Genomic DNA, 57,671 nt, shown 5'->3' on the forward strand with positions numbered 1-57,671 from the left:
CCCTGCCATCCCTTGAGCGATGCAAGCGCAGGCACCATCGCCTTCATCACCCGAAAACACAGTGTCACCCCCGCCATGAAGGCGTTTCTCGCCAAGGCTGGGGCATGAAAAAGGCAGCCCATAGGGGCTGCCTGCACTGATCAAGGGGGGAGCTTGCGCCTCTCCTCGCGTCAGCCTGCTCCTTGCTGTTTGTCCAGCGCCGCGATGAAGGCGCTCGCCAGAGCGTGGTCGGAGAAGGGATTCTGGCCTGTGATGAGCTCGCGATCGATCACAACGCCAGGCTGCCAGGGTGCCACGAACTGCATGCTGCCGCCGGCCTGGGCCATGGCCTTCGCCGGGTAGTAGCGCAGCTTGTCACCCCCAAGGGAGCCTTCAAACACCGCCTCTTCCTTGTCGGAGAAGATGGTCATCCTGTAACCGTCGTAGATCCACTCTCTGGCGCCGTCTGCCTTGCCTGCAATGACCGACTGCTCGAACCCGGCCGGATCCGCCTGCGCCGCCAGCAGCGCGATGGGGCCGTGGCAGATGGCGGCCGTGGGTTTGTGGTTGTCATGGAAGTGGCGAAGCAGGGTCCCCACCTCGGGATCCTTGGCAAGATCGATGAGGGGCGCGTGACCGCCGGGAATGAAGAGGCCGGCATAGCGCTCGGGACCGGATGCCAGCACCTCCCTCAGGGAGAGCACCTTGCCGGCGCCAAGCAGCCCCTCCACGACGGCGCCGATGCGTACCATCTCCTGCGGGTTGCCACCAAAGTACTGGGGATCGACGGAGTGCGTGTCGACAACGGGCCGGTTCCCTCTCGGGGTCACCGGGGTCAGGGTATAACCGGCCTCCAGCAGGGCGGCGGCAGGCACCCCCAGTTCATTTTGGTAGAAGCCGGTGGTCAGGCTCTTGCCCCCTTGCAGCGGCAGTTCGGTCTCGCTCGAGAGCAGCACCAGGATCTCGCCTTTCGGGGCGGCGCTGGCCGCAGCGGAGGTCGCCAGCAGCAGTGAGGCCAGCACGGCCTTGAGGGTGTTCTTCATCGTGATCTTCCTTTTGATGGCAGTGATCGATCGGGCGGCCACCGGGCCGCCCTCGATGAGCAATTTACTGATTACCCATGGACGAATAAACTCACACCATTGAACTTGATTATTTACATGGATGAACATATGTCACGTGCCTTCGACCCCGTCCAGCTCGGCACCATAGAGCTCTTTTGCAAGGCAGCCGAACTTGGCAGCTTTACCGCCACGGCTCAGGTACTGGGGGTAACGCCCGCCTCGGTGAGCCGCTCCATCCAGCGTCTCGAGGCCAGGCTCGGCGTCAAACTCTTCCATCGCACCACCCGCAGCGTGCGCCTCACCCATGACGGGGAGCTCTATCGGGAGCAGTGCCAGCAGGCGCTCGAGCAGATCGCCGAGGCCGAGCGGGCCATCACCGGTCGCCAGCGCCACCCCAAAGGAGTGCTGCGCATCAGCGTGGGCACCGTCTATGCCCACCACCGTCTGGTGCCCCTGCTGCCGGGCTTCATGGCGGCCTATCCCGAGGTCGAACTGGAGCTCAATGTCTCCAACAGGAACATCGACTTCGTGGATGATGGTTACGATCTGGCCATCCGGCTGGGAGAGCCGCGCGATGGGCGGATCATCGCCCGCAAGCTGGAGGATGCCAGCCTCGGGGTCTTCTGCGCCCCCGATTATGCCGCCCGCCGCCCCGCGCCAACCTCCCTGGAGATGCTGTCGCAACACGAGCTGATCCAGTTCATCACCCCGAGCACGGGTCGCCCCTTCCCCTGGCAGTTCGTGAACGAGCAGGGGGACCCTGTCGACCTTCATGTTCAGAGCAGACAGCGGGTGCTGGACGATGTGCTGGCGGGTCTGGGCTGGGCGGTGGCTGGGGGCGGTCTGTTCCAGATCTACCATTTCGTGGCAGCCGAGGCGCTGTTGCAAGGCAAGCTGATCGAGGTGATGACCCCCTTTGCGGGGCGATCCCGCCCCTTCTACGCCCTCTATCCACAGCACCGTCACCTCTCGGCCCGGGTCCGGGCCTTCGTGGATTATCTGCTGGCAGCGGTGCACCCCGAAGGGTCGCCTGTGCCAGGGGAATATCCCCCTCTTCGTTGACGAGGGCCCCTCATCTGCGTGCCTGCGCCCCCGATACCGGGGGCAAAAAGCAGGTGGCACTCTGGACACAATGGTTGCCTAATTAAATAAATATGCATAAAAATCAATGCAGGCAGGGCTCGATATATGAACTCTTCTGCTGTTTGTATGAAGCATCGTGCTGCTGAAAATTTTCTGTGAGCCACCTCCCGCCGTTTAATTCAAGAGCCTATAACCTTGACCCGTACAATAAAAACCTGACGTGTTCCGGTTTATTTCACCATGCATCACAAAGGAGTGTCATATGTATAAAAAAGTGAAACTGGCGAGCATTATCAGCACCCTTATTCTCTCGGCCACTGCATATTCTGCAGAGATGACCGTGGGCTTTTCTCAAATTGGTTCTGAATCCGGGTGGCGAGCTGCAGAAACATCGGTCGCCAAGAGCGAGGCCCAAAAACGCGGCATCATCCTGAAAATTGCCGATGCCCAGCAGAAACAGGAGAACCAGATCAAGGCCATTCGCTCCTTTATTGCCCAGGGGGTGGATGCCATCTTTATTGCCCCCGTGGTACAGACTGGCTGGGAGCCGGTATTGCAGGAGGCGAAAGAGGCCGAGATCCCGGTCTTCCTGCTGGATCGCAATATCACGGTAAAAGATGACGGTCTCTTCATGACCGGGGTCGCCGCCGACAGCGTCCACGAAGGGGAAGTGGCAGCCCAGTGGCTCATCAAGCAGCAGGATGGCAAACCGTGCAACGTGGTTGAATTGCAGGGCACGGTGGGTGCCAGCGTGGCGCTGGATCGCAAGAAGGGCTTCCTCGACACCGTCTCGGCCGTGCCCACCATCAAGATCATCCGCACCCAGTCCGGCGACTTCACCCGCAGCAAAGGCAAGGAGGTGATGGAGAGCTTCATCAAGGCGGAAAATAGCGGCAAGAATATTTGCGCCGTCTACGCCCATAACGATGACATGGCCATCGGCGCCATCCAGGCCATTAAAGAGGCCGGGCTGAAACCGGGCAAGGATATCAAGATCATCTCCATCGATGGCGTGCCGGATATTTTCAAGGCGATGATCGCAGGCGAAGCCAATGCCTCGGTGGAGCTCACGCCGAATATGGCGGGACCTGCCTTCGATGCCCTGCTGGCCTATAAGAAAGATGGCACCCTGCCCCCCAAACATATCAAGACGGAGTCCAAACTGTTTGAGCCCGGGAGTGCCGAGGCGCAGCTCGAGCTGAAAAAAGACATGGGTTATTAATCCCGCTCCCCCGCCAGACTGTCACATAGCGCGCCATATAAGTGATTGAACTTGTATGGCGCGCTATATCGGAGAGCCAATGTTCATGTCAGAGAACACTCACGATGTCGTATTGAATGCCCGCGGAATATGCAAGGCGTTTCCCGGAGTACGAGCCCTGCATCAGGTGGACTTCTCCCTGCGCCGGGGAGAGATCATGGCGCTGCTCGGCGAGAACGGGGCCGGCAAGTCCACTTTGATCAAGACCCTCACCGGTGTCTATCAGCGAGACGCCGGCCGTATCGAACTCGATGGCGTCCCCATCTCCCCGACGGACACCGCCCATGCCCAGCGTCTGGGGATAGGCACCGTCTATCAGGAGGTCAACCTGCTGCCGAACATGTCGGTGGCGGACAACCTCTTCATCGGCCATGAGCCCCGCCGTTTCGGCTTCATCGACCGGGGCGCCATGACCCGGCAGGCCAGCGCCATCATGGCCAGCCACGGCTTCGAGATGGATGTCACCCTGCCCCTCGACCACTACTCGGTCGCCATGCAGCAGATCGTGGCCATCGCCCGGGCGGTGTCCCTCTCCGCCAGGATCCTGATCCTGGACGAGCCCACCGCGAGCCTGGATGCCAGCGAAGTCCAGATGCTCTTCTCCCTCATGACGCGCCTGCGGGATCAGGGGGTGAGCCTCATCTTCATCACCCATTTTCTCGATCAGGTCTACGCCATCAGCGATCGCATCACAGTGCTGCGCAACGGCGAGCTGGTCGGCACCCGCGACACCCAGGCACTGCCACAACTGGAGCTGGTCAAGATGATGCTGGGGCGCGAGCTGGACGACAATGCCCTCAAGCGGGCGGGCAAGACACTGCGCAGCAACCAGCCCATGGTGTCGTTCAGGGACTATGGCAAGCGGGGAGTCATCGCCCCCTTCAGTCTCGACGTCATGCCCGGGGAGATAGTGGGTCTCGCCGGCCTGCTCGGGTCCGGTCGTACCGAGACCGCCGAGCTGATGTTCGGCATAGTGCCGAGCGACAGCGGCGAGTGCCGGGTGCGGGACAAGCCGGTGACCATCCGCTCTGCACGCCAGGCGGCCGCCAACGGCTTTGGTTTCTGCCCGGAGGATCGCAAGAGCGCCGGCATCATCGCCTCGGCCTCGGTGCGGGAGAACATGGTGCTGGCCCTGCAAGCCCAGCGGGGCTGGTTGCATCCCCTGTCTCGCAAGGAACAGGACGAGATCACCGCCCGCCTCATCGAGCAGTTGGCCATCAAGACCCCGGGACCGGAGCAGCCCATCCAGTTTCTCTCCGGGGGCAACCAGCAAAAGGTGCTGCTCGCCCGCTGGCTGCTCACCAAACCCCAGTTCCTGATCCTGGACGAGCCCACCCGGGGCATCGACGTGGGGGCCCACGCCGAGATCATCCGCCTCATCGAATCCCTCTGCGCCAACGGGCTGGCCCTGCTGGTCATCTCCTCCGAGCTCGAGGAGCTGGTGGGCTATGCCGATCGGGTGATCGTCCTTCGTGACAGAAAACAGGTGGCAGAGCTTGCGACGGACGCCCTGAGCGTCCCTGCCATCATGAACGCCATTGCATGTGAGGCCTGATATGACGTCATCCATCCTCCCCCTCGCCAAGGGGTCGCGCGCCCGCAGGGAGTGGCCCACGGGCTCGGCCCAGTGCGCCGCCCTGGTGTGCGTGCTGCTCATCAATGCCCTGGTCGCCGACAACTTCTTCGCCATCCACATCCAGGATGGGCGGCTGTTTGGCAGCCTCATCGACATCCTCAACCGCTGTGCCCCGGTGGCCCTGCTCTCTCTCGGCATGACGCTGGTGATCGCCACCGGCGGCATCGACCTGTCGGTGGGAGCCGTCATGGCCATCAGCGGGGCCACCATGGCCAGCCTGGCCACCGGCGGTCACAGCCTGCCGGTCATCTTCGCCGCCGTCATCGGGGTGGGCCTTCTGTGCGGCCTGTGGAACGGCCTGCTGGTGGCGGTGTTCAAGATCCAGCCCATCGTCGCCACCCTGATCCTCATGGTGGCGGGCCGGGGCATCGCCCAGCTCATCACCGAGGGGCAGATCATCACCTTCAACAACGACGCACTCGCCTGGATCGGCAGCGGCTCCCTCTTCTATCTGCCCACCCCGGTCATCATCACCCTGGGCATGGCGCTGCTGCTCTGGCTACTGACCAAGCGCACCGCCCTCGGCCTCTTCATCGAAGCGGTGGGGATCAACATCAAGGCCGCCAAGAACGCCGGGCTCAACACCCCCATGGTGGTGATCGCCACCTACCTGCTGAGCGGCATGATGGCCGCCGTCGCCGGCATGATAATCGCCGCCGACATCCGGGGTGCCGATGCCAACAACGCCGGGCTCTGGCTCGAGATGGACGCCATTCTGGCGGTGGTGATAGGAGGCACCTCCCTGATGGGGGGGCGCTTCAACCTCGCCCTCTCCCTGATCGGCATACTGATCATCCAGGGGGTGAACACCGGGATCCTGCTCTCCGGCTACCAGCCCCAGTGGAACCAGATCGTCAAGGCCCTGGTGGTGCTGGCGGTGCTGGTCATGCAGTCACCGGCCCTCAACCACCTCTTCCAGCGAGGGACTCGCCATGTTTAAACGCAACCTCCCCCTGATGGTGACCATCATGGTCTTCGTGCTGGGCTATCTGCTCTGCCTGGCCTCCTTCCCAGCCTTCATGTCCACCCGCATCATCTGCAACATCCTGACGGACAACGCGTTTCTGGGAATTGTGGCGGTGGGCATGACCTTCGTCATCCTCTCGGGGGGCATCGATCTGTCGGTGGGGGCCGTCATCGCCTTCACCGGCGTGCTGCTGGCAACCCTCATCGGGAAGCTGGGCGTCAGCCCCGTGCTGGCCATCCCTCTGGTGCTGGTGCTCGGGGCAGGCTTTGGCGCCCTCATGGGCTGGCTCATCGACACCCTGAAGATCCCCGCCTTCATCATCACCCTGGCGGGCATGTTCTTCCTGCGAGGGGCCAGTTTTCTCATCTCCGAGCAGTCCCTGCCCATCGATCACCCCACCTTCACCTACCTGTCGAGCCTGTCGTGGAAGATACCGGGGGGCGGTCGCCTGAGCCTGCTGGCTCTCATTATGCTGGCGGTGGTGGTCTTCGGCATCCTGCTCGCCAACCGCACCCGCTTTGGCAACAACGTTTACGCCATCGGCGGCAACGCTACCTCGGCAGCCCTGATGGGGATCTCGGTGCGCCACACCACCATTCGCATCTACCTGCTCTCCACCACCCTGGCGACCCTGGCAGGCATCGTGTTCGCGCTCTATACCTCGGCGGGCTATCCGCTCGCCGCCGTCGGGGTGGAGCTCGATGCCATCGCCGCCGTTGTCATCGGCGGCACCCTGCTGAGCGGCGGGGTGGGCACCGTCTTCGGCTCCCTGTTCGGGGTGCTGATCCAGGGGTTGATCCAGACCTACATCAACTTCGACGGTACCCTCAGCTCCTGGTGGACCAAGATCATCATCGGCCTGCTGCTGTTCAGCTTCATCGCCCTGCAGCGCCTGCTGATCCTGGTTTCGGAGCACCGCAAGGCCAACAAGCCAGGTCCCTTCAAGCGCCAGGTTGCCGCCCAGCCCGAGTGAGGTATCAGCAAGACTCTGGTGGCAGAAGATAACGCGGCAAGGCGCTCCCGTGCGCCCTCCCCGCCTGGCCGTCGCGGGTCCGGCGCAGAGGATGGGGAGGCAGCGGGGGCGCTCACAGGGCCCGGCCCCAACCTCCCGCACGCCCCTTTGAGGGGTGACACCGTCTTTGGAGGGCACTCAGGTCAATCGCGCCACCAGGCGCTGCCCTCATGGGGGCTCAGCACCTCCAGAGGCTCCCCCATGACAGGCGTGGTCAGGGGGATCTGTTGCTCGGCAGCCAGTCGGGCAATCTGCTCAAGCGGGTCGTTCCAGCGGTGCATGGCCAGATCGAAGGTGCCGTTGTGCACCGGATAGAGCCATTTCCCCCCGAGATCGTGAAACGCCTGCGCCGTCTGCGCCGGGAGCATGTGCACCAGCTCCCAGCGCTTGTCGTAGGCCCCGGTCTCGAGGAAGGTCACGTCGAACGGACCGTAGCGCCTGCCAATCTCCTTGAAACCGTCGAAGTAGCCGCTGTCACCGCTGAAGAAGAGGTTGACCCCCTCGCCGCGAATGACCCAGGAGGCCCAGAGGGTCTGGTTGCCGTCCCCGAGGCCACGGCCGGAGAAATGCTGGGCCGGGGTCGCTACCAGGGTGACACCGCCCACCCGGGTCTGCTGCCACCAGTCCAGTTCGCGGATCTTCTCCTTCGCAATCCCCCAGGCCATGAGGCGCGCCCCCACCCCGAGGGGCGTGATGAAGTGGCCGACCTTCTCCTGCAGCGCCAGTATGGCCCCGTGATCGAGATGGTCGTAGTGATCATGGGAGAGGATCACCCCCTCGATGGGAGGCAACGCTTCCAGGGTGATGGGCGGCTGATGCCAGCGCTTGGGGCCGAACCACCGCACCGGCGAGGCCCGCTCGCTGAACACGGGATCCGTCAGCCAGAACGTGCCCTGCAACTTGAGCAGCAGAGTGGAGTGGCCGAGGCGCCACACGCTGTTGTCCGGCGCCGCAATGAGCCCCTCCCGGGTCATGACCTGTACCGGAATGGCGCGATCCGGCACCGTGCCCTCAGGCTTGGCGAACAGGAAGTCCCACCAGAGCCTGGCCCCTTCCCAGAGGCTTCGCGCCTGGGGTGTCACGGCATTGTTGAACCGGCCCCCCTGATATTGCGAGGAATCCGGGTGTTCGGGCAGGCCCGGTTTGAGTAGAGATGCGATCATGCCAATCATCAGGGCTCCTTTGAGCAACCACAGAAAACGGCGCCCCTCAGGGGCGCGAAAAGAGGCTGACGGGTTCTGCAATCTGACACGCCTGCCAACCTGGTATCTGGTGAGTCGGGAGCAACCCCTGCACGGGGCCGCACCTTCCGTAAAACAGAGTGGAAGAGCTGCACCGCATGAAACCGGTGCCCGGCGTCTCCAGCAACGGCAAGATAGCCTCTCCGAGCTCCCGCCACCAGAGGGGGTCGCGTTGCCGCGTGGCCCCGGCATGGTGTCGCGTCACGCACATGGCCTCACCTGCTCTGCCAGCGCCAACAAAAGGAGGCGTCAGATGGCGTACTGCAAGAGCTTGCAGTGCTGAAAGTCAGAAGATGGCTGGGCCATAGAGGCCACGGGAGGTGACTGAGGGAAAGCATGATCTCAAGGGAACAGTGCTGAAGATCAAGAGGAAGTTTGAGCCAGGCGCGGTCTGAAGCCTGATGAACGCCCATAGGGCACAGGCTCACCTTGCGGTAGAGCAAATAGCATGTGAAGAGAGCTGAAAATGCACTTTGAAGACTCCTGATTCATCCACATGAAGTGGATTACCAAGAGGTCTGAAGGGGGTATTAGCAGTAACTTGTTGAATAGCAGAAACAGGTGGTGGCCCTACCAGCCACATCCCGGCACTCGAGTCCCCCGCCTTGGCTGCTACCTTCCGGTCCTGACCAGGTCGACGGGTTATCAATGCGAGAGGACCAATAGGACCACCGGCGAGGAGAATAGGCAAACTGGCCCCTCAATGCAACGGCTTTCTGCCGCATCGCGAGCTGTTCGCCTTATTTTTCAACAATCTGGCCAAGGGTTCAGCTAAAGAGCATGAATTTGGCACCCACCAGCAACATGAGCAGGGCAAAGGCCTGCTTGAGCCGCCGGGGTGACATTCGGTGTGCCAGTCTGGCGCCCAGACGGGCAAACTGGGTGCTGGTGAGCACGATGCCAAGCAGGGCCGGCAGATAGATGAATCCGACGCTCCACTCGGGCAGATCGGCGTCTCCCCAACCGGCATAGAGGTAGCTGAGGCTGCCTGCCAGGGCGATGGGCATGCTGCAGGCGGCGGAGGCGGCCACGGCGTTGCGCATGGGCACCGAATTCCAGGTGAGGTAAGGCACGGTCAGCGAGCCGCCACCGATGCCGAACAAGGCCGACATCCAGCCGATGACGGTGCCCGCGATCCCGGTACCAAGGGGGCCCGGCATGTGTCGCTCCGCTTTTGGCCTCAGATTGAGCCCCATCTGCAGGGCCATGGTCCAGGCGAAGCAGCCGATGATGATGTTGAGGGTGCTGGCGCTCAGCAGGTTGGCGGTCATGCCGCCGAGCCAGGCACCGACCAGCATGCCGGCGCCCAGGCGCCGAATCATCCCCCAGTCCACCGCTCCTGCCTCCTGGTGCGCACGCAGGGAGCTGAAACCGGTGAAGATCATGGTGGGCAGCGAGGTGCCGAGGGCCAGATGGGTGATGATCTCCGGCGCCACGCCCTGTGCGTGAAAACTCAGGACCAGCACGGGGACGATGATGAGGCCGCCGCCGATACCGAACAGCCCGGCCAGCATGCCCGCGAAGGCGCCCAACACCAGATAGCCCACAAACAGCATAAACATTCCTTCAATAACGAAACAGCGGTCAACTTGACCGCCATTATCCATAAAAAAGAGATGGCATCTTGCCATCTCTTTATTGTGCCGATTAATGCAGGGGAATGGTACCGTCCATCACCTTGTAGAACGCCAGCACGGCGCAACCGAGCAGGGCTGCCGTCATCCCCTGCTCCAGCCGGTTGAGGCTGCGCAGGCCGTGGTGCTGGCGCGCCTTCCAGTAGATGAAGATCCCCGGGCTGTAGAGCAGCGCCACCAGCAAGAGGTACTCCACTCCGGCGGCATAGACCAGCCAGCAGCCATAGACGGTGGCCACCAGGGCCAGCAGCAGGTCGCGCTTGCGCTGATGGGGCTGGCCCGCGTAGGTCTCCCCTTTCAACGCCAGCTTGAGGCCGTAAGCACCGGAGAAGACATAGGGCACCAGGGCAGCCGAGGTGGCGATGTTCACCAGCGCCAGATAGGTGCTGTTCTGGAAGTAGATGATGATGAGGAAGATCTGCACCAGGCAGGTGGAGCACCAGAGCGACACCTTGGGGGAGCCGTTCTTGTTCTCCTTGGCGAACCAGGCCGGGAAGACCCCGGTCTTGCCGGCTATGTAGGGCACTTCCGCCGCCAGCACGGTCCAGCTCAGCAGGGCCCCCATCACCGAGATCACCAGGCCGATGTTGATGAGCCAGGCGCCCCAGGGGCCGACCACGGCTTCCAGGATCATGGCGGTGGAGGGGTTCTTGAGGGCCGCCAGTTGCGGCTGGTTCATGACCCCCAGGGAGAACAGGGTCACCATGACGTAGAGCGCCAGGGCGCCGAGCAGCGCCAGGACGGTGGCGCGGCCCACGTCCTTGCGATGGCGGGCACGGGCGGAGACCACCACGGCCCCCTCGATGCCGATGAAGACCCAGAGGGTCACCTTCATGGTGGACTTGACCTGATCCATCACGGAGCCGAGCTCGGGACTCCCCTGCCCCCAGAGATCCAGGGTGAAGGTCTCCATGTTGAAAGCGAGCAGGATGGCTACACAGAAGACGATGAGGGGCACCATCTTGGCGATGGTGGTGACGATGTTCACCAGCGCCGCCACCTGGATGCCGCGCAGCACCAGGGCATGCACCGACCAGATGAGCAGGGAGGCGAGCGTGATGGCGACCGGGGTGTTGCCGTCACCGAAGATGACATTGTCCGACGTGTCGAAGAAATAGCTCAGCGCACTGAACACCACGATGGCGTAGGAGACGTTGGCCAGCAGCTGGCACAGCCAGTAACCCCAGGCGGCGTTGAAGCCGACGAAATCCCCGAACCCCGCCTTGGCGTAGCTGAAGATGCCGCCATCGAGATCCGGTCGACGCATGGAGAGATTCTGGTAGACCAGGGCGAGGCAGATCATGCCGATCCCCGTGATGGCCCATCCCAGGGCGACGGCCCCGGCACTGGCGTGCGCTGCGATGTTTTGCGGCAGACTGAAAACCCCGGCACCGACCATGGAGCCGATCACCAGCGAAATGAGGGCACCCAGCCCCAGTTTCTTGTCCATCTCAAACCTGTTTTATTAGGCGGCGGCTGAGCATCCGTATTCATACAGCGCGCGACATGGGAGGGGCTAAAAATCCGTACCCCGTGAAAAAGGCGGCAACTATATTGCATGACTATTCCGGCCGCAATCCCTCTTGCCGTCAATCATGAGCCGCCTTGACCGCGCGCAATTTTACAGCACTGACCCGGGGTGCCTGTGAGCTGGTTCAAATTAAGAAAGACCCGTTGATATTTCACGACTTTTCATGATGTCGCCCCGCTTTTCAAAAAGCGGACCTGCATGGCTATGCACCCTTGCTCTGGGGCCTTTCCCCTGTAAAAACGCCCCTGCAGGAGGGGCGTCAGAGAGGGTATATGCAGGGGGGGACTAGAGCCTCAAGCCGCCGTCCAGCTCGATCATCCGCCCCGACAGATAGTCGTTGGCAAGGATGAACTGCACCGTCTGGGCCAGCTGCGCCGCCTGCCCCAGGGTGCCCACCGGGATGGCCTGCTGCATGCGGGCCATGGCTTCGGGTTTCATCGCCGCCGTCATGTCGGTGGCAAAGACGCCGGGGGCGATGCCCATCACCCGGATGCCGTGACGGGCCAGTTCCTTCCCCCAGGTGACCACCAGAGAGGCCACCCCCGCCTTGCTGGCGGCATAGTTGCTCTGGCCCATGTTGCCGGCCCGGGCGATGGAGGAGATGTTGATGATGACGCCCCCCTCCCCGCCGGTGGCCATCAGCGCCGCCCCCTCGCGCCCGCACAGGAAAGTGCCGGTGAGGTTGACGTCGATGACGCTCTGCCACTGGGCCAGGCTCATCTTCTCCGTCAGTGCCCCCTCCTTCACCTTGATCAGCATGCCGTCGCGCAGGATGCCGGCACAGTTGACGAGGCCGTGCAGGGCCCCCAACTGATCCTTGATGGCGGCGAAGGTCGCCTCGACCTCCGGCTCGCTTGCCACGTTGCAGACGAACAGAGCGCAGCGGCCGTCACGGCTGCGCACCTCCGCCTCGGTCACCTCCAGATCGGTGCGGTTGACGTCGATGAGTGCAAGCACGGCACCTTGCTCCGCCAGACTCAGGGCGATGGCGCGCCCGAGCCCCCTGCCCGCCCCCGTGATCGCAATGACTTTCCGTGTGATATCCATAAATGCTCCTGGTGAGATGGCCGGTGACTGTCGAGTCAAAGACTCTCGGGTAAAAAGGTAGATAGCGGCCCTTAACCCGGCGCAGTTTTGTCCCGATAGAGCTCGAGGATACTGGAGAAATCCTTGTTCTCCTGGCCCAGGCTCGCGTGCAGGTTGAAGAGGTTGCGGGCCAGGGCCCCCATGGGCACGGCGCTGTGGGCATGTTCCGCCAACGCCATGGCGAGCCCCAAATCTTTGACCATCAGCCGGGTCATGAAGCCCCCCTGATAGCCACGCGACGCCGGCACGTTCTCCATCACCCCGGGCCAAGGGTTGTAGCGCTCCAGGCTCCAGTTGTTGCCCGAACTCTTGCCCATGATGGTGGAGAGCACGGCGGGATCCAGCCCCTCCTTGACCCCGAGCGCCAGCGCCTCGGCGGTGCCCGCCATGTGGATGGCGAGCAGCATGTTGTTGCACATCTTGGCGATCTGGCCAGCGCCGAGGGCCCCGGCGTGAAACAGGTTCTGCCCCATGCAGGCGAGCACGGGTCTGGCCGCTTCAAAATCCGCTTGTTCGCCGCCGACGATGAAGGTGAGGGTGCCCGCCGCCGCACCGGCCACCCCTCCCGAGACGGGTGCATCGAGAAAACGGATGCCGCGCGCCTTCGCCGCCGCCCCCACCTGACGGGCCGAAGCCACGTCTATGGTGGAGCAGTCGATGACCAGGGCGCCGGGCGACAGGGCCGCCAGCAGATCCTGGCCGCCCCGCTCACCGGCACTCTCCCCCAGCCAGAGGCTGCGCACGTGCTCACCCGCCGGCAGCATGCTGATGACCAGCTCGCAGCCGCTCACCGCTTCCCGGGCATTCCCGGCGGCAATGCAGCCGGCCTCGATGGCGCGGGTCAGGCTCTCGGGCACCAGATCAAACACCTGCACCCTGTGCCCCGCCCTGGCCAGGTTGGCGGCCATGGGGCCCCCCATGTTGCCAAGCCCGATAAACCCAATCCTTGTCATGGTGTGCTCCTTGTGTGTGATCCCGCGTCAGCGGGGGCGCAAGGGGTTGTCCCCCTCGGGCCAGCGATAGAAGGCATCCAGCCAGGCCTCGCCCGCCTGCGGGGCCTGCCAGCGAGGGGACTTGTCCTTGTCGATGAGCAGGGCCCGCACCCCTTCCACAAAATCCCCTTTGAGTACGCAGTTGACCGAGAGGGCTAGCTCGTCGGCAAACACCTCGGCCAGCGACTGGCGCCGTGCCTGCCAGAACTGGCGCCAGAGAATGGCGCGGCTGATGGGGCACCCGCGAAGGCAGGTCTCCCGCCCCTGAGCCAGCCCCGGTTCGTCCAGCTCGGCGTCCTCGAGGCGTGCCAGCACCCTTTGCAGGGAGCGGCCGGCCAACAGCGCATCGATGCGTTCCTGGTGGGGCAGCAGTACGGGAGGCGGCAATACCTGACCAGGGGCCTCCTGCAAATCGGTGAGCAGCGCCTCGATCTGCTCGCCGGGGTCGCCTGCGGACCAGTCGAGGGCGGCGAGGCGCGCTGGCAGCTCCATCCGCTCACGGCTCCCCATGGCATGATCCGCGAGCCCCAGGCCGATGGCATCCGCCCCGTTGAAGCGGGCCCCGGTGAGGCCGAGCCAGAGCCCGAGCCGCCCCGGCATGCGGCTCAAAAACCAGCTGGCCCCCACATCCGGATAGAGGCCTATGGTCACCTCCGGCATGGCGAACAGGCTCTTTTCGGTCACCACCCGGAATCCGGCCCCGGCAAAGAGGCCGATGCCGCCCCCCATGCAGATGCCGTCCGCCACGCAGATGAGGGGCTTGCTATAGCGATGGATGTGATGATCGAGCCGGTACTCCTGCAGGAAGAAGTCGCGAGCATAGCCAAACAGTGCCGACTCGCTCGCCTCCTGTTTGCGGTAGTAGAAGGAGCGGATGTCGCCACCGGCGCAAAACGCCTTCTCGCCGGCCCCTTGCAGCAGCACGCAGACGATGGCCGGATCCTGCTCCCAGCGGGTCAACGCAGCCTGCAACAACTGGATCATCTCAAGGCTCAGGGCGTTGAGGGAGGCGGGGCTGTCCAGGGTCAGCATGCCGATGCGGCGGCCATCCGCCGTGGGGCGGGTCTCGATGCGCACGGGCTCACTCATGGGCAGCCCCCGCAGACCGGGTATCTGCCCCTGCGACATGGCGGGTCGCCATCATTACCTCATTCATCCTTCACTCCCTCACTCTTTCGGTTTGGATTGGTCGTAACGCCAGCGCGGGGCCCGCTTCTCCAGGAAGGCCGCCACCCCTTCGCGCTGGTTGGCATCGTCAAACAGGGCGAGAAAGAGGCTGCGCTCGAGTGGCAGCGCCGCGTCCCTGTGGGTGCTTCGCCCCTGATTGATGAGCTGTTTGCAGGCACGCAGGGCGCTCGGGCTCTGGCGCTCCACCAGCTGGGCCATCTGCTGCGCCGCCTCCCAGGCGTGCCCCTCGGTCACCACCTCCTCCACCAGCCCCATCTCGTAGGCCAGGGTGGCGCTCACCTTCTCGCCGCAGAGGATCATCCGCTTGGCCCAGCCCGGCCCCACCAGCTCGGTGAGGCGCTGGGTGCCGCCGGCGCAGGGCAGCAAGCCCACCGAGGCCTCCGGCAACCCCAGCTTGGCCTGCTGCTCGGCGATGCGGATGTCGCAGGCCAGCGCGACTTCGAGCCCCCCTCCCATGGCATAACCGTTGATGGCGGCGATGCTGACCCCGTGAAAGCGGGCCAGCGCCTCGAAGGCGTGGCCAAAGGCCTCGGCCACCTCGCGGGCATGCGCCAGGCTGCCGTCGGCGAACATCTTGAGATCGGCGCCGGCGCAGAAGAATTTCTCTCCGGCACCGCGGATCACCAGGGCCACCACGTCGGGGCGACCATCCAGCTCCACCATCATCTGCAAGAAGGCTTTCAGGCTGGCGAGCGTCCAGGTGTTGGCGGGTGGGTGATCGAGGGTGATGTAGGCCACGTGGCCGTGATATTCGAGCCTGATCCTTGTCATTGCGTTGTCCTTGTCAAAAAAACTGCCCCATGATGACAGGGTTGAATGGAGCCAACCTGCACCTGGCTCACAAAGCCTGAGGACGCGCCGACTGCGTCCTCAGAGCAGGCCCCTCCCGCTACTCCAGCGACAGGCCGGGGTCGGCCAGCAGGCGGCGGGCGATGATGAGCCGCATCACTTCATTCGTCCCTTCCAGAATGCGGTGCACCCGGGTATCGCGCAGATAGCGCTCGAGCGGATACTCGCGGATATAACCATAGCCGCCAAAGAGTTGCAGAGCGTCGTCGCAGATGCGGTGCCCCACGTCGGTGGCAAAACGCTTGGCCATGGCGCACCAGGCGCTCTTGTCCGGACTGCCCTCATCGAGTTTGGCGGCCGCCTGGCGCACCAGCAGGCGGGCGGCGGCGAGCTCGGTGGCCATGTCGGCCAGGCGAAACTGCACGCTCTGGAATTCGCTGATCGGGTGTCCAAATTGCTGGCGCTGCTGCACATGGGCCAGGGCATCGTTGAGAGCCTGCTGAGCTGTGCCCAGCGAACAGCTGGCGATGTTGATGCGCCCCCCATCGAGCGCCTGCATGGCGAACTTGAACCCTTCCCCCTCCTCCCCCAGCCGGAAGCGAGCGGGAATGCGCACGGCGCTGAAGTTCACCTCCCGGGTCGGCTGGCTGTTCCAGCCCATCTTCTCCTCCGCCTTGCCGTAGCTCACGCCGGGGGTCTGGGCCGGTACCATGAAGGCAGAGATCCCCTTGGCCCCCTCGCCACCGGTGCGGGCCATCACCACCAGCACGTCTGTGCTGCCGGCGCCCGAGATGAACACCTTGCTGCCGTCGAGGAGGTATTCTTCGCCATCGCGCACGGCGCGGGTCTTGAGGGCCGCAGCGTCGGAGCCCGCCCCTGGCTCGGTGAGGCAGTAGGATCCCAGCAGCTCGCCGCTGGCCAGCCGAGGTACCCACTCCTCGGCCACCTCGGCAGGCAGCCAGCTGCCCAGCATCCAGCTCACCATGTTGTGGATGGTGAGATAGGCGGTGGTGGAGGTGCAGCCCATGGCGAGGCGCTCGAAGATGAGGCTGGCATCGAGCCGGTTCAGGCCCAGACCGTCATACTGCTCCGGGGTATAGAGGCCACACAGGCCCAGCGCCGCCGCCTGCTTGATGGTGGGGATGGGGAACTCGTGCTCCCTGTCCCAGCGCGCGGCGTGGGGTTTGAGCGCCAGATCGGCGAAGGCGCCGGCCGACTCGACACAGGCCCGTTGGGATTCGGTCAGGGTAAAATCCATCTTGTTCGCTTCCTTTGTACTTGTTCCGTCGATCCGTTGCTGTCAATGGGGGCACTCGGGCAAAGTGGGCAACCCCTGCCGTCAGCGCAGCTGAATGGTCATATTGGGGCCGCTGGGAATGTCTTCGTCGAACCAGCGCTCCGTCACCGTCTTGGTCTCGGTGTAAAAACGCACCGCCTGCTTGCCGTAGGCGTGCAGATCCCCGTAGAAGGAGCCGCGCCAGCCGGTAAAGGAGAAGAACGGCAGCGGCACCGGGATGGGCACGTTGATCCCTACCTGGCCCACCGCCACCTCGTGGCGGAACTTGCGGGCGGCGGCGCCACAGCCGGTGAAGAGGGAGGTGCCGTTGCCATAGGGGTTGGCGTTGATGAGGGCGAGCGCCTCGTCGAGGCTCCCCACCTCGAGGCAGGCCAGCACGGGCCCGAAGATCTCCTCCCGGTAGATGCGCATCTCGGGGGTCACGCCGCGAAACAGGGTTGGTCCCACCCAGTTGCCCACCGGGTAGCCGGGTACGTCGCAAAAACGGCCGTCCAGCAGGCACTCGGCTCCCTCGGCAATCCCCGCCTCGATAAGCCCCTCCACCCTGACTTTCGCCTCCGGGCTGATGAGGGGGCCATAAGCCGCCTCGGGATCGTGCCAGACGCCGGGTTTCACCTTGGCGAACTCGGCGGCAAGCTCGGGGATCCACTCCCTGGCGCTCCCCACGAACACCGCCACGCTGATGGCCATGCAGCGCTGACCGGCGGCGCCGACCCCGGCTCCCACGAGGTTGCTGAGCACCTGCGCCTTGTTGGCATCCGGCATGATCACCATGTGGTTCTTGGCGCCGACAAAACACTGGGCGCGCTTGAGCTGTGACGTGGCGCTGCGATAGACGTGACCACCGACCCGGGCCGAGCCCACGAAACTGACTGCCTTGACATCGGGATGGGCCAGCAGCGCATCCACCTGCTCGGCGCCGCCATGCACCACCGACAGAATGCCCTTGGGGGCCCCCGCCTCGGTAAACAGCTCGGCCAGGCGCATGGGAGTGAGCGGATCCTGCTCGGAGGGCTTGAGCACGAAGCCGTTGCCGCAGGCCACCGCCAGCGGGAACATCCAGAGCGGGATCATGGCCGGAAAGTTGAACGGCGTGATGCCGACGCAGACCCCGAGAGGCTGCACCCAGGAGTGGCCATCGACCCTGCGCGCCACGTTGCCCATGGTCTCCCCCAGGGTCTGGCTCGCAATGGCGCAGGCCTGCTCCACCACCTCGATGCCGCGCCAGACGTCCCCCTTGGCGTCCGCCAGGTTCTTGCCGGTTTCCTGGGCCAGCAGGGTCGCCAGCTCGTCGTGATGCACTTTCAACAGATGCTGGTAGTTGAACATCACCCGGGCCCGCTCGGAGGTCGGCACCTCTCGCCACAGCAGATAGGCGTCGTGAGCGGTGCGCACCGCCAGCTCAATTTCCGCAGAGGTAGCTTTCGGCACCCGCGCCAGCAGATGCTGGTCCGCCGGGTCGGTCACCTCGATCCACTCGTCGCTTGCGGACGGACACGCCTCGCCACCGATGTAGAGCGGCAGATCCCCGTACTGGGTGTGATGCTGGCTCATGCCCCCCTCCTGGCCCGTTGGCAGGCGATGGCAGGCCACCCTGGGCCGGCCACATCCATCTTGCTGTTGCACATCCTGTTCACTCCTTGCGCTCCTCTGCCCGGGTAGCCCTTGCGACGGGCTGCCATCGAATTTACCTTAGACTAACAACCAATTTACGTTTACGCTAACGTAAACTTGAATCACGAATGGACTGACCAGTCATCACCCTGATGGCAGGGGAAATCGGCAGTCCACTGCACCAAGGAGAGCACGGATGCATGCCCTGATGGATGAAACCCTCCAGGCCCTGACCGAACAGGTCGAGGCTTTCTGCCAAAAAGTGATCGCACCGCGTGCCAGCGAGATCGATCAGAGCAACGCTTTCCCCCGGGATCTCTGGCCCCGCATGGGTGAACTGGGGCTGCACGGCATCACGGTGGCGGAGGAGTATGACGGGGTGAACCTCGGCTATCTGGCCCATGTGCTGGTGATGGAGCAGGTGAGCCGCGCCAGCGCCTCGATCGGCCTCTCCTACGGCGCCCACTCCAATCTCTGCATCAATCAGATCCACCGCCACGGCACCCCTGATCAGAAGGCGAGATATCTGCCTGATCTGGTCAGCGGCAAACACGTGGGGGCGCTGGCCATGAGCGAGCCGGGTGCCGGCTCCGACGTGGTCAGCATGCGCCTCACCGCGGTGCGCGAGGGGGATCACTTCGTGCTGAACGGCAACAAGATGTGGATCACAAACGGGCCCGATGCCGACACCTTCGTCATCTATGCCAAGACCGATGCCGCCGCCGGGCCCAAAGGGATTTCCGCCTTTATCGTCGAGGCGGGAACTCCCGGTTTTTCCACCGCCCAGAAGCTCGACAAGCTCGGCATGCGCGGCTCCAGTACCTGCGAGCTGGTGTTCGACAACTGCCGGGTGCCGCAGGAGAACCTGCTGGGTCCCCTGCACGGCGGGGTCAAGGTACTGATGAGCGGGCTCGACTACGAGCGGGTGGTGCTGGCAGCAGGCCCCCTTGGCATCATGCAGGCCTGCATGGACGTGGTGCTTCCCTATGTGCGCGAGCGCAAGCAGTTCGGTCAGGCCATCGGCGAGTTCCAGCTGGTGCAAGGCAAGCTCGCCGACATGTATACCCGCCTCGCCAGCAGCCGGGCACTGGTCTACTCGGTGGCGAGCGCCTGCGATCAGGGCCGCACCAGCCGCAAGGATTGCGCCGCCGCCATTTTGTTTGCCGCCGAGAACGCCACCCAGATGGCTCTCGATGCCATCCAGCTGCTCGGCGGCAACGGCTATATCAACGAATACCCCACAGGCCGCCTGCTGCGGGACGCCAAGCTCTACGAGATCGGCGCCGGCACCTCGGAGATCCGCCGCTGGCTCATCGGCCGCGAGCTGATGGGGGATAACGCATGAGCAGGCTCCACTCCCGTCTCGACACCGCGAGCCCCGACTATGAGGCCAATCGGGCCGCCATGCAGGCCCTGGTCGACGATCTCAATGCCCGCCTGGAGGAGATAGCCTTGGGTGGCGGTGCTGCCAACAACGCCCGCCATCAGGCCCGCGGCAAGCTGCTGCCCCGCGAGCGCATCAACCAGCTGCTGGACCCGGGCTCTCCCTTTCTCGAACTGTCGGCACTGGCCGGCTGGCAGGTCTATGACGAGCCAGTGCCCGCCGCCGGCATCCTCACCGGCATCGGCCGGGTCTCTGGGCGCCTGTGCATGCTGGTGGTGAATGACGCCACCGTGAAGGGCGGCACCTACTACCCCCTCACGGTGAAAAAGCACCTGCGCGCCCAGGCCATTGCCGAGCGACTGCGCCTCCCCTGCCTCTATCTGGTGGATTCCGGCGGTGCCTTCCTGCCCATGCAGGACGAGGTGTTCCCCGACCGGGAGCATTTTGGCCGCATCTTCTACAACCAGGCTCGCATGTCGGCCCAGAGCATCCCCCAGCTGGCGGTGGTGATGGGGCTCTGCACCGCCGGCGGCGCCTACGTGCCCGCCATGGCGGACGAGTCGATCATGGTCAGGGAGCAGGCCACCCTCTTTCTAGCGGGCCCGCCCCTGGTTAAGGCCGCCACCGGCGAGGAGATCAGCGCAGAAGCCCTGGGCGGGGCCGAGGTACACTGCGCCCACTCCGGGGTAGCGGATCACATGGCCCGGGACGATGCCCATGCCCTGGCCATCGCCCGCACCCTGGTAAGCAACCTGGGGGACAACCAGACGGCGGCGTCACCCGCCCCATCCGCTCCCTCCTATGATGAGCCGCACTACCCCATCGAGGAGCTCTACGGCCTGGTGGGCACCAGTCTCAAGCGCCCCTATGACGCACGAGAACTGATCGCCCGGCTGGTGGATGGCTCTGTGTTTGACGAATTCAAGGCGTTGTTCGGCACTACCTTGGTGACGGGTTTTTCCCGCATTGAGGGCATGCAGGTGGGGATCCTCGCCAACAATGGCGTGCTGCACAGCGACAGCGCCCAGAAGGGGGCCCACTTCATCCAGCTTTGCAACCAGCGGGGGATCCCGCTGCTGTTTCTGCAAAACATCACCGGTTTTATGGTAGGAAGTACGGCGGAGAAAGAGGGGATCGCCAAGCACGGCGCCAAGCTGGTGACCGCCGTGGCCTGCAGCCGGGTGCCCAAGATCACCCTGATCGTCGGCGGCAGCTTCGGCGCCGGCAACTACGGCATGTGCGGGCGCGCCTATGAACCGGATTTTCTCTTCAGCTGGCCCAACAGCCGCATCTCCGTCATGGGGGGCGAGCAGGCGGCCGGGGTGCTGGTGCAGGTGCGCCGGGACAAGCTCGCCGCCGAGGGCAAGACTCTGGGCGAGTCGGAGGCGGCCGCCATTCGCGCCCCGGTGATCGCGCAATACGAGCGCCAGGGTCACCCCTATTACGCCAGTGCTCGCCTGTGGGATGACGGCGTCATCGACCCGGCCCAGAGCCGCACCGTGCTGGCCCTGGCGCTGGCGGCCTGCCAGGGGGCCGAGCCTGGCCCTGGGCAGTACGGCATCTTCCGGATGTAAGGAGTTCATATGTCAGACCCGCTCTTCAACGATCCCCTTGCCCATTTTCGCCTTGAGCGCCACGGCCCGGTGATCGAGCTGGTGCTCGCCCGCCCGGCCCGTCACAACGCCCTCGATGCCGACCTGATGCAGGGGCTGCTCGACTGCCTCGACGAGCTGGCCCACGGCCAGCCCCTCGCCGACCGCCCCCACGTGCTGCTGCTGCGCGCCGAGGGGCCGCATTTTTGCGCGGGCGCCGATCTCGAGTGGATGCGCAAGATGGCCGGGGAGGCATTCGACCCCCGCGCCTTTGACAAGAATCGCGAGGACGCCCGGGTGCTGGCCCACCTGATGCAGGCACTGGACGAGCTGCCCTTCCCCACGGTAGCCCTGGTGCAGGGGGCCGCCTACGGTGGAGCCTTGGGACTTATCTGCGCCTGCGACATCGTGCTGGCCAGCGAAAATGCCCGCTTCTGCCTCTCCGAGGTGACCCTGGGACTGGTGCCTGCGGTGATCAGCCCCTACGTGGTGCGCGCCATGGGGATGCGCCAGGCCCGCCGCTACATGCTGAGCGCAGAGCCCTTCGATGCCATCACCGCCTGCCGACTCAACGTGGTGCACAGGCTCAGCCAGCCTGATCAGTTGTTGGCGGAGGGACGCGCCATGGCCCTGCGGTTGTGTCGCAACGGCCCCCAGGCGATGAAGGAGACCAAGCGGCTGCTGGCCGCCCTCGAAGGGCGCCCAGGCCACCAGCACGAAGAGCAGACCGTCGAGACCATCGCCCGGGTACGGGTCGGCCTCGAGGCCCAGGAGGGGATCCAGGCCTTCTTCGACAAACGCCCCCCAACCTGGCGCCCCCGTTTCAAGGACGAAGCATGACCCATCACACTCCCATCAAGCGCCTGCTGATCGCCAATCGCGGTGAAATCGCCGTGCGCATCATCAAGACCGCACGGCGCCTCGGCATCCACACCATCGCCCTCTACTCGGACGCCGACGCCCGCGCCATGCACGTGCGCGAAGCCGACGAGGCCTGGCATCTGGGACCGGCCCCCGCCCGGGAGAGCTACCTCGACACCGGCAAGGTGCTCAAGATTGCCAAAGAGGCGAATGCCGACGCCATCCACCCGGGCTACGGTTTCCTCTCCGAGAACAGCGACTTTGCCACCGCCTGCGAGCAGCGGGGCGTGCGCTTTGTCGGCCCAAGCGGCGCCGCCATCCTCGCCATGGGGGACAAGTCGGGGGCCAAGGGCCTGATGCAGGCAACCGGCGTCCCCGTGCTGCCCGGTTATCACGGCGCGGATCAGCACCCCGACTTTTTGCGCGATCAGGCGAGCCTGGTGGGCTTCCCGCTCCTTATCAAGGCGGCCAGCGGCGGCGGCGGCAAGGGGATGCGCCGGGTCGATCAGCTGGCCGACTTTGACGACGCCCTGGCGGCGGTCAAGCGGGAGGCGAGTGCCGCCTTTGGCGACGACCATGTGCTGCTGGAGCGCTATCTCCCCCGCGCCCGTCACGTGGAGGTGCAGGTCTTTGCCGATGCCCTTGGCAACGCCATCTATCTGGGGGACAGGGACTGCTCCTTGCAGCGCCGCCACCAGAAGGTGATCGAGGAGGCCCCCGCCCCCGACATCTCCCCTGCCCTGCGCCGCGCCATGGGCGAGGCGGCCGTGGCGGCGGCCAAGGCCATCGCCTATCGGGGGGCGGGCACCATCGAGTTTCTGCTATGCGGGGAGGAGTTCTTCTTCATGGAGATGAACACCCGGTTGCAGGTGGAGCACCCGGTTACCGAGGCCATCACAGGCCAGGATCTGGTGGCCTGGCAGCTGGCGGTGGCCGAGGGCAAACCGCTGCCCCTCACCCAGGAACAGGTGGTGCTGCGTGGCCACGCGGTGGAGGCGCGCCTCTACGCCGAGGACGTGGCCGCCGGTTTTCTGCCAGCGAGCGGCCCCATCCACTGGCTCACCTGGCCCAAGGGGGTGCGCATCGACACCGGCGTCACCGCTGGCGATGAGGTGAGCCCCTATTACGACCCCATGATCGCCAAGCTCGTCGCCCACGCACCGAGCCGCAGCGAAGCCTTTGCCACCCTGGCCGATGCCCTGGCAGCCCTGGATCTCGGCCCTCTGGTGCACAACGGCCCGCTCCTGCAGCGCCTGTGCGAAGCGCCAGAGGTGCTGGCGATGCGCCACCACACCCAGTGGCCCATTCCCACCGACACCCTGCCCGTTCCGGCGCTCGCCTGGCCCCTCGCCACCCTCTGGCTCGCCACTTGCGAGCGCGATGCCTCCCCCTGGCAGCAGGCCGCAGGCTTTCGGCTGGGCCCCACCCGCCGCTTTTGCGCCACGGTGCGCATCGGCGAGGAGACCCGCACTCTCACCCTCGCCGAGCGAGGGGGCGCCCTGCTCTGGCAGGGCGAGCAGATCCCGTTTGAACTCGGGTCAGATCAGATCCGCCTGTGCCAGAGTGGACATTGGCAGCGCTATCCGGTGCAGCCCCTCGGCGAGGGTGCCTATTTGCTGCACCTGGCGGGCAGACGCATCCGCTTCTCGCTCGATGATCAGCATCATCAGCTCCACCATGATCACGACACGAGCCATGTCCCGGGCATCCTGGCCCCCATGCACGGCATCGTGGTGGCGTTGCAGGTCGAGGCCGGCCAGCCGGTCAGCAAGGGGCAACCCCTTCTGGTACTGGAGGCGATGAAGATGGAGCACGTCCTCAAGGCCGACCGGGACGGGGTGATTGAGGCCCTGCAGTGCCGCCAGGGGGAACAGGTGAGCCAGGGCGCCGTGCTGGTGCGCTTTGCCGAGGACCATACCGCGCAGGAGGAGCGCTCATGAGCCACACGCACGAGAGCCGGGACGACAAGGTCAGCCTGGTGGAGATGGGGCCGCGGGACGGCCTGCAAAATGAGGCCGCCACCCTCTCCCTGGCGCAGCGGCTGGCGCTCATCGCCCGCCTGGCCGAGAGCGGGTTGCAGCGCATCGAGGTGGGGGCCTTCGTGTCGCCCAAAAAGGTGCCTCAGATGGCGGATTCCGCCGCACTCTTCAACGCCCTGCCGCGCAGGGGGCCGACCCGCTATGGCGCCCTGGTGCCCAATCTGCAGGGTCTGCAGGCCGCCATCGCCGCCCGCGCCGACGAGATAGGCCTCTTTACCGCCTGCTCGGACGGCTTTACCCGAGCCAACATCGGCATCAGCGTGGAGGAGTCCCTGGTGCGCTTCGCCCCCCTGGTGCAGGAGGCGCGCAGCCTCGGCATCAAGGTGCGCGGCTACCTCTCCACCGTCATCGCCTGCCCGTTCGACGGCCCGACCCGCCCGAAACGGGTCGCCGCCCTGGCCGAGCGACTGCTGGATCTGGGCTGCCACGAGATATCCCTCGGCGACACCATCGGCGTCGGCACCCCGGGCACCGTGGCTCCCATGCTGGATGCAGTGCTGCACGAGATCCCGGCGGGCCGGCTTGCGGTTCATTTTCACGACACCTATGGCCAGGGGCTGGCCAACCTGCTGCCGGCGCTCGAGCGCGGGATCCGCACCATCGACTGCTCGGTGGCCGGGCTCGGCGGCTGCCCCTATGCCCCCGGCGCCTCCGGCAATGTGGCGTCGGAAGAGGTGGTCTATCTGCTGCACGGCCTTGGCATGAGCACAGGCGTCGATCTCGACCAGCTGGCCGCCACCGGCCAGTGGGTGAGCGAGCTGCTGGGGCGCCCCAACGGCTCCCGGGTCGGCCAGGCCCTGCACGGGAGGGGACGGCGCCTAGCACAAGAGCGCGAGCAGCGCACCCCGGGAGGCCATCATGCATCATGAACCCGGCCCTTGCCGCGGGGCCAGGACCCCGCCAGCTCATCAGGAGGGCGCACCATGAGAGCCAGACACGCCAGTGGCAAGGAGAGGACCTACAGCATCTCGGAGCTGGCCCAGGAGTTCGACATCACCCCACGCACCATCCGCTATTACGAGGACGAGGGGCTCATCACCCCGACCCGGGAGGGGCAGACCCGCATCTACAGCCACAAGGACAGGATCCGCCTGAAATTGACCCTGCGCGGCAAGCGCCTCGGGTTCAGCCTGGCGGAGATCCGCGAGCTGTTCGACATGTACGACACCGACCGCTCCAGCCGGATGCAGCTTCACTCCATGATCCAGCTCATCGAGGCCAGACGCCACTCCCTGCGCCAGCAGCTGGAGGACATCCAGATGGTGATGGCCGAGCTCGATGCCGCCGAGCAGCGCTGCATCCACTCCCTCGGCGGCTTGAAAACCGACGGGGATTGACAGACTCTGGGGGAATCTCGCCCCGGTATCCCGGTTTTCCAGTGGATATCCGCAGTGGCAGGCCCTGACCCGGCAGCCCCCTTGTTCCCCCCATCGCCCGTCACGGCATGCCGGACAGACTGGGCGGTTTGGGCAAGCGGCGAGGTGGGGCAAACGGGGGAAATCCGGCCTTGGTCGCACAATATTTCCCCAGCCCGGTCAGAGTGCGGCGCACCTCATGAGTCCTTCCCATGAACCGGGCACGATTAATTGCTACCATATGCGCATCAAATGGAGACCATCATGCTCAAGCCTCTGCCCGCTCGTCTGCTGCGCTATGCCCTCTATCTTCTCGCGCTCCTGCTCATCGGCATCACCATCCTGCTCTGGCAGGCGCCGACCCTCATCCAGCGCCATCTCCCCGGCTGGCTTGCCACCCATTACGGTCTGCACCTCTCCCTTGGCAAGATAGAGGTGGGGATCCGCTCCCCCTCCCTCGTGCTGGGGCCCAGCGCCCTGCTCGATGAGCAGCAGCAAGCGCTGGTGTCGTTTGAAGAGCTGAAGCTCATTCCCGCCTTGAAAGCGAGCTGGCAGCAGCGCGCCCTGGTACTGGAAGAGGCCACCCTGACCGCCCCCAGGGCAGATCTGGTGCGCCTCGAGGATCTCAAGGGGGCGGCACGCTTCAACCTGACCGATGCACTGGCCTCCTTGCTCGCCCCTGCGCCGGAGCAAACACCGCCAGCTAGCGCCGAGCCCGTGCTGGTGACCATCGGCAAGCTGTCCGTCGAGCAGGGCCGGCTCAGCTACCGGGACAGCCGCAAGCAGAGCAGCCCGGGGTGGGTGCCGCCCCTCACCCTGGACAAGCTCGCCCTGCACCTGCCCGGCTTTTCCACCGCAGAGGGGGTGCTCAACCCCTATCGCCTGAGCGCCACCGTCAACGAGAAGAGCCCCCTCAAGGCCGAAGGGGAGTTCGACATGATGAGCGGCGCCGGCAAGGGCAACCTCAGCCTTGGCAAGGTGGCCATCGCCCCTTTCGCCCCCCTCTGGGCCCCCTATCTCAAGGCGACCCTCGCCAAAGGGGAGGCCAGCGCCGAGCTCGCCTATCGCCTCACCCAGGGCAAGCAGGGACTGGACTGGCAGTTGTCAAAGGGCAAGCTGACCCTGGCCAACTGGCAGCTCACACGCAACAAGGGGGAGGAATTTGCCCGCTTCAAGCAGTTGGCGCTGACCGGGATCCGCATCGATGGCAACAAGCAGCGCCTTGAGCTCGATGCCGCCACCCTCAAGAGCCCGGCCATCACCGCCGTCCTCGACCACCAGCAACAACTGGATCTCGCGGACCTGTTGATCCCCCAGAAGACCCCCAAGGGGGGCAAACAACCGGCCACCCCCGCCAAGCCCTGGCAATGGGCCCTCAAGCAGACCCGCATCGACCAGGGCAGCCTCACCCTGACCGAAGCCACCAGCGGCAAGCCCCTGAAACGGGCCATCTCCGCCCTCGCCCTCACCCTGGGGCCCCTTGGCAGCCAGACCGCCCAACCCAGCCCCCTCACCCTCAACGCAGCCCTCGACACCAGGACGACGGTGGCGTTTGACGGCACCCTGGGGCTGACCCCCTTCACCCTGAACGGCGCCATCCGCCAGCAGGGGCTGCCGCTGACCCTGGCTCAACCCTACCTGCAGGATCTGCTGCGCATCAGCGTGCGGGACGGTGAGCTTGCCAGCCGCACGAGGCTTGACCTGGCCACCGACCGCCAGGGGGCCATCAGCAAGCTGGAGATAAGCGGTGGACTCGAGGTCGCGGGGCTCAACGTGCTGGATCGGGCCGACAACCAGCGCCTGCTCCAGATAGAGAATCTGCAATTGAGCGGCCTGCACTATGATGGCCTGAGCCAGCAACTGCGCATCGCCGACATCCTGCTCAGCAAACCCTATGCCCGCATCGAGATCAACGAAGAGGGGATCACCAACGTGCAGCAACTGCTGCTGCCGCAACCCGCCGCGAACGCCAGGGAGAGCGCCCCCGCCCCGCACATCGTCATCGATCAGATCCGTACCGCCCAGGGCAACCTGCGCTTCGCCGATCGCAGCCTGAGCCCGGAGTTCGTGGTGGACATCGCCTCCCTCGACGGCCAGAGCCGCCATATCAGCAACACCCCGGGTCAGCGCTCCGAGCTCGCCTTCAACGGCAAGGTGGACCGCTACGCCCCCGTCACCATCCGGGGGGGCGCCAACCTGCTCATCGAGGATCCCGTGCTGGATGTGGCCGTGGCCTTCAACAACCTGGAGCTCACCACCTTCACCCCCTACTCCAGCACCTATGCAGGCTATGCCATCGACAAGGGGCAGCTCTCCATGAAGCTCAACTACAAGCTGCAGGGCAACCGGCTGGAGGGGGACAACGACATCACCATCAAGAAGCTGCAACTCGGGGAGAAGGTCAAGAGCGAGCAAGCCAAGGATCTGCCCCTCGGCCTCGCCATCGCCCTGCTGAGCGATTCGAACGGCGTCATCAAGATGAACCTCAAGGTGAAGGGCAATCTGGATCAGCCTGATTTCAGCCTGGGCAACATCTTCTGGGACGTGCTCGGCAATACCCTCGGCAAGGCCATCACCTCCCCCTTCTCCCTGCTTGCGTCCCTGACGGGGGGCACCAAGGATCTCGACGAGCTCCCCTTCCTGCCTGGCGATCCCGCCCTGACCCCGACCCAGCAGACCAAGCTGACCACCCTCGCGCAGGCCCTCAAGGAGAGGCCCAAGCTCAGCATGAACATCCGCGGCAAGGTCAACTTCAACGAAGAGCGCCCCATCCTCCAGCGCCAGAAGCTTGAGCGGCTGCTGGCCAAGACCACCGGCAGCCCGGTGGATTTGACGCTGCTGGAGCAGGATCCCGCCATGCAATCCGCACTGGCAGAGGCCTATGAAGCCAAGTTCAACGAAGATCTCGGGGATCTGGCCGACCGGCTGCGACTCGATGAAGGGAGCGAGGCCCTGCGCGCCCAGGCGGTGCTCCTGCTGCGGGATCAGCAGCTCATCACCGCCAAGTCCCTGCGAAACCTCGCCATGCGCCGCGCCCAGAACACCAAGGAGTATCTGGTGGATACCCAGGGCATCGCGCCGGAGCGCCTCTTCGTGCTCGACAGCCAGGTGAAGGAGACGGACAAGGAAGCCAAGGTGGTGCTGACCCTGGACAACTGATCCGGCGCCCGCCGGATACCCCTCTTGTTTGCCCCGACGGCACATGGCCCGAGGGGCTCCCTCCCCTGACCCCTGCCATCAGGATTTGTCTCTCGCTAGCCGTCCCGAACAATCCAGTTATCCAGCATGTCGGCATGTCGGCATGTCGGCATGTCGGCATGTCAAAATAGATGGCCCGATCAGATATACAGTGTCTAATCGGGCCAATCCTGAACACCCTCTCCCGCACGCCACAAGGCCAACCCCGCGCCCCCCTTACATTTCGAAGCGTCTTCACAGGAGCCCCCGTGCTGCCGCACCTTCCATCTTGAGGCTCTCTGCCACAAAACGCGCCCTTGGCCCAACCTCTTGCGTCTCGGTTTTTTCACCTGGCTAGCCCATGACGCCATTCCTCCCGTCTTGACGCTTTTGCACCAGTGCAACCGGTGCTGCCGTCTCTGCCATGTTGAAGCCTCCGGCCACAGGGCGATCCCTTGGCTCACCCTCTTGCGTCTTGGTTTTTGTCATCTGGGCCCATGGCCCATCCCGCCTCTGGCTTTTTGACAAGGGCAGCCTCTGATCCTGCCCGTTGATCTTGCGCCCCTTTCGCCCGTGGCAGTCAACACGGCGCGCCTGCGGGTTTCTCAGGCGCCCCGCCCTTGTGTAGGGAACACGGTGGCGAGCGCGGGGTTGACGAGAAAATGGGGAGCGCAACGGACACTGCGATGGCAAGCGATACGGGAGGCCGATGCGCCACAAACAGGAGGGAAACACTCTGGTCTGATGGCATATGAACTCATTTTTCAATCAAGCCGCCATGACGCGACCATCCGGGGCGCGTTTCCCTCACCAATCCCAGTCACCATCGTCGTTGCCGACTTTCATGCCAAGGTGCCTTTTATACAAAATTGCAACATTGAAAACGTTTTTCATTCACCGCTCGTCTACCTGAATGGCACGAATGGTTGGCCACTTAAACTTTCGTGTTCTTTTTTTACCATTTCTGTGTGCCCCCCCCTTGCCCGGGACCCTGAGCCTGCCTAAAATCGCGCGTCTTTTATCAACCCCACCTCTATTGTTGGAGAACACCACGTGAGCGAAAAATTGGCCAACCCTGCCCCTCTGGGTCTGATGGGTTTCGGTATGACCACCATTCTGCTGAACATCCATAACGCAGGTTTCTTCCCCATCAGCGCCATGATCCTGGCCATGGGTCTGTGCTATGGCGGTCTGGCCCAGATCATCGCCGGCATCATGGAGTACAAGCGTGGCAACACCTTCGGTGTCACCGCCTTCATCTCCTACGGCACCTTCTGGTGGAGCCTGGTGTTCCTGCTGGTGATGCCGACCATGGGTCTGGCCGAGGCCACCCCGCACGCCTACATGGGCTGGTACCTGCTGATGTGGGGCATGTTCACCCTGTTCATGCTGATCGGGACTGTCAACTTCCCCCGCGTGAAGCAGTTCGTGTTCGCCTCCCTGACCGTGCTGTTCTTCCTGCTGGCCGCCCGTGACTTCACCGGCAGCGCCCTGATCGGCACCATCGCCGGTTTCGAAGGCATCATCTGCGGCGCCAGCGCCATCTACCTGGCCATGGCCACCGTGATCAACGAGCAGTTCGGTCGCACCGTGCTGCCCATCGGCGAGCAGAAGAAAGCCGCTCCCGTCGAGCTCAAAGCCGCTGCCTAAGCACCCGGCGACATCGCTGTCACGAAAAAGGCACCCTCGGGTGCCTTTTGTGTTTCTACCGCCCGGACACCGTGCCGGTCAGCCCTGCGCCCCGGGATCCCCAGCCAGCAATCGGGTGGCCGGGTAGCGGGCGGCGGGATCCTGGCCGTAGAAGCGGGCGAACTGGTCATAGACCGCGGGGTAGACGGCGCGCAGACGCAACGGATCGGTGAAGAAGCTCTCGCTGCACACCGCGAAGAATTCGGCGGGGTGCGAGGCGGCGTAGGGGTCTATCTCGGTCACCTCCTCTCTGGTCAACTGATCGTTCATCTCGTCAAACGCACCTTGCAGCGCCCGGGTCCATTGCTGGGGATCCATGCCCCGCGACAGGGGCGGTGCACCGTCCGCATCCCCTCCCAGCATGTCGAGCTTGTGGGCAAGCTCATGGATCACCAGGTTGAATCCGTCCCAGTCCCCGTCCTGCTGCAATTCGCTCCAGGCCAGCACCAGTGGCCCCTGGGGCCAGGATTCACCGGCGTTCTCCTCTTCAAATTCGCTCACCAGCCCGAACTCGTCCTGCACCTCCTGACGACGGGTCACGGGCTCGGGGATGATGATCACCTCGTGGAACCCTCGATACCAATCGAACCCCAGGTGCAGGATGGGCAGCACTGCCTGCAGGGCCAGCACCCCCTGCTGGCGGGGCGTCAGTTCCACCCCGATCTGGGTGAGGGTCTTGCGCGAGAGAAAATGGCGCGCCAGCTCCATCAGCCTCTGCGCCTCTTCTTCTTCAAGCCCCTGCAAGATGGGCACCGCCGCCAGCGCCTCGCGCCACTCCTGTTCTTCGGGGAGACGGGGCTCCCGGGGAGATGCACCACCCAATACCTCTTTCAACCTGGACCAGAACACACGGACTCCTCTTGCCAATCAGACAGCTTTCACAAAACGTTTCGGACGCTCGCAATACCCTTGCGCCAGATAAAATCGGTGCGCCCCTTCGCGCTTGAGGCTGCTGGAGAGCTCCAGCTGGCCACACCCCAGGGCTGCCGCCCGCTGCTCTGCCGCCGCCAGCAGCAGGGCCCCGATGCCCCCGCCCCTTGCACTCTCATCGACAACCAGCGCCGAGATCAGGCCCCAGGCTGGTGCAAGATGCATGGGTTGCAAGTGGTGCCACACCAGCACCCCCACCGGGATCCCCTCGCACAGGGCCACCAGGACCTCCCGCGCCGGATCGGGCTGGGCCAGCCTGGCGCTGACCGCCCCATCAGGGTTGGGGTAGCCCAGCTGGGCAAACAACCCCGTCAATCCGGCCCCATCCGCCTCCCCGGCGAGGCGAATGATGTATCTGTTTTCCCTTGTTGCCACTCCTGGCCTCCTATTTGCATTACCTCAATCAGCCCTCTGGGCATGGCAAAGCGGCAGATGATGGGTATGTACCGAATCTTGTCCAGTTCCATTCACCATTTGTTAATGTCAATTCACAAATTAACAAAGCCACAACACTTTTCACTAGGAAGGCCCTGAACAAACCGATATGTTAAATCCCGCGGACTAACCAGTCGAAAGTCCCGCACAATCCTGAGTGACCCCCTTGGTCACCGCATATTTCAATGTTAAGGGAGCGAGGCATATAGACCTCGCCAAGACAGCGCAACAAAGGAGTTGTTGTACATGAATGAGATCGTCAATGCCATCAATGGCGTGATTTGGAGCCCTGCGCTCATTTATCTGTGTCTGGGGGTAGGCCTCTACTTCTCCCTGCGCAGCCGTTTCCTGCAACTGCGTCACTTGAAAGGCATGATACGCCTGATGTTTCAGGGCAAGGGCAACGATGCCGGTGTCTCCTCCTTCCAGGCACTCTCCATGACCCTGGCCGGTCGCGTCGGTACCGGCAACATCGCCGGTGTGGCCACTGCCATCACCTTCGGCGGCCCGGGCGCCCTGTTCTGGATGTGGATGGTCGCCTTCCTCGGCGCCAGCTCCGCCTTCGTGGAGTCCACCCTGGGTCAGGTCTACAAGGAGAAGATCAACGGTGAATACCGCGGCGGTCCGGCCTTCTACATCGAGAAGGGCCTGGGCATGAAGTGGTATGCCTGGACCTTCGCCATCGCCACCATCTTCGCCTGCGGCGTGCTGCTGCCGGGCGTACAAGCCAACTCCATCGGCTCCAGCCTGCAGACCGCCTTTGACATCGATCCCAACGTCACCGCCGCCGGTCTGGCGCTGCTGCTCGGTTTCATCATCTTCGGCGGCGTCAAACGCATCGCCAATTTCGCCAGTACCGTGGTGCCCTTCATGGCGCTGGGTTACATCATCGTCGCCTGCGTCATCATCGCCCTGAACATCGGCCAACTGCCGGGCGTGATCCTGCTCATCTGGAAGAGTGCCTTCGGGATGGAAGCCGGCTTCGGCGCCATTCTGGGTCTGGCCATCATGTGGGGTGTCAAGCGCGGGGTCTACTCCAACGAAGCCGCCCAGGGGACTGGCCCCCACGCCTCCTCCGCCGCGGCGGTGAGCCACCCGGCCAAGCAGGGCCTGGTGCAGGCGTTCTCCGTCTACATCGACACCCTGTTCGTCTGCTCCGCCACCGGCTTCATGCTGCTCATCACCGGCCTGTACAACGTGCAGGGTCCGGACGGTGCAGCCCTCTACACCGGCATCGCAGGCATCGCGGCAGGCCCCGGCTATGTGCAGACCGCCATGGAGAGCATGATGCCAGGCTTTGGCAACTACTTCGTCGCCATCGCCCTGTTCTTCTTCGCCTTCACCACCATCGTGGCCTACTACTACATCGCCGAAACCAACATCGCTTTTGTCAACCGCAAGATTAACCGTCCCTGGCTCACCTTCCTGCTGAAGATTGCGCTGATGGCTGCCACCGTCTACGGCACCGTCAAGACCGCCGATCTGGCCTGGGGCCTGGGTGACATCGGGGTCGGCCTGATGGCCTGGCTCAACATCGGTGCCATCCTGATGCTGCAAAAGCCGGCTTTCGCCTGTCTGAAAGACTACGAGGCACAGCTGGCCAAGGGTCTGGATCCCGTGTTCCACCCGGAAAAGCTCGGCATCAAGAACGCCGACTACTGGATTGAAAACCGCGCCGAAGTAAACCTGATGCGCGAGCAAACCGGCCACCCCTTCGAGGCGGACCCGGATACCGTTGCCAAGTAATCAGACGGCACAATGCAAAATGGCAGCTTCGGCTGCCATTTTCATTTGTGTTGGATGGGTGAGGGGTTCAAAGCGCATTGCGGCGCGGTCCGAATGGCAGGCGCCAGCGAAACAGGCTGTTGAGGGTCGCCCGCCACTGGTTGGGGCGCCCCAGGATCTGCCTCTGCAACCGGGTCTCTTCCTTGAGCATTGTCTCGTCACTGCAAGCCCAGGCCTGGGTGTAGAGCTGCTTGATCCCCGCCAGCGCATCCGGCGACTTGGTGATCAGGGTCCGGGCAAAGGCCCGCGCCTCTTCCAGGGGATCCGCGCACACCCGGCTCACCAGGCCGAGGGACTTGGCTTCGCTGGCTTCCAGCTCGCGCCCGCTCATGGCAAGCTCCATGGCGGTATCCATCCCCATCAGGTTGCGCAGGGTGACGCTGCCGCTCATGTCGGGGATGATGCCCCACTTGATCTCCATCACCGAGAAGCGGCAATCCGGGGTGCTGAAGCGAAAATCGGCGCCGAGCGCTATCTGCAGGCCGCCGCCAAAACAGACCCCCTGGGTCACCGCAATCACGGGCACCGGCAATTGATGCCAGCCATAGGCCACCCGCTGGGCCAGGTTGGTCGCCTCGTCCGCCTCGCGCTTGAGGATCTCCAGCGCCGCCACCGGCTGCTTCAGCATGGATTTCACATCCAGCCCGGCGCAGAACGCCCGCCCCTCCCCGTGCAGGATCACGGCCCGCAGCCCTTTTTGCCGGGATACTGCGTTCAGCGTCTCGTCGATGGCGTCGAACATGGCCCGATCCAGCGCGTTGAGCTTGTCTCCCCGGCAGAGCATCACCTCGGCGATCCCCTCCTGAAACACCCATTTGACCCTTGGCTTTTCCATCTCCGTCTTCGTCCTTTTGATTCAACTGGTCATACCACAACGTTACCAGAGTGTTATGGGCAGGTACAGGGAGGCCGCCCTGGGCCTGCGACTAAAGTCGGCTGGCCCGGTGGTGGAGCCTTTGTCAGACTGGCCCCATGGTCACGGTGGAGCCTCTCATGTCACTTCTGTTCAATTTTGCCCGTCCACCGTTCGACGGCCTGGACGAGGAGGCACGCCAGCGGCTCGGTCAGCACCTCAGCATCTGCTACTTTCGCGCGGGCCAGACGGTGCAGCACGCCGAGGAGGAGCCCGCCGGGCTCTACCTCATCATCAAGGGGGCCGTGGAAGAGTCTGCCCCCCATCAATCCTTTGGCGACTATGGCGAGGGGGACATGTTCGACGTCCGTGCCCAGTTTGACGGGCACTGCCGCCACCGTTTCGCCGCCCTGGAAGATACCCTCTGCCAGCTCATTCCCCGCCCCGTCTTTCTGGCCCTGTGCGACGAGCACCCCCATATCGCCCGCTACTTCACCGCCACCCTGGCGGAGCGCCAGCGGGAGCAGGAGCGCCGCGGCCAGCTCGGACAGCAGAACCTGGCAGAGTTCATCCTGACCCGCATCGCTGCCGACCATCTGCAGGCGCCGCTCATCGTGGAAAGCAGCCTCTCGCTCCTGGCCGCCACCGAGGCCATGGTGGCCAGGGGCACCGACTGCCTGCTCTATCCCGGAGCAGACGGCAGCCTGAGCCTGGCCACCCGCAAGACCCTGCTCCACGCCCTCACCCTCAAGGGATTGCCGCTCAGTGCGCCGCTGGCGGTGCTGACTCCCACCCCGCTGACGGGTCTGCCACTGGGGAGCTATCTGTTCGATGCCCTGCTGCTGATGACCCGCCACCGCATCAAGCGCCTGGTCATCTGGCAGGGGCAGGAGGTGGCAGGCATCCTGCATTTGACCCAGGTGCTCGGGCTCTTCTCCACCCACTCCCATGTGTTGACCCTGCGCATCGCCCGCGCCGACTCCCCGGCCGCCCTCGAGGCGGTCGCCCGGGAGCAGCAGCAGCTCATTCGCTCCCTGTTTGCCCAGGGGATCCACACCCTGTTCCTGATGAAGCTCATCGCCACCATCAACGAGCAGTTGATCGCCAAGGCCTTTGCACTGGTGATCCCGCCTGCGGTGCAGGAGCGGGTCTGCCTGCTGATGCTGGGCTCGGAGGGGCGCGGCGAGCAGATCCTCAAAACCGATCAGGACAATGCCCTGATCCTGCCCGCCGACCTGCACTGGCCGACCCGGCAGGCCGACCTGGCTGCCTTCAGCGAGCTGCTGGCCCGGCTCGGCTACCCGCCCTGCCCCGGCCGGGTGATGGTCAACAATCCGGCCTGGGTGAAGCCCCTGGCGCTCTGGCAGCAGGAGATCGAGCGGGCCTGTGTCGAGGCCAGTGAAGCAGACTTGCTCTGGCTCGCCACCCTGGCCGATGCCCAGGCCATCACGGGAGATCGCGCCCGGCTCGCCCCCGTCGCCCGCCACCTGCGGGCCTGCCTAGCCGATCGGCCGGATCTGCTGGCGGAGATGGCAAGGGCCGCCGTCGCCTTTCACGCCCCCCTCACCCTCTTTGGCAGGCTGGAACAAGCCCCGGAGGGGCTGGATCTCAAGCGGGGCGGCCTCTTCCCCCTTGTCCACGGCGTCCGGGTGCTCTCCCTGGAGGCGGGGATCCTGGAGACCTCGACCACAGGACGCATCGAGGCCCTGGTGGGCCAGGGACGCCTCAGCCGGGACTATGGCACCAATCTGGCGGAGGCCTTCCGGCTGTTCATGCGGCTTCGGCTGCGCAGCCAGTTGCAGGAGGGAGACGGACGGGTGCGGGTGGCAGACCTCGGCCCCGCAGAGCGGGATCTGCTGCGCCATGCCCTGCACCAGGTGAAGAAGTTCCAGCAATGGCTCACCTTGCACTTTCGTCTTAGGCAATAGCGATGTGGATGCACTGGCGCCGCCGCTGGCTTGGCAGGACGTTTCGGGAGGGGGAGTTTGCCCCGCTCTTTGCCCGCCCTGCTGGCGACGAGTGGGTGGCGCTGGACTTCGAGACCACCAGCCTGGATCCGGCGCTGGCGGAGATCGTCTCCATCGGGGCGGTGCGCATCCGGGGCAACCGGATAGAGACGGGCGATGCCCTTGCCATCCGGGTCCAGGCTCCCGCCAGCCTGAGCGCCGGGTCCGTGGTGATCCACGGCCTGCGCCATCAGGATCTGCAACAGGGAATGGCACTGGAGCCCGCGCTGCGCGCGCTGCTGGAGTTCATCGGCCCCCGTGAGCTGGTGGGATATCACATCGCCTATGACCTGCGCATTCTCAACCTCGCCTGCCAACGGCTGTGGGGGCTCACCCTGCCCCAGCGCGGCATCGAGGTGAGCCGCCTCTATCACGATCACCTCTATCGCCGCTATCCCGATGCCGCCATCGATCTGCACCTGGCCGCGATCTGTCGCCATCTGGCGCTGCCAGCCCTGCCCCCCCACGACGCCCTGAGCGATGCCGTCACCGCCGCCCTTGTCTTTGTACGCCTGCATCAGGGCGGCCCGCTGGCTTATCCCAAAGTCTAATTGTTCGGAAATAACATTTAATTCACATTTTGCTTACATGGACAGCCGTGCTGTCCGGTAGGGAACCCCTCATCCACCGCTGACATTCACTGTCATGGAGAACTGCAATGGAACAGCAACCGTATCTTCGGATCCAGCAAGATCCCAACTTCCAGGCACTGGTCGCCAAACGCCAGCGTTTTGCCTGGACCCTCTCCATCCTGATGCTGGGGCTCTACCTGGCGTTCATCCTGCTCATCGCCTTTGCGCCGGGCTGGCTTGGCACCCCCTTGAGTGAAGGCTCCAGCATCACCCGTGGTATCCCGGTCGGGATTGGTCTCATCGTATCGGCCTTCGTGCTGACCGGTATCTACGTATTTCGTGCCAACGGCGAGTTCGACGAACTGAACCAGAAGATCCTCAAGGGAGCGCAATCATGAAAGGCAAGTTTCTGCTGCCGCTGGCAGGTCTGATCTCCACCCCTTTGCTGGCGGCCGACGCCATCAGCGGCGAGGTGCAACGCCAACCCCTCAATATCTCGGCCATCGTGATGTTCGTGATCTTCGTGGCCGCGACCCTGTTCATCACCTACTGGGCCTCCAAGCGCAACCGCTCGGCTTCCGACTACTACGCCGCCGGCGGGCGCATCACCGGCTTCCAGAACGGTCTGGCCATCGCCGGTGACTACATGTCCGCCGCCTCCTTCCTCGGCATCTCCGCCCTGGTCTATACCTCGGGCTACGACGGTCTCATCTACTCCATCGGCTTCCTGGTGGGCTGGCCCATCATCCTGTTCCTGATCGCGGAGCGGCTGCGCAACCTCGGCAAGTACACCTTTGCCGACGTGGCCTCCTACCGCCTCAAGCAGACCTCGGTGCGCAGCCTCTCCGCCAGCGGCTCCCTGGTGGTGGTCGCCCTCTACCTCATCGCCCAGATGGTCGGTGCCGGCAAGCTCATCGAGCTGCTGTTCGGCCTCCAATACCATGTGGCCGTGGTGCTGGTCGGCATCCTGATGGTGCTCTACGTGCTGTTCGGCGGCATGCTGGCCACCACCTGGGTACAGATCATCAAGGCGGTGATGCTGCTCTCCGGTGCCTCCTTCATGGCCATCATGGTGATGAAGTCCGTCAACTTCGACGTCGGTACCCTGTTCAGCGAAGCGGTCAAGGTGCATGCCAATGGTGCGGCCATCATGAGCCCGGGCGGCCTGGTCGCCGACCCCATCTCCGCCATCTCCCTTGGGCTGGCCCTGATGTTCGGTACCGCTGGTCTGCCCCACATCCTGATGCGCTTCTTCACCGTGAGCGATGCCAAGGAAGCCCGTAAATCGGTGTTCTATGCCACCGGCTTCATCGGCTACTTCTACATCCTCACCTTCATCATCGGCTTTGGCGCCATCCTGCTGGTCAGCACCAACCCGGACTTCAAGGACGCCACCGGCGCCCTGCTGGGGGGCACCAACATGGCGGCGGTCCATCTGGCCGATGCGGTGGGCGGCAGCCTGTTCCTGGGCTTCATCTCCGCCGTGGCGTTTGCCACCATACTGGCGGTCGTGGCCGGGCTGACCCTGGCGGGGGCCTCCGCGGTCTCTCACGACCTCTATGCCTGCGTCATCAAGGAAGGCAAGGCCAACGAGGCCGACGAGCTGCGCGTCTCCAAGATGACCACCCTGGTACTGGGTGTGGTCGCCATCGGCCTTGGCATCCTGTTCGAGAAGCAGAACATCGCCTTCATGGTGGGCCTGGCGTTCTCCATCGCGGCGAGCTGCAACTTCCCGGTGCTCTTCCTCTCCATGTTCTGGTCCCGCCTGACCACCCGTGGCGCCGTCTATGGCGGCTGGCTCGGTCTCATCAGCGCCGTGACCCTGATGATCCTGGGCCCCACCGTCTGGGTGAAGGTGCTGGGTCATGCCCAGGCCATCTTCCCCTACGAATACCCGGCGCTCTTCTCCATGGGGCTGGCTTTCATCGGGATCTGGTTCTTCTCGGTCACCGACAAGTCCCAGGCAGCCTCCGACGAGCATGCGAAGTTCTTCCCGCAGTTCGTCCGCTCCCAGACCGGGCTCGGTGCCTCCGGCGCCTCCGCCCACTAAGTGGCATCCCACGCATCCAAGCCGGCCCAGTGCCGGCTTTTTTCATGACCGCCCCTCGCCTCCCCTCTGCAAGAGAAGCCGGAGCCCGTTGCCGGCCTGGTCGTGAAACCTTCCCCCCCCCCCCGCAATGGAGCCAGATCACAGTTCCTGCTAAAACTTTCGGGGGATCTGTGCCATAATGCGCGCCATTTGACAGACCAACCGGGACATTCCAGTGCTTTCAAGCAACAACATCACCATGCAGTTCGGCGCCAAGCCGCTGTTTGAGAACATCAGCGTCAAGTTTGGCGGCGGCAACCGCTACGGCCTTATCGGTGCCAACGGCTGTGGCAAGTCCACCTTCATGAAGATCCTCGGCGGCGATCTCGAACCCACCGGCGGCAATGTGAGCCTGGATGTCAACGAGCGTATCGGTAAGCTGCGCCAGGATCAGTTCGCCTACGAAGAGATGCGCGTACTGGACGTGGTCATGATGGGCCACACCGAGCTGTGGGCCGCCATCGCCGAACGCGATGCCATCTATGCCAACCTGGAGGCCACCGACGACGACTACATGAAGGCCGCCGAGCTGGAAGGCCTGGTCGCCGAATATGATGGCTACACCGCCGAATCCCGCGCAGGCGAACTGCTGCTGGGTGCCGGTATTCCCATCGAGCAGCACAACGGCCCGATGAGCGAAGTGGCCCCGGGCTGGAAACTGCGGGTACTGCTGGCGCAGGCGCTGTTCTCCAACCCCGACATCCTGTTGCTGGACGAACCGACCAACAACCTGGACATCAACACCATTCGCTGGCTGGAGCAGGTGCTCAACGATCGTGAAAGCACCATGATCATCATCTCTCACGACCGTCACTTCCTGAACTCCGTCTGCACCCACATGGCGGATCTGGACTACGGCGAGCTGCGGGTCTACCCGGGCAACTACGACGAGTACATGCTGGCTGCCACCCAGGCCCGCGAGCGCCTGCTGGCCGACAACGCCAAGAAGAAGGCCCAGATCGCCGATCTGCAATCCTTCGTCTCCCGCTTCAGCGCCAACGCCTCCAAGTCCAGCCAGGCTACCTCCCGCCTCAAGCAGATCGACAAGATCAAGATTGAGGAAGTGAAGGTCTCCAGCCGTCAGAACCCCTTCATCCGCTTCGAGCAGGACAAGAAGCTCTACCGCAACATCCTGGAGATCGAAGGCGTCTCCAAGGGTTATGGCGACGGTCCCCTGTTCAAGGGGCTCAACATGATGCTGGAAGTGGGCGAGAAGGTCGCCATCCTGGGTACCAACGGGATCGGTAAGTCCACCCTGATCAAGACGCTGGTCGGTGCCCTGGCACCGGATACCGGCACCATCAAGTGGTCCGAGAACGCCCAGATCGGCTACTACGCCCAGGATCACGCCGAAGATTTCGACACCGATCTCAATGTGTTCGACTGGATGGCACAGTGGAAGCAGGAGAACGAAGACGAGCAGGCGGTGCGCTCCGTGCTGGGTCGTCTGCTCTTCTCCCAGGACGACATCAAGAAGCCGGTCAAGGTGCTCTCCGGTGGTGAACAGGGCCGCATGCTGTTCGGCAAGCTGATGATGCAGCGCCCCAACATCCTCATCATGGACGAACCGACCAACCACCTGGACATGGAATCCATCGAATCCTTGAACCTGGCGCTGGAGATGTACAAGGGCACCCTGATCTTCGTCTCCCACGACCGCGAGTTCGTCTCCTCCCTGGCGACCCGCATCCTGGAACTGACCGAAGACGGCATCCGCGACTTCGGCGGCACCTACGAGGATTACCTGCGCACCCAGGGTGTGGTGTAATCCTCCGCCTTCAAGCAAAGCGATCAGAACCGGCGCCTCGTGCGCCGGTTTTTTTATGCCTCCTTGATCACGCCCCACAGCAAGAGAAGGATTGGGGATAGGGAGAGCAAGAGTACAGCGCGCTGTCATACACCTGTCCCGCTCATCCCCAGCCAGGATAGGCAGCACAGGCCCGTGCCTGGCCCCTTCCCTCCTGCGCCCGCCCGCTCTGCCGGGCTGTTGATGGCACAAAAAAACGGCTCCATCATGGAGCCGTTTTCACACTTGGGGCCGTGAGGCTGACTTACTCGACAGTGGCTTCCACGTCGGTGAAGTATTCGATCTTGGCCGCCTTGCGCAGCTCGTCGATCAGCGACTTGTAGTCGGCCTGTGCCTTGCCCTGACCCAGCTGACCTTGCAGCAGGCTCACCATCTGGGACGGCTCCTTGATGACGTTGACCTTGTCCAGCGCCACCACCACACGATCACCGTTGGCTTCGGTCACCAGCTCGACGCTCGGCTTGCCATCGGTCGGATGGGGCATGCGGAACGCCTGGGTCACCAGGTTCTGATCCATCTCCTGGGCGAAACGGGATACACCGGTATGGGTATCCACTTTCAGACCCAGCGCGGTCAGGTCGGCCTGAACGTTCTCACCGGCCTTGAGCTTGTCCAGCAGACCCTGGGCCTTGCCACGGGCCACTTCACTGGCCTTGTCGTGCTTGATGACGGTGATCACCTGCTCTTTCACCTCGGCAAGCGGCTTGGCCGCCTTCGGCTGGTGACCCATGATGTGCAGCACCAGCGCCTTGCCGTCAGCCAGCTCGATCACGTCGGAGTTGGTATTGTCATCGCGCAGCTGTTCGGAGAATGCCACGGAGAGCACCTTGGGATCATTGAGCGGTGCCGGCGCATCGGCCTGGCTGAAATAGCCGGTGGACTGCACCTGGAGGCCCATGGCTTCGGCGGTCAAGTCCAGGGAGTCCGGGTTCTCGAAGCTGCTGTCGGCCATCTTCTGCTGTTCGGCGAAGAACTGCTCCTTGGCCTTCTCAGACTGCAGACGGGCGATGGTATCGCTCATCACGTCCACGAAGGGCTTGGTCTTGGCAGGCTCGACTCCCAGCAGCTTGATGATGTGGAAGCCGAACGGGCTCTTCACCACGGCGGAGAGATCGCCGGCCTTGGCCAGCGCGAACGCGGCTTTCTCAAAGGCAGGATCCATCACCCCCTTCTCGAACCAGTCGAGCTCCCCGCCCTTCTTCGCGGAGAAGGTATCGGAGGAGTCGGCCTTGGCCAGCGCGGCGAAATCGTCACCTGCCTTGGCCTTGGCCAGCACGGCCTCGGCTTTCTGCTCGGCGGCCTTTTCATCCTTGCCAAACGGGATCAGGATGTGCGCCACCTGACGGCGCTCGGGACGCTGGAACAGATCCTGATGCTGGTCGTAGTAATCCTGGGCATCCTGCTCGGTGACCTTGATGTTCTTGCCAAGGTTGGCGGCATCGAGCAGCAGATAGTCGACCTTGACCGTCTCGTCGTTCATGAAACGAGCGCTGTTGGCCTTGTAGAACTGCTCCACCTCGGCATCGCTCACCTCGATCCCGTCCACATAGGCGGAAGCGGCCAGACGGATCAGGCGCAGGTCACGGGTCTGGTTGTAGAGACGATCCAGTTGCTCGGCCTCACCCTTGAGGGCGAACTCCGATCCCAGCACGGCGCCCATCAATTGCTGGCGCACCATGTCCTGGCGCAGGGAGTCGCGGAACATCTCGGGGGTCATGCCGGCACGGCGAATGAGCTGCAGGTAGCGGTCATTGCTGAACTTGCCGTTTTCGGCAAACTCGGGCATGGCGACGATGGCCTGCTTGATCTGCTCATCGCTGACGCGCAGACCCAGGGAGCGGGCCTTGTCATCGATCAGCGCCTGATCGATCAGACGGTCCAGCACGCCACGGCGGAACTGTTTCATGTAATCGGGATTGGCGGCCAGCTGGTTGAAGGCCTCACCCATTTGGGATTCCATGCGGGCCCGCTCATTGCGGTAGGCATTCTCCAGTGCGGGGGCACTGATGTCATTGCCGTTGACGGTGGCGGGGGCGGTACGTGCCGGGCCATTGAGGTAGCTGCCTACGCCGGCCAAGGCAAAGGAGAGGATGATCAGGCCCAAGATAACCTTGGCTACCTTGCCCTGCGCCCCTTCGCGTAGTTTATCCAACATCATGTTTGTACTTATGCTCCCGAACTCGATGGGCGTAAATAATGAAAAGGCGCACCGATTGCGATGCGCCTTGGTCAAGCAGTATGAGGGAGAGCCCTCTCACTTGTCTGGTCAGAGACCAAGGACGGTGCCGATAGATATCAGCGACCGGCTTAGTTGACCGCGTCTTTCAGGGCCTTGCCGGCTTTGAAGGCAGGAACTTTACCGGCAGCGATTTCGATGGTCGCACCAGTTTGCGGGTTGCGGCCGGAACGGGCTGCACGCTCGCGAACGGCGAAAGTACCGAAACCAACCAGAGCAACCTGGTCACCCTCTTTCAGGGCTTCGCCCACGGCATCGATGAAGGCATCCAGCGCACGGCCAGCGGCAGCTTTGGAGATATCAGCACCGTCTGCAATCTTGTCAATCAGTTGAGATTTATTCACTCTTATATTCCCCTTTTATCGAACATCGCTGCGGCGCTGATTTCCCTGGCCACAACAAGTGGAGGTTTTATAACAAGCCTCCTGATCAGTTGCAAGTGACAATCTGGCGCAAACCCGCGCCACATCACGCATTGCGACTCATCATGAGTACCCGATCGGTGGTCAAGGCTACTTCCGTTGTCCGGTGCATGCAAGCCTTAACCACCCCCCGAATGCGCCAAATTTGCGGCGCATCAACATTTACACGATAGAAACGCGTTCGAAACCTTGCGGATTGTCCTGCAACGCCAGTGCAAGCACCTCATCAATCCAGCGAACCGGATAGATTTCAAGATCTTGTTTGACGTTGGCCGGGATCTCCTCGAGGTCACGTTCGTTCTCTTTCGGGATCAGCACACGCTTGATGCCACCACGGTGGGCCGCCAGCAGTTTCTCCTTGAGACCACCGATGGGCAGCACCTCGCCACGCAGGGTGATTTCACCCGTCATCGCCACGTCGGCACGCACTGGGTTGCCGGTGAGGCTGGAAACCAGGGCGGTACACATGGCGATACCGGCGCTCGGGCCGTCTTTCGGGGTCGCCCCTTCCGGCACGTGCACGTGGATGTCGCGCTTCTCGTAGAAGTCGCCGTTGATACGCAGCTTCTCGGCGCGGGCACGCACCACCGTCATGGCCGCCTGGATGGACTCCTGCATCACGTCACCGAGGGAACCGGTGTAAGTGAGCTTGCCCTTGCCCGGCATGTTGGTGGTCTCGATGGTGAGCAGATCGCCCCCCACTTCGGTCCACGCCAGCCCGCACACCTGACCAATCTGGTTCTGGTCGGTGGCCTTGCCATAGTCAAAGCGCTGTACCCCCAGGAACTCCTTGAGGTTCTCCTGGTTGACCTGAACATGCTTGATGCTCTTGTCCAGCAGGATGCGTTTGACTGCCTTGCGACAGATTTTGGAGATTTCACGCTCCAGGCTGCGCACACCCGCCTCGCGGGTGTAGTAGCGAATCACTCCGATCAGCGCCGAATCCTCGATGGTGATCTCGGAAGGCTTCAGGCCGTTGCGCTGGATCTGCTTGGCCACCAGGTGCTGCTTGGCAATGTTGAGCTTCTCGTCCTCGGTGTAACCGGACAGACGGATCACTTCCATCCGGTCCAGCAGCGGACCCGGGATGTTCATGGAGTTGGAGGTGGCCACGAACATCACGTCCGACAGGTCATAATCCACTTCCAGATAGTGATCGTTGAAGCTGCTGTTCTGCTCGGGATCCAGCACCTCCAGCAGGGCGGAAGCGGGATCGCCACGCATGTCCGAGCTCATCTTGTCGATTTCGTCGAGCAGGAACAGCGGGTTCTTCACGCCGACTTTCGCCATCTTCTGGATGAGCTTGCCGGGCATGGAGCCGATGTAGGTACGACGGTGACCACGGATCTCCGCCTCGTCACGCACCCCACCCAGGGCCATGCGCACATACTTGCGGCCGGTGGCCTTGGCGATGGACTGGCCCAGGGAGGTCTTGCCCACCCCGGGAGGCCCGACCAGGCAGAGGATGGGGCCCTTGAGCTTGTTCACACGCGCCTGCACTGCCAGGTATTCGAGGATGCGATCCTTGACCTTGTCCAGGCCATAGTGATCCGCATCCAGCACCTCCTGGGCCTTGCCCAGGTCTTTCTTGACCTTGGAGCGGGTCTTCCAGGGCACCTGCACCATCCAGTCCACATAGCTGCGCACCACAGTGGCTTCCGCCGACATGGGGGACATCATCTTGAGCTTGGCGAGCTCGGCCTGGGCCTTCTCGCGGGCATCCTCCGGCATCCCGGCCTCTTCAATCTTGCGATTGAGGGCTTCGAATTCATCCGGGCTGTCTTCCAGCTCACCCAGCTCTTTCTGGATGGCCTTCATCTGCTCGTTGAGGTAATACTCCCGCTGGCTCTTCTCCATCTGCTTCTTGACCCGGGAGCGGATGCGCTTCTCGACCTGCAACAGGTCGATCTCCGACTCCATCATGGCCATCAGAAACTCGATGCGCTCGGACACGGAGGCGATTTCCAGCACCTTCTGCTTGTCTTCGAGCTTGAGCGGCATGTGGGCAGCCATGGTATCGGCCAGGCGCGCCGCATCGTCGATCGCCGAAATCGAGGTGAGTACCTCGGGCGGGATCTTCTTGTTGAGCTTGATGTACCCTTCGAACTGGCCGATGGCAGAGCGCACCAGCACATCCTGATCCTTCTCCTCGATGGGGGCGGACGCGATGTACTGGGCCTCCCCGACAAAGAAGTCGCGATCGTCGATCATCCGCTCAAGGCGGGCACGCTGGCCCCCCTCCACCAGCACCTTGACGGTGCCGTCCGGCAGCTTGAGCATCTGCAGAATATTGGCCACTGTCCCGACGGAGAAAATTTCCTCCACCGTCGGTTCGTCAGTCGACGCATCCTTCTGGGCCACCAGCAGGACTTTCTTGTCCTGCTCCATGGCCGCTTCCAGACAGCGAATGGATTTTTCCCGCCCCACAAAGAGTGGAATGACCATGTGGGGATAGACCACCACGTCACGAAGAGGCAGGACGGGAATCTCGATGCGTTCTGAACGCTCTAGGTTCATATATGTCCTCTCGGCTTGTTATACCGTTGGCAAAGGCTTGGCTGAGTATATGGGGGCGCAAAGATGAGATTCAATCGCCTTGGCCGTAAAAAGCATGAAAGGGGCAAAAAGCCCCTTTATGTGATTAAAAATCAGACAGTTACTCTGAGGCTGCGGCCTGAGTCTCGGGATTGTCGTAGATCATCAGGGGCGCGGAGTCTCCCTTGATCACCGTCTCGTCGATCACCACCTTGCTGACCCCTTTCAGGGAGGGCAGGTCATACATGGTGTCGAGCAGTACGGCCTCGACAATGGAACGCAGACCCCGGGCACCGGTTTTGCGCTCCATGGCCTTGCGGGCAATGGCATTGAGCGCGTCGTCACGAAACTCCAGCTCCACCTCTTCCAGGGCAAACAGCGCGGCATACTGCTTGGTCAGCGCGTTCTTCGGCTCTTTCAGGATCTGGATGAGGGCAGCCTCGTCAAGCTCGGTCAGGGTCGCGACCACCGGCAGACGACCGATGAACTCGGGGATGAGACCGTACTTGATGAGATCTTCCGGCTCCACCTTGGCAAAGTTCTCGCTCAGGGTTGCCTTGGCATTCTTGGATTTCACCTCGGCGCCAAAACCGATGCCGGTGCCCTTGACGGAGCGCTGCTCGATCACCTTGTCCAGCCCCGCGAAGGCACCACCACAGATGAAGAGGATCTTGGAGGTATCGACCTGCAAAAACTCCTGCTGAGGGTGCTTACGACCGCCCTGGGGCGGCACGGAGGCGATGGTGCCTTCGATCAGTTTCAGCAGTGCCTGCTGCACCCCTTCCCCGGACACGTCGCGGGTGATGGAGGGGTTGTCCGACTTGCGGGAGATCTTGTCGATCTCGTCGATGTAGACGATGCCACGCTGGGCCTTCTCCACGTCGTAGTCGCACTTTTGCAGCAACTTCTGGATGATGTTCTCCACGTCCTCGCCCACGTAACCGGCTTCGGTCAGGGTGGTAGCATCGGCCATGGTGAAGGGCACATCCAGCAGACGAGCCAGGGTCTCGGCCAGCAGAGTCTTGCCGCTGCCGGTGGGGCCAATCAGCAGAATGTTGGATTTGCCCAGCTCCACGCCACCGGACTCGCTGCCGCTGCGAAGACGCTTGTAGTGGTTGTAGACAGCCACTGCCAGCACCTTCTTAGCGTACTCCTGACCGATCACGTAGTCGTCCAGATGGGCGCGGATTTCATGAGGGGTCGGCAGCTCGCTACCATCGCGCTTGGGAGATATCTCGCGGATCTCCTCGCGGATGATGTCGTTGCACAGCTCGACACACTCATCACATACGTAGACGGAAGGGCCAGCGATCAGCTTGCGCACTTCATGCTGGCTTTTGCCGCAGAAAGAGCAATACAGCAGCTTGTCGCCCTCACCCTTGCGTTTCTCTGTCATTCAGCGACCTCGTTTTATCAATAGAGGATGGATCGTCCTGTTGAGTTTACAACAGGACGGGGTACCCTGCTCAGCCGCGCTGGCTCAGGATGCCGTCAACCAGACCATAGGCAACGGCCTGCTCGGCGGACATGAAGTTGTCACGGTCGGTGTCGCGCTCGATGGTGGCCATGTCCTGACCGGTATGGAACGCCAGACGATCGTTCAGGGTATTCTTGATTTTCAGGATCTCCTGGGCATGGATCTGGATGTCAGAAGCCTGCCCCTGGAAGCCGCCCAGCGGCTGGTGGATCATCACTCGGGCATTGGGCAGGCAGAAACGCTTGCCCTTGGCGCCACCGGCCAGCAGGAAGGCCCCCATGGAGCAGGCCTGCCCCATGCAGACGGTGCTCACGTCCGGCTTGATGAACTGCATGGTGTCATAGATGGACATACCCGCAGTGACGGCGCCACCCGGCGAGTTGATGTAGATGCTGATGTCCTGATCCGGGTTCTCGGACTCCAGGAACAGCAGTTGGGCCACCACCAGGTTCGCCATGTGATCCTCGACCTGACCGGTCAGGAAGATCACCCGCTCTTTCAGCAGACGGGAATAGATGTCGTAGGAACGCTCCCCTTTCGCGGTTTGCTCTACCACCATCGGGATGAGCGCATTGCGTGGGGATTCAGTCACATCGTTATAGTTCTTGTACATAAGGCATTGTCCCTAAAATAAAATGGCCCGAGTGGAGATCACACGAGCCATTATACTTAACAGTTTTGACCTTAAGTCAAATGTTCTTAGGCAGCGGCACCGGACTTGTTGATCACTTCGTCGAAGGCAACTTCTTTCTCGGTGACTTGCGCCTTGGACAGGATCAGATCGATGGCTTGATCTTCAATGGCCAGGTTGCGCACGCCGTTCAGCATCTGCTCGTTCTGCTGATAGTACTCGATCACTTCTTTCGGATCTTCGTAGGCAGTGGCCATGGACTCGATGATGCTGGTCACACGGGCGTCGTCAGCCTTGATCTCGTTGGTGCGGATGACGTCACCCAGCAGCAGACCAACGCGGACACGGCGCTCGGCCTGGGCCTGGAACAGCTCGGCCGGCAGCTCGGGGGCGTTGCCGCCCTGGAAGCCACCGAAGCGCTGCAGAGCCTGCTGACGCAGGGTGTCGATTTCCTGGGCAACGGCAGCCTTCGGCAGATCGATCTGGTTGGCTTCAACCAGGCCGTTCAGTACCTGCTCTTTCACGCTGTTTTTCAGGGCCTGGGCCAGTTCGCGCTCCATGTTCTTGCGCACTTCTGCCTTCAGTTCTTCAACGCTGCCGCTCTCGATGCCGAAACGCTTGACGAACTCTTCGGTCAGCTCGGGCAGCACTTGCTCTTCAACCTTGTGCAGCTTGGAAGCAAATTTGGCAGCCTTGCCCTTCAGGGCTTCGGCGTGGTAGTCAGCCGGGAAAGTCACCTCGATGGTGAACTCGTCGCCCGCTTTCTTGCCCAGGATGGCGTCTTCGAAGCCCGGGATCATGCGGCCAGCGCCCAGTTCCAGAGTGAAGCCTTCAGCCTTGCCACCGTCGAACTCTTCACCGTCGATGGAACCGACGAAGTCCATGGTCACACGCATGCCATTGGCGGCAGCCACAGCGGCTTCAGTCCAGGTGGCGTGCTGCTTGCGCAGGGTGTCGATCATGTTTTCCAGGTCGCTGTCCTTCACGGTGGCAACCGGCTTCTCGACCTTGATGCTCTCCAGACCGGCAACTTCGAACTCCGGATACACTTCGAAAGTGGCGGTGAATTCGAAATCCTGACCTTCTTTGATCTCTTTCGGATCCATGGTCGGGGCGCCAGCCGGGCTCAGTTTGTTCTCGATGATGGCCTTGATGAAGTTGTTCTGCATCATTTCATCGGCAACGCGGGCGTGAGCCATGGCACCGAACATCTTCTTGATGATGGCAACCGGAGCCTTGCCAGGACGGAAACCGTCGATGCGACGGGTTTTGGCCAGGCCATTCAATTCTTTGCGCACGGCGGCGTCAACGGTAGCGGCCGGTACAGTGATGGTAAGACGGCGTTCCAGACCCTGGGTTGTCTCTACAGAAACTTGCATTCTTTTACCTCGTTCAACTCAGCACTGCGTGCTGACCCTTTATTGCCCCCGGGCAAGCCCGGAGTCTTCCTGTTTATAAAGACAACGACTGTCTTTGTGATGAGAAAATATGACGCGACATTATAGCGGCGTGCAGTGGTCGCGTCGAGCCGCACATCCCCCATCCGGGGCACAGACAGCACAATTTGCGCAAGACTTTCTCCTATATGGGGAAGCCTTGCACCGAGTTCAAGCATTCCATCCGCAATAATTTGCACTGGCTCACTCTTTTTCACGGCGAACGGGCCATTTTGATCGCCATCCACCGCCAATCAGGCACAAAAATGGCGTGCTGCGACCCAAATTGTCCACCTTCTCGCCTGTGCCATTGCGTCCCCCGGCAGGGCTCGCTATGGTGACAACCAATTCACGTGCTGCTGGAGTCACCCACATGTCCTTTTTCCGCTTCTTGTTCAATCTGCTCTGGTTCGTGCTGGGAGGCGTCTTCATGGGGCTGGCCTGGTGGCTGGCGGGGCTGCTCTGCTTCGTCTCCCTCATCGGGATCCCCTGGGGACGCGCCTGCTTCGTCATCGGCACTTTCACCTTCTTCCCGTTTGGCAAGCAGGCGGTGAGCCGCAAGAGCATGACGGGCCAGAGCGACATCGGCACCGGTGCCCTGGGGGTGATTGGCAACATTCTCTGGTTTGTGCTCATCGGGGTCTGGCTGGCCATCGGCCACATCGCCTCGGCGCTGGCCTGTTTCGTCACCATCGTCGGCATCCCGTTCGGCATCCAGCACCTCAAGCTGGCCCTCATCAGCCTGGCCCCCATCGGCCAGATGATAGTGACCAACCACGAGGCCGAATCGGGCCGCTACATCCGCTGACGGCCCATCTCAGGCTATCCTTGCGGGTGGAAAAAAGGGCAGACTAGGGTCTGCCCTTTTTCATTGCCCCATTCGAGGTCTTCCATGCTGCCCAGCCATTTTTTTGCCAACCTCGCCCGTATGCGCCTCATCTACCGCTGGCCCCTGATGCGCAACATCCAGCCCGAAAACATCGCCGAGCACAGCCTGCAGGTCGCCATGGTGGCCCACGCCCTCGGTCTTATCAGCAATCGCCTGTTCGGCGCTCAGGTGGATGCAGACCGGGCCGCCGTCATGGCCCTCTACCACGACAGCAGCGAGGTGCTGACCGGGGATCTGCCCACCCCGGTCAAGTACTTCAATCCCGAAATCGCCCGCGAATACAAGAAGATTGAGCTTGCCGCCGAGCAGCGCCTGCTGGGCATGTTGCCGCCTGAGCTGGTCGAGGACTTTCGCCCCCTGCTCGACTCCGGCGCCCAGGACGAGGCCCTCACCAGCCTGGTGAAGGATGCAGACACCCTCTGCGCCTACACCAAGTGTCTGGAGGAGCTGAGCGTCGGCAACCGGGAGTTCGAGCCCGCGCGAAAGCGCCTCGAGCAGATGCTGGACGCCAGGATGAACCCCGCCATGCGCTACTTCATCGATGTCTTCGTGGGGAGTTTTTCACTGCCTCTCGATGAGTTGAATGCCCATTGATGCCATCAACACGGCAACGGGCATCATCTCCTCCTGCGTATTACCCCGATAACCGCCACTTTGGGGGTCTCCCCACAAAAGAGTGACAATAAAAAGGGCCCCGCAGGGCCCTTTATCACATCCATGGGCATCAATGCCCCAGTTCCCGGGACGGCACCAGGCCGCTCGCCCGCCAGGCGGGATAGAGGGTCGCCACCAGGCTCATCAGGATGGCGGCGCCGGTCACGATGAGCAAGTCCTGCATGTGCAGCTCGGTCGGCAGGAAGTCGATGAAGTAGATGTCCGGATTGAGGAAACGGTGCCCGATCACCCCTTCAATGGCGCTCAGGATCTGGGTCAGCTTGCTGGAGAGCAGGCCGCCCAGCAGGGCGCCTAGCAAGGCTCCCGCCACCCCGTTCACCATCCCCTGGATGACGAAGGTAAGCCGGATCTGGCCCGGGCTCGCCCCCATGGTCTTCAAGATGGCGATCTCGCTGCGCTTCTCGTTCACCGCCATCACCAGGGTGGAGACGATGTTGAAGCAGGCCACCGCCACCACCATCAGCATCACCACGTACATCACGGTGCGCACCATCTGGATGTCCTGATAGAGATAACCCTGACGGCTCATCCAGCTGCTGATATAGACGTAGTGCGGGAATTTCTGGGCCGCCGCCACCGTGATGGACTGGGCCTTGAGCACGTCGCTCACCTTGAGGCTGAACCCCTCCACCGCGCTGCCCATGCCGGTGATGGCCTGGGCGTCCGCCAGGTGCATGAAGCCGAGCAGGCCGTCGAGCTGGCCACCGATCTCGAGCAGCCCTACCACGGTGAGCGCCTCCCGTTTCGGGTTCTTGATGCCGGCGGCATCACCCGCCTGGGGCAGCAGCAGGGTGACGGTGTCCCCTGTCTTGACCCCCAGCTTGTCGGCGATGATCTTGCCGAGGATGACCCCGTGTTCACCCGCCTGCAGCTCGCGAAGGCCCCGACCCGTCATGAAGTTGCCCGCATCGGAGAGATTGGCTTCCAGCTCCGGCAGCACCGCACGCAGCTGGACCCCCTTGAGGGCGGAGCCGTGCTCCAGCAGGCCGTCCAGGCGAATGACGGGCGCAGCCGCCTCCACCCCGGGCTGGGCCAGCAGGTAGTCCCTGAGCCTCGGCCAGTCAGGCAGCGGCGCTTCCATGCCGATGAGCTCGCCGTGGGGGACCACGGAGAGCACCCGGTTCTTGAGCTCCCGCTCGAACCCGTTCATGGCGGAGAGGCCAAGAATGAGGGCCATCACCCCGAGGGCGATCCCGATGAGGGAGGAGGCCGAGATAAAGGCGATGAAACCGTTGCGACGGCGGGAGCGGCTGTAACGCAGGCCCAGGAACAGGGGCAGCGGCTTGAACATCAGGCGACCTCCGCCATGATGCCGCTCACCAGGGTCACCCGGCGGTGGAGCTTGGCGGCCAGGCTCAAGTCATGGGTCACCACCACGAACGCGGTGCCAAGCTCGCGGTTGAGCTCGCACAAGAGCTCATAGACGGCGGTGGCGCTGGCATGATCCAGGTTGCCGGTGGGCTCGTCCGCCAGCACCAGGCTGGGTTCGTTGACCAGGGCTCGGGCGATGGCCACCCGCTGGCGCTCGCCACCGGAGAGCTCGGACGGTCTGTGGTTGAGACGGTGGGAGAGCCCCACCCGCCCCAGCATCTTGCTCGCCTTCTCGGTGGCGCTGGCCACCGACTCACCGGCGATCAGCAGCGGCATGGCCGCATTTTCCAGCGCGCTGAATTCCGAGAGCAGGTGGTGGAACTGGTAAACGAAACCCAGCTCCTGGTTGCGAAACCTCGCCTGGGTGCGGCTGTCCCAGCCATGGATGTCCTGCCCCTTGAACAGCACGGCGCCGCTGGAAGGGTTGTCCAGCGCCCCCATCAGGTGCAGCAGGGTGGTCTTGCCGGAGCCCGAGCTCCCCACCACCGCCAGCATCTCCCCGGGGGCGACGTCCAGCTCGATCCCCTTCAGTACCTGGGTCTCCAGATTGCCCTCTTTGTAGACATGATTGAGGGCCTGGCAGCGCAGCAGCGGCTCGCAGGAGACGGATTGATTCATAACGGGGGCTCCACTTGCACCAGTAACAACAGAAGATGAATTATTCATAACGCAGCGCCTCCGCCGGTTTGACCCGGGCCGCGCGGGAGGCCGGGTAAAGGGTGGCACTGAAACTCAGCAGCACGGCACCCAGCAGGATGGTCATGACCTGGGCCGGCTCGACGATGACCGGCAGACCGCTGCCCCCCGCCGCCATATAGAGGTTGAGCCCAAGGGCATTGAGCAGAGGATTGAGGCCGAAGCAGAGCGCCAGCCCCGCCAGCCCCCCGAACAGGGCGCCGATGACGCCGCTCGACGCCCCCAGCACCATGAAGATCTTGACGATGCCGGATTCGCTCATGCCCATGGTACGCAGGATGGCCACCTCCCCTTCCTTGTCGGTGACCACCATCACCAGGGCGGAGAGGATGTTGAAGGTGGCGACCGCGATGATCAGCACCAGCATCAGCCCCATCATCCGTTTTTCCATGGCCACCGCCTGGAACAGCTCGCCGCGCTCGCGGCGCCAGTCCTGCCACTCCAGCCCGTCCGGCAACGTGGTCTTCACCACCTCGTCGGCGGCGAAGGGATCGTCCAGCCAGAGGCGGATGCCGCCCACCTTGTCTGCGGGCAGGCGCAGCATGCGCTGGGCATCCGCCAGGGCAATCAGGGCCACCTGGCTGTCCACGTCGGCGCCGACCCCGAAGATGCCGGAGACGGTGAAAAGACGCTGGGCCGGCACCCGGCCAAAGGGGGTAAAGCGGGTACCTTCGGTCAGAATGAGACGCACCTGGTCGCCGATAGAGACCTTGAGTCGGCTGGCCACCCCCTGCCCCAGCACGATGTGGTATTCACCGGCCTGCAGGCTGTCAAGGCGCCCTCCCAGCATCTGGGCGTGCAGGATGTCATCCTTGGGCCAGCGGGCGGGATCGATCCCCTGCACGCTCACGCCGGTGAGCTGACCCGGGCTTTGCAGCATGCCTTCGCTGTCGAGCATGGGGGCCGTGGCCACCACGTGGGGCAAGCCGGCCAGATCGGGCAGACCTTCGGGCTCGGCCTCGATGCGTCCGGCCTGATTGGTCACCACCACATGGGGGATCACCCCGAGGATGCGCCCCTTGAGCTGGCCTTCGAACCCGTTCATCACCGAGATCACCACCATCAGGGCGGCGACCCCGATGGCGATGCCAAAGGTGGAGAACAGGGAGATAAAGGAGACGAAGCGGTTACTGCGTCGCGAGCCTGCATAACGCAGGCCGATGGCCAGCGACAGTGGCTGAAAAAGTCCGGTCTTCAAGGATATCTACGTTGCCAACGAAATAAGATACCGGATAATAAAGGGAAACCGTCTATGACAACAAGGGATAGCCTCCATGCAGGAACAGTTCTTCAGCGTCACCCATGCCACGCCGGTCAATGTGATCCCCATGCCGGCCGACTTTCGTCTGCCGACGCTGGAGGCCCTGGAGGCCGAGTTGCCCGAGCCGTTTCGCATCGCCTCCGCCATTACCTCCATCGATCTGGTGAGCAGCCGGTTGCTGCGCAGCCAGAACGAGTCCATGCACGATCTGGTGGAGATCATCAATCAGCAGTCCCGCAAGATCGACATGATCATGGGCTATGTGCTGGCAGCCCAGGATCACCCCGAGCACCGCTTCCACACCCTGCGCTTTGGCGCCGGGCAGCTCACCTACCTGCACCCCCACCAGGGGCACGGGGAGGCCCCCGCCCTGCACCAGATCGTGCGGCTCAAGATCTTCCTGCGGGAAGAGGCCTCCGCCGTCTACTGCTACGGCGAGGTCGTGCAGCGGGACGCTGGAGAGCACGGCACCCACGTGATGCTCGACTACGTGCGCATCCGCGAGGATGACCGGGAGCTGCTGGTGCGCGCCAGCCTGCATGTGCAGTCGAAACAGCTCAAGCTGCGTGCCCAGGAACGTCAGCGCTAACCCAGGTCCATGTCAAAAGAACGCCAACAGTAAAAGACTCCGATGATGCCAATGACCCTCCCCGCCTTGCCCGCCAAAGCGGGCCAGAAGACAACGTTCGGCCAGCTGGTCGGCAGCAGCCTGGCGCTGGTTGCCGCCCGCCTCACCCGGGAAGCCCGAAGACCCGTCCTGCTGGTCACCGCCGATACCCCGAGCGCCCTGCGCCTTGAACAGGAACTGGGGTTCCTGCTGGCGGATCAGGATTGCCCGGTGCTGCTGTTCCCGGACTGGGAGACCCTGCCCTACGACAGCTTCTCTCCCCACCAGGACATCATCTCCCAGCGCCTCGAGACCCTCTACCAGTTGCCGCAGATGCGCCACGGCGTGCTCATCGTGCCCATCTCCACCCTGATGCTGCGCACGGCGCCCCAGGCTTATCTCGACAAATACAGCCTGATGGTCACAAGCGGCCAGCGCCTCAACCTGCAGCAGCTGCGCGGGCGTCTGGCGCAGGCGGGCTACGTGGCGGTGGAACAGGTGCTGGAGCACGGCGAATTCGCCGCCCGCGGCTCCCTGCTGGATCTCTTCCCCATGGGGAGCAGCCGCCCCTATCGCATTGATTTTTTTGACGACGAGGTGGACTCCATCCGCCCGTTCGACCCCGAGACCCAGCGCTCCAGCGAGCCGGTGAAGTCGGTGAGCCTCCTGCCCGCCCGGGAATTTCCCACCGACGAGGGGGCCATCGAGCTGTTTCGTGGCCAGTATCGCGAACAGTTCGAGATCTCCCGCGCCGAGGGCTCCGTCTATCAGGAGGTGAGCAAGGGGCGCTGGCCCGCCGGCATCGAATACTACCTGCCGCTCTTCTTCAACCTGACCGCCAGCCTGTTTGACTACCTGCCAGGCAACACCCTGCTGCTCACCGTGGGGGAGATCTACCCCGCGGCCCAGCGCTTCTGGAACGACATCGGCCAGCGCTATGAAGACAGGCGCTGGGACAACACCCGTCCCCTGCTGCCGCCCCAGCAGATCTATCTGCCGGTGGAGCAGCTCTTCGCCGCCCTCGGGGACTATGGCGCCGTGCGTCTGCAGGAGGCGACCGTTGACGGCGGAGCGGGTCAGCAGGATCTGCCCCTCGCCCCCCTGCCGGATCTGCAGCTCGACCACAGCAAGGAGCAGCCCCTGCTGGCCCTTGACGGCTTCCTGCAAGGCTTTGCCGGGCGCACCCTGTTTGCGGTGGAGTCCGAGGGGCGGCGCGAGGGGCTCGGGGATCTGCTCGCACGGATCAACCTGCAACCCCGGGAGTTTGCCTCCCTCGACGCCTTCCTGGTGAGCGATGCGCGCCACGGGCTGCTGGTCTGTCCCCTGGAGCGGGGCTTCCTGCTGCAAGAGCCCGGCCAGACGCCCCTTGCCCTCATCACCGAAGCCGAGCTGCTCGGCGGCAAGATCCGCAGCAAGCGCCAGCGGGACAAGAACAAGAACCTGAGCTCGGATGCGGTGATCCGAAACCTGGGCGAGCTGACCCAGGGCCAGCCGGTGGTGCACCTGGATCACGGGGTCGGTCGCTACCTGGGGCTCGAGACCATAGACGCAGGCGGCCTGCCCACCGAGTTTCTGACCCTGGAATACGCCGGCGGCGACAAGCTGTTCGTGCCGGTCACCAGTTTGCACCTGATCAGCCGCTACACCGGCTCCGACAACCCGCCCAGCCACAAGCTCGGCGGCGAGGCCTGGGTCAAGGCGCGGCGCAAGGCGGCGGAAAAGGTGCGGGACGTGGCGGCCGAGCTGCTGGATGTCTATGCCATGCGGGCAGCCCGTCACGGCTTTGCCTTCAAACACGACCGGGAGGCCTACCGCCAGTTTGCCGCGAGCTTCCCGTTCGAGGAGACCGAGGATCAGCTCAATGCCATCAACGCCGTGCTCGGCGACATGTGTCAGGCCAAGAGCATGGACCGCCTGGTGTGCGGCGACGTGGGCTTTGGCAAGACCGAAGTGGCGATGCGGGCGGCCTTTGTGGCGGTGCACGGCGGCAAGCAGGTGGCCGTGCTGGTGCCCACCACCCTGCTCGCCCAGCAGCACTACGACAACTTCCGCGACCGCTTCGCCAACTGGCCGGTGCGGGTGGAGGTGCTGAGCCGCTTCCGCTCCGCCAAGGAGCAGAGCGCCGTGATGAAGGAGATGGCCGAGGGCAAGGTGGACATCATCATCGGCACCCACAAGCTGCTCGGCGCCGAGCTCACCTTCAAGGATCTGGGCCTGCTCATTGTCGACGAGGAGCACCGCTTCGGGGTGCGCCAGAAGGAGAAGATCAAGGCGCTGCGCGCCGACGTGGATATCCTCACCCTCACCGCGACCCCCATTCCCCGCACCCTCAACATGGCCATGTCCGGCATGCGGGATCTCTCCATCATCGCCACCCCGCCCGCCAAGCGGCTCGCCATCAAGACCTTCGTGCGCCAGCACGAACCTGCGGTGGTGCGCGAGGCGGTACTGCGGGAATTGAAGCGTGGCGGCCAGGTCTACTACCTG

Annotated in this window: 46 protein-coding genes and 1 other RNA gene (2 of these 47 running past the window's edge); 24 read left to right on the forward strand and 23 right to left on the reverse strand. The window is 63.5% G+C overall.

What is annotated here, in order from left to right:
- A protein-coding gene (locus AB5Y59_RS01120) for a LysR family transcriptional regulator (protein ID WP_048208684.1) crosses the window boundary here: on the forward strand, window positions 1–108 show its 3' portion. It extends 771 nt beyond the left edge of the window; the window shows 108 of its 879 coding nt (coding positions 772–879); the start codon falls outside the window, past its left edge; it ends in the stop codon at window positions 106–108.
- Window positions 109–170: 62 nt separating this feature from the next.
- Here AB5Y59_RS01120 and AB5Y59_RS01125 read toward each other — a convergent pair whose 3' ends face one another.
- Window positions 171–1,022 carry a type 1 glutamine amidotransferase domain-containing protein gene (locus tag AB5Y59_RS01125; protein ID WP_128344641.1) on the reverse strand — a complete coding sequence of 284 codons (852 nt, stop codon included), beginning with the start codon at window positions 1,020–1,022 and terminating at the stop codon, window positions 171–173.
- A gap of 129 nt (window positions 1,023–1,151) precedes the next feature.
- Here AB5Y59_RS01125 and AB5Y59_RS01130 point away from each other — a divergent pair, with 129 nt between their 5' ends.
- The 5 genes from AB5Y59_RS01130 to yjfF all read left to right on the forward strand — a co-directional run bounded on the left by AB5Y59_RS01130 (window position 1,152) and on the right by yjfF (window position 6,963).
- Entirely contained in the window at window positions 1,152–2,105 is a 954-nt protein-coding gene (locus AB5Y59_RS01130; protein WP_368211309.1) for a LysR family transcriptional regulator, read from the forward strand.
- Between the two features lie 283 nt (window positions 2,106–2,388).
- The gene (gene ytfQ, locus AB5Y59_RS01135) at window positions 2,389–3,348 is read left to right on the forward strand and encodes a galactofuranose ABC transporter, galactofuranose-binding protein YtfQ (protein WP_010674607.1); all 960 of its coding nucleotides are present in this window, start codon (window positions 2,389–2,391) and stop codon (window positions 3,346–3,348) included.
- Window positions 3,349–3,433: 85 nt separating this feature from the next.
- Window positions 3,434–4,942, forward strand: coding sequence for a galactofuranose ABC transporter, ATP-binding protein YtfR (gene ytfR, locus AB5Y59_RS01140; RefSeq protein ID WP_039039167.1), 1,509 nt, complete (start codon window positions 3,434–3,436; stop codon window positions 4,940–4,942).
- 1 nt (window position 4,943) lies between these two features.
- Complete coding sequence (ytfT, locus tag AB5Y59_RS01145) at window positions 4,944–5,963, forward strand: galactofuranose ABC transporter, ATP-binding protein YtfT (RefSeq protein WP_368211311.1); 1,020 nt, start codon at window positions 4,944–4,946, stop codon at window positions 5,961–5,963.
- Window positions 5,956–6,963, forward strand: a complete 1,008-nt coding sequence (yjfF, locus tag AB5Y59_RS01150) for a galactofuranose ABC transporter, permease protein YjfF (RefSeq protein WP_010674604.1) — start codon at window positions 5,956–5,958, stop codon at window positions 6,961–6,963. Before ytfT ends, yjfF begins: the two co-directional genes overlap by 8 nt.
- Window positions 6,964–7,145: 182 nt before the next feature.
- On the opposite strand, the gene AB5Y59_RS01155 is transcribed toward yjfF, so the two are convergent.
- The 10 genes from AB5Y59_RS01155 to AB5Y59_RS01200 form a co-directional block, all read right to left on the reverse strand.
- Window positions 7,146–8,174, reverse strand: a complete 1,029-nt coding sequence (locus tag AB5Y59_RS01155; protein WP_368211313.1) for an MBL fold metallo-hydrolase — start codon at window positions 8,172–8,174, stop codon at window positions 7,146–7,148.
- A 637-nt stretch (window positions 8,175–8,811) separates the two neighbouring features.
- An RNA gene (gene ffs / locus AB5Y59_RS01160) (signal recognition particle sRNA small type) lies at window positions 8,812–8,908 on the reverse strand.
- Between the two features lie 102 nt (window positions 8,909–9,010).
- The gene (locus AB5Y59_RS01165) at window positions 9,011–9,799 is read right to left on the reverse strand and encodes a sulfite exporter TauE/SafE family protein (protein ID WP_042014760.1); all 789 of its coding nucleotides are present in this window, start codon (window positions 9,797–9,799) and stop codon (window positions 9,011–9,013) included.
- A gap of 91 nt (window positions 9,800–9,890) precedes the next feature.
- A complete protein-coding gene (gene arcD, locus AB5Y59_RS01170) occupies window positions 9,891–11,327 on the reverse strand; it encodes an arginine-ornithine antiporter (protein WP_368211315.1) in 1,437 nt (478 codons plus the stop codon).
- A gap of 366 nt (window positions 11,328–11,693) precedes the next feature.
- Entirely contained in the window at window positions 11,694–12,455 is a 762-nt protein-coding gene (locus tag AB5Y59_RS01175) for an SDR family oxidoreductase (protein WP_103243199.1), read from the reverse strand.
- Window positions 12,456–12,526: 71 nt separating this feature from the next.
- The gene (gene mmsB / locus AB5Y59_RS01180) at window positions 12,527–13,447 is read right to left on the reverse strand and encodes a 3-hydroxyisobutyrate dehydrogenase (protein WP_368211317.1); all 921 of its coding nucleotides are present in this window, start codon (window positions 13,445–13,447) and stop codon (window positions 12,527–12,529) included.
- Window positions 13,448–13,474: 27 nt separating this feature from the next.
- Complete coding sequence (locus AB5Y59_RS01185; RefSeq protein ID WP_368211319.1) at window positions 13,475–14,575, reverse strand: enoyl-CoA hydratase/isomerase family protein; 1,101 nt, start codon at window positions 14,573–14,575, stop codon at window positions 13,475–13,477.
- Between the two features lie 78 nt (window positions 14,576–14,653).
- The gene (locus tag AB5Y59_RS01190) at window positions 14,654–15,445 is read right to left on the reverse strand and encodes an enoyl-CoA hydratase (RefSeq protein WP_010674596.1); all 792 of its coding nucleotides are present in this window, start codon (window positions 15,443–15,445) and stop codon (window positions 14,654–14,656) included.
- A gap of 118 nt (window positions 15,446–15,563) precedes the next feature.
- Window positions 15,564–16,721 carry an acyl-CoA dehydrogenase family protein gene (locus AB5Y59_RS01195; protein WP_069784715.1) on the reverse strand — a complete coding sequence of 386 codons (1,158 nt, stop codon included), beginning with the start codon at window positions 16,719–16,721 and terminating at the stop codon, window positions 15,564–15,566.
- An 81-nt stretch (window positions 16,722–16,802) separates the two neighbouring features.
- A complete protein-coding gene (locus tag AB5Y59_RS01200; protein ID WP_368211321.1) occupies window positions 16,803–18,314 on the reverse strand; it encodes a CoA-acylating methylmalonate-semialdehyde dehydrogenase in 1,512 nt (503 codons plus the stop codon).
- Window positions 18,315–18,570: 256 nt separating this feature from the next.
- Here AB5Y59_RS01200 and AB5Y59_RS01205 point away from each other — a divergent pair, with 256 nt between their 5' ends.
- From AB5Y59_RS01205 to AB5Y59_RS01240, 8 genes are all read left to right on the forward strand, one after another.
- On the forward strand, window positions 18,571–19,719 hold the full coding sequence (locus tag AB5Y59_RS01205) for an isovaleryl-CoA dehydrogenase (RefSeq protein ID WP_139736866.1): 1,149 nt from the start codon (window positions 18,571–18,573) through the stop codon (window positions 19,717–19,719).
- Window positions 19,716–21,332, forward strand: coding sequence for a carboxyl transferase domain-containing protein (locus tag AB5Y59_RS01210; protein ID WP_368211323.1), 1,617 nt, complete (start codon window positions 19,716–19,718; stop codon window positions 21,330–21,332). The genes AB5Y59_RS01205 and AB5Y59_RS01210 overlap by 4 nt, the downstream gene beginning before the upstream one ends.
- A gap of 9 nt (window positions 21,333–21,341) precedes the next feature.
- Window positions 21,342–22,190: an enoyl-CoA hydratase-related protein gene (locus AB5Y59_RS01215; protein ID WP_048207575.1), complete on the forward strand. Its 849-nt coding sequence runs from the start codon at window positions 21,342–21,344 to the stop codon at window positions 22,188–22,190.
- Window positions 22,187–24,151, forward strand: coding sequence for a biotin carboxylase N-terminal domain-containing protein (locus AB5Y59_RS01220; RefSeq protein ID WP_368211325.1), 1,965 nt, complete (start codon window positions 22,187–22,189; stop codon window positions 24,149–24,151). The genes AB5Y59_RS01215 and AB5Y59_RS01220 overlap by 4 nt, the downstream gene beginning before the upstream one ends.
- Window positions 24,148–25,119, forward strand: coding sequence for a hydroxymethylglutaryl-CoA lyase (locus AB5Y59_RS01225; RefSeq protein ID WP_324038537.1), 972 nt, complete (start codon window positions 24,148–24,150; stop codon window positions 25,117–25,119). Before AB5Y59_RS01220 ends, AB5Y59_RS01225 begins: the two co-directional genes overlap by 4 nt.
- A 54-nt stretch (window positions 25,120–25,173) precedes the next feature.
- Window positions 25,174–25,587, forward strand: coding sequence for a MerR family DNA-binding transcriptional regulator (locus AB5Y59_RS01230; protein ID WP_010674587.1), 414 nt, complete (start codon window positions 25,174–25,176; stop codon window positions 25,585–25,587).
- Between the two features lie 282 nt (window positions 25,588–25,869).
- The gene (locus AB5Y59_RS01235) at window positions 25,870–28,764 is read left to right on the forward strand and encodes a DUF748 domain-containing protein (RefSeq protein WP_368211327.1); all 2,895 of its coding nucleotides are present in this window, start codon (window positions 25,870–25,872) and stop codon (window positions 28,762–28,764) included.
- A 1,071-nt stretch (window positions 28,765–29,835) separates the two neighbouring features.
- Entirely contained in the window at window positions 29,836–30,432 is a 597-nt protein-coding gene (locus tag AB5Y59_RS01240; protein ID WP_114522930.1) for a GPR1/FUN34/YaaH family transporter, read from the forward strand.
- A gap of 78 nt (window positions 30,433–30,510) precedes the next feature.
- Here the strand turns inward: AB5Y59_RS01240 and AB5Y59_RS01245 are convergent, their stop codons facing one another.
- Window positions 30,511–31,320: a zinc-dependent peptidase gene (locus tag AB5Y59_RS01245; RefSeq protein WP_139736861.1), complete on the reverse strand. Its 810-nt coding sequence runs from the start codon at window positions 31,318–31,320 to the stop codon at window positions 30,511–30,513.
- Between the two features lie 18 nt (window positions 31,321–31,338).
- A complete protein-coding gene (locus AB5Y59_RS01250) occupies window positions 31,339–31,707 on the reverse strand; it encodes a GNAT family N-acetyltransferase (RefSeq protein ID WP_225315775.1) in 369 nt (122 codons plus the stop codon).
- Between the two features lie 375 nt (window positions 31,708–32,082).
- On the opposite strand from AB5Y59_RS01250, the gene AB5Y59_RS01255 reads away from it, so the two are divergent.
- A complete protein-coding gene (locus AB5Y59_RS01255) occupies window positions 32,083–33,582 on the forward strand; it encodes a sodium:alanine symporter family protein (RefSeq protein WP_043156472.1) in 1,500 nt (499 codons plus the stop codon).
- Window positions 33,583–33,649: 67 nt separating this feature from the next.
- On the opposite strand, the gene AB5Y59_RS01260 is transcribed toward AB5Y59_RS01255, so the two are convergent.
- Window positions 33,650–34,456: a crotonase/enoyl-CoA hydratase family protein gene (locus tag AB5Y59_RS01260; RefSeq protein ID WP_368211329.1), complete on the reverse strand. Its 807-nt coding sequence runs from the start codon at window positions 34,454–34,456 to the stop codon at window positions 33,650–33,652.
- 158 nt (window positions 34,457–34,614) lie between these two features.
- Here AB5Y59_RS01260 and AB5Y59_RS01265 point away from each other — a divergent pair, with 158 nt between their 5' ends.
- The 5 genes from AB5Y59_RS01265 to AB5Y59_RS01285 all read left to right on the forward strand — a co-directional run bounded on the left by AB5Y59_RS01265 (window position 34,615) and on the right by AB5Y59_RS01285 (window position 40,909).
- Window positions 34,615–36,402: a putative nucleotidyltransferase substrate binding domain-containing protein gene (locus AB5Y59_RS01265; protein ID WP_368211331.1), complete on the forward strand. Its 1,788-nt coding sequence runs from the start codon at window positions 34,615–34,617 to the stop codon at window positions 36,400–36,402.
- A 2-nt stretch (window positions 36,403–36,404) separates the two neighbouring features.
- A complete protein-coding gene (locus AB5Y59_RS01270) occupies window positions 36,405–37,031 on the forward strand; it encodes a 3'-5' exonuclease (RefSeq protein ID WP_029314461.1) in 627 nt (208 codons plus the stop codon).
- 107 nt (window positions 37,032–37,138) lie between these two features.
- On the forward strand, window positions 37,139–37,450 hold the full coding sequence (locus AB5Y59_RS01275) for a DUF485 domain-containing protein (RefSeq protein ID WP_039039049.1): 312 nt from the start codon (window positions 37,139–37,141) through the stop codon (window positions 37,448–37,450).
- Window positions 37,447–39,102 (forward strand): cation acetate symporter, encoded by a 1,656-nt coding sequence (locus AB5Y59_RS01280; protein WP_010674577.1) that lies wholly within the window; start codon window positions 37,447–37,449, stop codon window positions 39,100–39,102. Before AB5Y59_RS01275 ends, AB5Y59_RS01280 begins: the two co-directional genes overlap by 4 nt.
- 214 nt (window positions 39,103–39,316) lie before the next feature.
- On the forward strand, window positions 39,317–40,909 hold the full coding sequence (locus AB5Y59_RS01285; RefSeq protein ID WP_010674576.1) for an ABC-F family ATPase: 1,593 nt from the start codon (window positions 39,317–39,319) through the stop codon (window positions 40,907–40,909).
- A gap of 283 nt (window positions 40,910–41,192) precedes the next feature.
- Here AB5Y59_RS01285 and ppiD read toward each other — a convergent pair whose 3' ends face one another.
- The 6 genes from ppiD to tig all read right to left on the reverse strand — a co-directional run bounded on the left by ppiD (window position 41,193) and on the right by tig (window position 49,628).
- Entirely contained in the window at window positions 41,193–43,106 is a 1,914-nt protein-coding gene (gene ppiD / locus AB5Y59_RS01290) for a peptidylprolyl isomerase (protein ID WP_039039047.1), read from the reverse strand.
- A gap of 149 nt (window positions 43,107–43,255) precedes the next feature.
- A complete protein-coding gene (gene hupB / locus AB5Y59_RS01295; protein WP_005315375.1) occupies window positions 43,256–43,528 on the reverse strand; it encodes a nucleoid-associated protein HU-beta in 273 nt (90 codons plus the stop codon).
- A 240-nt stretch (window positions 43,529–43,768) separates the two neighbouring features.
- Window positions 43,769–46,123: an endopeptidase La gene (lon, locus tag AB5Y59_RS01300; RefSeq protein WP_368211332.1), complete on the reverse strand. Its 2,355-nt coding sequence runs from the start codon at window positions 46,121–46,123 to the stop codon at window positions 43,769–43,771.
- Between the two features lie 139 nt (window positions 46,124–46,262).
- Window positions 46,263–47,537, reverse strand: coding sequence for an ATP-dependent protease ATP-binding subunit ClpX (gene clpX / locus AB5Y59_RS01305; protein WP_010674573.1), 1,275 nt, complete (start codon window positions 47,535–47,537; stop codon window positions 46,263–46,265).
- A 70-nt stretch (window positions 47,538–47,607) separates the two neighbouring features.
- On the reverse strand, window positions 47,608–48,231 hold the full coding sequence (clpP, locus tag AB5Y59_RS01310) for an ATP-dependent Clp endopeptidase proteolytic subunit ClpP (protein WP_005324106.1): 624 nt from the start codon (window positions 48,229–48,231) through the stop codon (window positions 47,608–47,610).
- An 86-nt stretch (window positions 48,232–48,317) separates the two neighbouring features.
- A complete protein-coding gene (tig, locus tag AB5Y59_RS01315) occupies window positions 48,318–49,628 on the reverse strand; it encodes a trigger factor (protein ID WP_010674572.1) in 1,311 nt (436 codons plus the stop codon).
- Window positions 49,629–50,058: 430 nt separating this feature from the next.
- Between tig and AB5Y59_RS01320 the strand changes: the two genes are divergently transcribed.
- Both AB5Y59_RS01320 and yfbR read left to right on the forward strand, forming a co-directional pair.
- Complete coding sequence (locus tag AB5Y59_RS01320; protein ID WP_124244108.1) at window positions 50,059–50,493, forward strand: YccF domain-containing protein; 435 nt, start codon at window positions 50,059–50,061, stop codon at window positions 50,491–50,493.
- A gap of 84 nt (window positions 50,494–50,577) precedes the next feature.
- Window positions 50,578–51,168, forward strand: coding sequence for a 5'-deoxynucleotidase (gene yfbR, locus AB5Y59_RS01325; protein ID WP_010674569.1), 591 nt, complete (start codon window positions 50,578–50,580; stop codon window positions 51,166–51,168).
- A gap of 130 nt (window positions 51,169–51,298) precedes the next feature.
- Here yfbR and lolE read toward each other — a convergent pair whose 3' ends face one another.
- The 3 genes from lolE to AB5Y59_RS01340 are packed head-to-tail and all read right to left on the reverse strand — an operon-like array spanning window position 51,299 to window position 54,514.
- A complete protein-coding gene (lolE, locus tag AB5Y59_RS01330; RefSeq protein WP_039039045.1) occupies window positions 51,299–52,540 on the reverse strand; it encodes a lipoprotein-releasing ABC transporter permease subunit LolE in 1,242 nt (413 codons plus the stop codon).
- Window positions 52,540–53,238 (reverse strand): lipoprotein-releasing ABC transporter ATP-binding protein LolD, encoded by a 699-nt coding sequence (lolD, locus tag AB5Y59_RS01335; protein ID WP_010674567.1) that lies wholly within the window; start codon window positions 53,236–53,238, stop codon window positions 52,540–52,542. The genes lolE and lolD overlap by 1 nt, the downstream gene beginning before the upstream one ends.
- 40 nt (window positions 53,239–53,278) lie before the next feature.
- Window positions 53,279–54,514 (reverse strand): lipoprotein-releasing ABC transporter permease subunit, encoded by a 1,236-nt coding sequence (locus AB5Y59_RS01340; RefSeq protein WP_339331648.1) that lies wholly within the window; start codon window positions 54,512–54,514, stop codon window positions 53,279–53,281.
- Window positions 54,515–54,590: 76 nt separating this feature from the next.
- Here AB5Y59_RS01340 and AB5Y59_RS01345 point away from each other — a divergent pair, with 76 nt between their 5' ends.
- Together AB5Y59_RS01345 and mfd are read left to right on the forward strand one after the other, a co-directional pair.
- Window positions 54,591–55,166, forward strand: coding sequence for a hypothetical protein (locus AB5Y59_RS01345; protein WP_049636824.1), 576 nt, complete (start codon window positions 54,591–54,593; stop codon window positions 55,164–55,166).
- A 42-nt stretch (window positions 55,167–55,208) separates the two neighbouring features.
- A protein-coding gene (gene mfd / locus AB5Y59_RS01350; protein ID WP_368211334.1) for a transcription-repair coupling factor crosses the window boundary here: on the forward strand, window positions 55,209–57,671 show its 5' portion. 1,002 nt of this gene lie beyond the right edge of the window; the window shows 2,463 of its 3,465 coding nt (coding positions 1–2,463); it begins with the start codon at window positions 55,209–55,211; its stop codon lies off the right edge, out of view.

Origin of the sequence: Aeromonas sp. s10 (assembly GCF_040907975.1) — a bacterium.
GTDB lineage: Bacteria > Pseudomonadota > Gammaproteobacteria > Enterobacterales > Aeromonadaceae > Aeromonas > Aeromonas caviae.

What these genes read in the sequence shown, in the direction of transcription:
- AB5Y59_RS01190 (WP_010674596.1), bottom strand. Translation starts at nt 15,445, where the DNA reads ATGACAAGGATCAGGCTCGAATATCACGGCCACGTGGCCTACATCACC.
- AB5Y59_RS01155 (WP_368211313.1), bottom strand. Translation starts at nt 8,174, where the DNA reads ATGATTGGCATGATCGCATCTCTACTCAAACCGGGCCTGCCCGAACAC.
- AB5Y59_RS01235 (WP_368211327.1), top strand. Translation starts at nt 25,870, where the DNA reads ATGCTCAAGCCTCTGCCCGCTCGTCTGCTGCGCTATGCCCTCTATCTT.
- yfbR (WP_010674569.1), top strand. Translation starts at nt 50,578, where the DNA reads ATGCTGCCCAGCCATTTTTTTGCCAACCTCGCCCGTATGCGCCTCATC.
- yjfF (WP_010674604.1), top strand. Translation starts at nt 5,956, where the DNA reads ATGTTTAAACGCAACCTCCCCCTGATGGTGACCATCATGGTCTTCGTG.
- ytfR (WP_039039167.1), top strand. Translation starts at nt 3,434, where the DNA reads ATGTCAGAGAACACTCACGATGTCGTATTGAATGCCCGCGGAATATGC.
- arcD (WP_368211315.1), bottom strand. Translation starts at nt 11,327, where the DNA reads ATGGACAAGAAACTGGGGCTGGGTGCCCTCATTTCGCTGGTGATCGGC.
- AB5Y59_RS01265 (WP_368211331.1), top strand. Translation starts at nt 34,615, where the DNA reads ATGTCACTTCTGTTCAATTTTGCCCGTCCACCGTTCGACGGCCTGGAC.
- AB5Y59_RS01260 (WP_368211329.1), bottom strand. Translation starts at nt 34,456, where the DNA reads ATGGAAAAGCCAAGGGTCAAATGGGTGTTTCAGGAGGGGATCGCCGAG.
- lolE (WP_039039045.1), bottom strand. Translation starts at nt 52,540, where the DNA reads ATGTTCAAGCCGCTGCCCCTGTTCCTGGGCCTGCGTTACAGCCGCTCC.
- AB5Y59_RS01130 (WP_368211309.1), top strand. Translation starts at nt 1,152, where the DNA reads ATGTCACGTGCCTTCGACCCCGTCCAGCTCGGCACCATAGAGCTCTTT.
- tig (WP_010674572.1), bottom strand. Translation starts at nt 49,628, where the DNA reads ATGCAAGTTTCTGTAGAGACAACCCAGGGTCTGGAACGCCGTCTTACC.
- clpX (WP_010674573.1), bottom strand. Translation starts at nt 47,537, where the DNA reads ATGACAGAGAAACGCAAGGGTGAGGGCGACAAGCTGCTGTATTGCTCT.
- AB5Y59_RS01270 (WP_029314461.1), top strand. Translation starts at nt 36,405, where the DNA reads ATGTGGATGCACTGGCGCCGCCGCTGGCTTGGCAGGACGTTTCGGGAG.
- lolD (WP_010674567.1), bottom strand. Translation starts at nt 53,238, where the DNA reads ATGAATCAATCCGTCTCCTGCGAGCCGCTGCTGCGCTGCCAGGCCCTC.
- AB5Y59_RS01225 (WP_324038537.1), top strand. Translation starts at nt 24,148, where the DNA reads ATGAGCCACACGCACGAGAGCCGGGACGACAAGGTCAGCCTGGTGGAG.
- AB5Y59_RS01220 (WP_368211325.1), top strand. Translation starts at nt 22,187, where the DNA reads ATGACCCATCACACTCCCATCAAGCGCCTGCTGATCGCCAATCGCGGT.
- AB5Y59_RS01205 (WP_139736866.1), top strand. Translation starts at nt 18,571, where the DNA reads ATGCATGCCCTGATGGATGAAACCCTCCAGGCCCTGACCGAACAGGTC.
- lon (WP_368211332.1), bottom strand. Translation starts at nt 46,123, where the DNA reads ATGAACCTAGAGCGTTCAGAACGCATCGAGATTCCCGTCCTGCCTCTT.
- AB5Y59_RS01210 (WP_368211323.1), top strand. Translation starts at nt 19,716, where the DNA reads ATGAGCAGGCTCCACTCCCGTCTCGACACCGCGAGCCCCGACTATGAG.
- AB5Y59_RS01165 (WP_042014760.1), bottom strand. Translation starts at nt 9,799, where the DNA reads ATGCTGTTTGTGGGCTATCTGGTGTTGGGCGCCTTCGCGGGCATGCTG.
- AB5Y59_RS01345 (WP_049636824.1), top strand. Translation starts at nt 54,591, where the DNA reads ATGCAGGAACAGTTCTTCAGCGTCACCCATGCCACGCCGGTCAATGTG.
- AB5Y59_RS01255 (WP_043156472.1), top strand. Translation starts at nt 32,083, where the DNA reads ATGAATGAGATCGTCAATGCCATCAATGGCGTGATTTGGAGCCCTGCG.
- AB5Y59_RS01175 (WP_103243199.1), bottom strand. Translation starts at nt 12,455, where the DNA reads ATGGATATCACACGGAAAGTCATTGCGATCACGGGGGCGGGCAGGGGG.
- AB5Y59_RS01185 (WP_368211319.1), bottom strand. Translation starts at nt 14,575, where the DNA reads ATGAGTGAGCCCGTGCGCATCGAGACCCGCCCCACGGCGGATGGCCGC.
- AB5Y59_RS01230 (WP_010674587.1), top strand. Translation starts at nt 25,174, where the DNA reads ATGAGAGCCAGACACGCCAGTGGCAAGGAGAGGACCTACAGCATCTCG.
- clpP (WP_005324106.1), bottom strand. Translation starts at nt 48,231, where the DNA reads ATGTACAAGAACTATAACGATGTGACTGAATCCCCACGCAATGCGCTC.
- AB5Y59_RS01195 (WP_069784715.1), bottom strand. Translation starts at nt 16,721, where the DNA reads ATGGATTTTACCCTGACCGAATCCCAACGGGCCTGTGTCGAGTCGGCC.
- AB5Y59_RS01200 (WP_368211321.1), bottom strand. Translation starts at nt 18,314, where the DNA reads ATGAGCCAGCATCACACCCAGTACGGGGATCTGCCGCTCTACATCGGT.
- AB5Y59_RS01320 (WP_124244108.1), top strand. Translation starts at nt 50,059, where the DNA reads ATGTCCTTTTTCCGCTTCTTGTTCAATCTGCTCTGGTTCGTGCTGGGA.
- ytfQ (WP_010674607.1), top strand. Translation starts at nt 2,389, where the DNA reads ATGTATAAAAAAGTGAAACTGGCGAGCATTATCAGCACCCTTATTCTC.
- ytfT (WP_368211311.1), top strand. Translation starts at nt 4,944, where the DNA reads ATGACGTCATCCATCCTCCCCCTCGCCAAGGGGTCGCGCGCCCGCAGG.
- AB5Y59_RS01275 (WP_039039049.1), top strand. Translation starts at nt 37,139, where the DNA reads ATGGAACAGCAACCGTATCTTCGGATCCAGCAAGATCCCAACTTCCAG.
- AB5Y59_RS01215 (WP_048207575.1), top strand. Translation starts at nt 21,342, where the DNA reads ATGTCAGACCCGCTCTTCAACGATCCCCTTGCCCATTTTCGCCTTGAG.
- mmsB (WP_368211317.1), bottom strand. Translation starts at nt 13,447, where the DNA reads ATGACAAGGATTGGGTTTATCGGGCTTGGCAACATGGGGGGCCCCATG.
- ppiD (WP_039039047.1), bottom strand. Translation starts at nt 43,106, where the DNA reads ATGATGTTGGATAAACTACGCGAAGGGGCGCAGGGCAAGGTAGCCAAG.
- AB5Y59_RS01125 (WP_128344641.1), bottom strand. Translation starts at nt 1,022, where the DNA reads ATGAAGAACACCCTCAAGGCCGTGCTGGCCTCACTGCTGCTGGCGACC.
- AB5Y59_RS01280 (WP_010674577.1), top strand. Translation starts at nt 37,447, where the DNA reads ATGAAAGGCAAGTTTCTGCTGCCGCTGGCAGGTCTGATCTCCACCCCT.